Source organism: Wolbachia endosymbiont of Rhagoletis cingulata (assembly GCF_048537655.1).
GTDB lineage: Bacteria > Pseudomonadota > Alphaproteobacteria > Rickettsiales > Anaplasmataceae > Wolbachia > Wolbachia pipientis.
Genome location: NZ_CP175927.1, coordinates 230,687 through 288,357, shown reverse-complemented (window position 1 = coordinate 288,357; position 57,671 = coordinate 230,687). Strand labels below are relative to the sequence as shown.

Annotated in this window: 53 protein-coding genes, 1 tRNA gene, 1 other RNA gene and 4 pseudogenes (2 of these 59 running past the window's edge); 32 read left to right on the top strand and 27 right to left on the bottom strand. The window is 36.2% G+C overall.

Annotated features, from left to right (window positions below; genetic code table 11):
* From ACJZL3_RS01355 to ACJZL3_RS01345, 3 genes are all read left to right on the top strand, one after another.
* Positions 1–1,193, top strand: partial view of a hypothetical protein gene (locus tag ACJZL3_RS01355; RefSeq protein WP_419198828.1) — the 3' portion only. The gene continues 892 nt to the left of window position 1, outside the view; only the last 1,193 of its 2,085 coding nucleotides appear in the window; its start codon lies beyond the left edge, outside the window; the stop codon is at positions 1,191–1,193.
* 521 nt (positions 1,194–1,714) lie between these two features.
* The gene (locus ACJZL3_RS01350) at positions 1,715–1,966 is read left to right on the top strand and encodes a hypothetical protein (protein ID WP_010081945.1); all 252 of its coding nucleotides are present in this window, start codon (positions 1,715–1,717) and stop codon (positions 1,964–1,966) included.
* Positions 1,956–2,471: an IS110 family transposase gene (locus ACJZL3_RS01345; protein ID WP_022626334.1), complete on the top strand. Its 516-nt coding sequence runs from the start codon at positions 1,956–1,958 to the stop codon at positions 2,469–2,471. The genes ACJZL3_RS01350 and ACJZL3_RS01345 overlap by 11 nt, the downstream gene beginning before the upstream one ends.
* Before the next feature lie 352 nt (positions 2,472–2,823).
* On the opposite strand, the gene tsaD is transcribed toward ACJZL3_RS01345, so the two are convergent.
* The 4 genes from tsaD to ACJZL3_RS01325 form a co-directional block, all read right to left on the bottom strand.
* On the bottom strand, positions 2,824–3,831 hold the full coding sequence (gene tsaD / locus ACJZL3_RS01340) for a tRNA (adenosine(37)-N6)-threonylcarbamoyltransferase complex transferase subunit TsaD (RefSeq protein WP_010962772.1): 1,008 nt from the start codon (positions 3,829–3,831) through the stop codon (positions 2,824–2,826).
* A 156-nt stretch (positions 3,832–3,987) separates the two neighbouring features.
* The gene (locus tag ACJZL3_RS01335) at positions 3,988–4,152 is read right to left on the bottom strand and encodes a hypothetical protein (protein ID WP_022626335.1); all 165 of its coding nucleotides are present in this window, start codon (positions 4,150–4,152) and stop codon (positions 3,988–3,990) included.
* Positions 4,153–4,270: 118 nt separating this feature from the next.
* A complete protein-coding gene (locus ACJZL3_RS01330; protein WP_010081987.1) occupies positions 4,271–5,008 on the bottom strand; it encodes a WD_0702 family putative metalloprotease in 738 nt (245 codons plus the stop codon).
* A gap of 528 nt (positions 5,009–5,536) precedes the next feature.
* Entirely contained in the window at positions 5,537–6,673 is a 1,137-nt protein-coding gene (locus ACJZL3_RS01325) for a cysteine desulfurase family protein (protein WP_010081988.1), read from the bottom strand.
* Between the two features lie 155 nt (positions 6,674–6,828).
* Here ACJZL3_RS01325 and ACJZL3_RS01320 point away from each other — a divergent pair, with 155 nt between their 5' ends.
* Positions 6,829–7,527: an alpha/beta hydrolase gene (locus tag ACJZL3_RS01320; protein WP_010081989.1), complete on the top strand. Its 699-nt coding sequence runs from the start codon at positions 6,829–6,831 to the stop codon at positions 7,525–7,527.
* A gap of 238 nt (positions 7,528–7,765) precedes the next feature.
* Here ACJZL3_RS01320 and ACJZL3_RS01315 read toward each other — a convergent pair whose 3' ends face one another.
* Together ACJZL3_RS01315 and ACJZL3_RS01310 are read right to left on the bottom strand one after the other, a co-directional pair.
* On the bottom strand, positions 7,766–8,440 hold the full coding sequence (locus ACJZL3_RS01315; protein WP_010962776.1) for an ABC transporter ATP-binding protein: 675 nt from the start codon (positions 8,438–8,440) through the stop codon (positions 7,766–7,768).
* Positions 8,441–8,479: 39 nt separating this feature from the next.
* A complete protein-coding gene (locus tag ACJZL3_RS01310) occupies positions 8,480–8,941 on the bottom strand; it encodes a HesB/IscA family protein (RefSeq protein ID WP_010081891.1) in 462 nt (153 codons plus the stop codon).
* Between the two features lie 47 nt (positions 8,942–8,988).
* On the opposite strand from ACJZL3_RS01310, the gene ACJZL3_RS01305 reads away from it, so the two are divergent.
* From ACJZL3_RS01305 to tnpC, 3 genes and pseudogenes are all read left to right on the top strand, one after another.
* The gene (locus tag ACJZL3_RS01305; RefSeq protein ID WP_070356885.1) at positions 8,989–10,188 is read left to right on the top strand and encodes a deoxyguanosinetriphosphate triphosphohydrolase; all 1,200 of its coding nucleotides are present in this window, start codon (positions 8,989–8,991) and stop codon (positions 10,186–10,188) included.
* Positions 10,188–11,270: a bifunctional diaminohydroxyphosphoribosylaminopyrimidine deaminase/5-amino-6-(5-phosphoribosylamino)uracil reductase RibD gene (ribD, locus tag ACJZL3_RS01300; protein WP_010962779.1), complete on the top strand. Its 1,083-nt coding sequence runs from the start codon at positions 10,188–10,190 to the stop codon at positions 11,268–11,270. Before ACJZL3_RS01305 ends, ribD begins: the two co-directional genes overlap by 1 nt.
* 112 nt (positions 11,271–11,382) lie before the next feature.
* A pseudogene (tnpC, locus tag ACJZL3_RS01295) lies at positions 11,383–12,729 on the top strand (IS66 family transposase).
* A gap of 146 nt (positions 12,730–12,875) precedes the next feature.
* On the opposite strand, the gene rpe reads toward tnpC, so the two are convergent.
* Together rpe and ACJZL3_RS01285 are read right to left on the bottom strand one after the other, a co-directional pair.
* The gene (gene rpe / locus ACJZL3_RS01290) at positions 12,876–13,553 is read right to left on the bottom strand and encodes a ribulose-phosphate 3-epimerase (RefSeq protein WP_038198978.1); all 678 of its coding nucleotides are present in this window, start codon (positions 13,551–13,553) and stop codon (positions 12,876–12,878) included.
* Between the two features lie 94 nt (positions 13,554–13,647).
* Complete coding sequence (locus ACJZL3_RS01285) at positions 13,648–14,076, bottom strand: zinc-ribbon domain-containing protein (RefSeq protein WP_419198827.1); 429 nt, start codon at positions 14,074–14,076, stop codon at positions 13,648–13,650.
* Between the two features lie 73 nt (positions 14,077–14,149).
* Between ACJZL3_RS01285 and dapD the strand changes: the two genes are divergently transcribed.
* Positions 14,150–14,980 carry a 2,3,4,5-tetrahydropyridine-2,6-dicarboxylate N-succinyltransferase gene (gene dapD / locus ACJZL3_RS01280; protein WP_010962782.1) on the top strand — a complete coding sequence of 277 codons (831 nt, stop codon included), beginning with the start codon at positions 14,150–14,152 and terminating at the stop codon, positions 14,978–14,980.
* A gap of 6 nt (positions 14,981–14,986) precedes the next feature.
* Here dapD and ACJZL3_RS01275 read toward each other — a convergent pair whose 3' ends face one another.
* Both ACJZL3_RS01275 and ACJZL3_RS01270 read right to left on the bottom strand, forming a co-directional pair.
* A complete protein-coding gene (locus ACJZL3_RS01275; protein WP_010962783.1) occupies positions 14,987–15,271 on the bottom strand; it encodes a DUF2610 domain-containing protein in 285 nt (94 codons plus the stop codon).
* Complete coding sequence (locus tag ACJZL3_RS01270; RefSeq protein WP_022626336.1) at positions 15,272–15,643, bottom strand: hypothetical protein; 372 nt, start codon at positions 15,641–15,643, stop codon at positions 15,272–15,274.
* Positions 15,644–15,744: 101 nt separating this feature from the next.
* Between ACJZL3_RS01270 and ACJZL3_RS01265 the strand changes: the two genes are divergently transcribed.
* On the top strand, positions 15,745–16,794 hold the full coding sequence (locus ACJZL3_RS01265; protein WP_010962785.1) for a class I SAM-dependent methyltransferase: 1,050 nt from the start codon (positions 15,745–15,747) through the stop codon (positions 16,792–16,794).
* A gap of 271 nt (positions 16,795–17,065) precedes the next feature.
* On the opposite strand, the pseudogene terL reads toward ACJZL3_RS01265, so the two are convergent.
* Positions 17,066–17,590, bottom strand: a pseudogene (gene terL / locus ACJZL3_RS01260) (phage terminase large subunit); the annotation flags it as partial.
* A gap of 55 nt (positions 17,591–17,645) precedes the next feature.
* Here terL and ACJZL3_RS01255 point away from each other — a divergent pair.
* From ACJZL3_RS01255 to ACJZL3_RS01245, 3 genes are all read left to right on the top strand, one after another.
* Positions 17,646–18,478 (top strand): IS5-like element ISWpi1 family transposase gene (locus tag ACJZL3_RS01255; protein WP_094189578.1). Its coding sequence is split into 2 segments (ribosomal slippage): positions 17,646–18,015 and positions 18,015–18,478, totalling 834 coding nucleotides; the frame shifts between segments, so codons are not numbered across the junction.
* A gap of 86 nt (positions 18,479–18,564) precedes the next feature.
* Positions 18,565–19,397, top strand: a protein-coding gene (locus ACJZL3_RS01250; protein ID WP_264374449.1) for an IS5-like element ISWpi1 family transposase whose coding sequence is annotated in 2 segments (ribosomal slippage) — positions 18,565–18,934 and positions 18,934–19,397 — 834 coding nt in all. Because the reading frame shifts where the segments join, the coding sequence is not laid out codon by codon here.
* 86 nt (positions 19,398–19,483) lie between these two features.
* A protein-coding gene (locus ACJZL3_RS01245) for an IS5-like element ISWpi1 family transposase (protein WP_264374449.1) occupies positions 19,484–20,316 on the top strand; the annotation gives its coding sequence in 2 pieces (ribosomal slippage) (positions 19,484–19,853 and positions 19,853–20,316; 834 coding nt in all).
* 22 nt (positions 20,317–20,338) lie between these two features.
* Here the strand turns inward: ACJZL3_RS01245 and ACJZL3_RS01240 are convergent.
* From ACJZL3_RS01240 to ACJZL3_RS01230, 3 genes and pseudogenes are all read right to left on the bottom strand, one after another.
* Positions 20,339–21,274 (bottom strand): annotated as a pseudogene (locus tag ACJZL3_RS01240) (terminase); the annotation flags it as partial.
* A gap of 1,200 nt (positions 21,275–22,474) precedes the next feature.
* Positions 22,475–24,049, bottom strand: coding sequence for a penicillin-binding transpeptidase domain-containing protein (locus tag ACJZL3_RS01235; protein WP_419198826.1), 1,575 nt, complete (start codon positions 24,047–24,049; stop codon positions 22,475–22,477).
* Complete coding sequence (locus ACJZL3_RS01230) at positions 24,004–24,843, bottom strand: polysaccharide deacetylase family protein (RefSeq protein WP_010962787.1); 840 nt, start codon at positions 24,841–24,843, stop codon at positions 24,004–24,006. Before ACJZL3_RS01230 ends, ACJZL3_RS01235 begins: the two co-directional genes overlap by 46 nt.
* Before the next feature lie 122 nt (positions 24,844–24,965).
* Here ACJZL3_RS01230 and ACJZL3_RS01225 point away from each other — a divergent pair, with 122 nt between their 5' ends.
* The 4 genes from ACJZL3_RS01225 to ACJZL3_RS01210 all read left to right on the top strand — a co-directional run bounded on the left by ACJZL3_RS01225 (position 24,966) and on the right by ACJZL3_RS01210 (position 28,850).
* Positions 24,966–26,474, top strand: a complete 1,509-nt coding sequence (locus ACJZL3_RS01225; RefSeq protein WP_095742738.1) for a YifB family Mg chelatase-like AAA ATPase — start codon at positions 24,966–24,968, stop codon at positions 26,472–26,474.
* A gap of 83 nt (positions 26,475–26,557) precedes the next feature.
* The gene (locus tag ACJZL3_RS01220) at positions 26,558–27,007 is read left to right on the top strand and encodes a hypothetical protein (protein WP_419198825.1); all 450 of its coding nucleotides are present in this window, start codon (positions 26,558–26,560) and stop codon (positions 27,005–27,007) included.
* Positions 27,008–27,255: 248 nt separating this feature from the next.
* Positions 27,256–28,452 carry a cell division protein FtsZ gene (ftsZ, locus tag ACJZL3_RS01215; RefSeq protein ID WP_010962790.1) on the top strand — a complete coding sequence of 399 codons (1,197 nt, stop codon included), beginning with the start codon at positions 27,256–27,258 and terminating at the stop codon, positions 28,450–28,452.
* Positions 28,452–28,850, top strand: a complete 399-nt coding sequence (locus ACJZL3_RS01210) for an EVE domain-containing protein (protein ID WP_007549395.1) — start codon at positions 28,452–28,454, stop codon at positions 28,848–28,850. Before ftsZ ends, ACJZL3_RS01210 begins: the two co-directional genes overlap by 1 nt.
* Before the next feature lie 33 nt (positions 28,851–28,883).
* Here the strand turns inward: ACJZL3_RS01210 and ACJZL3_RS01205 are convergent, their stop codons facing one another.
* Both ACJZL3_RS01205 and ACJZL3_RS01200 read right to left on the bottom strand, forming a co-directional pair.
* A complete protein-coding gene (locus ACJZL3_RS01205; RefSeq protein ID WP_022626337.1) occupies positions 28,884–29,063 on the bottom strand; it encodes a hypothetical protein in 180 nt (59 codons plus the stop codon).
* Positions 29,064–29,078: 15 nt separating this feature from the next.
* Entirely contained in the window at positions 29,079–29,210 is a 132-nt protein-coding gene (locus ACJZL3_RS01200) for a hypothetical protein (protein ID WP_255322244.1), read from the bottom strand.
* A gap of 24 nt (positions 29,211–29,234) precedes the next feature.
* Between ACJZL3_RS01200 and ybeY the strand changes: the two genes are divergently transcribed.
* Entirely contained in the window at positions 29,235–29,687 is a 453-nt protein-coding gene (ybeY, locus tag ACJZL3_RS01195; protein WP_010082473.1) for an rRNA maturation RNase YbeY, read from the top strand.
* Positions 29,688–29,773: 86 nt separating this feature from the next.
* Positions 29,774–30,562: a succinate dehydrogenase iron-sulfur subunit gene (locus tag ACJZL3_RS01190; protein WP_010082472.1), complete on the top strand. Its 789-nt coding sequence runs from the start codon at positions 29,774–29,776 to the stop codon at positions 30,560–30,562.
* Between the two features lie 3 nt (positions 30,563–30,565).
* On the opposite strand, the gene ACJZL3_RS01185 is transcribed toward ACJZL3_RS01190, so the two are convergent.
* From ACJZL3_RS01185 to ACJZL3_RS01170, 4 genes are read right to left on the bottom strand one after another with little or no spacing between them, the layout of a single operon-like run.
* Positions 30,566–31,702: a hypothetical protein gene (locus tag ACJZL3_RS01185; protein WP_419198824.1), complete on the bottom strand. Its 1,137-nt coding sequence runs from the start codon at positions 31,700–31,702 to the stop codon at positions 30,566–30,568.
* A gap of 42 nt (positions 31,703–31,744) precedes the next feature.
* Entirely contained in the window at positions 31,745–32,524 is a 780-nt protein-coding gene (locus ACJZL3_RS01180) for a GNAT family N-acetyltransferase (protein WP_006280097.1), read from the bottom strand.
* Entirely contained in the window at positions 32,514–32,996 is a 483-nt protein-coding gene (locus tag ACJZL3_RS01175) for a phosphatidylglycerophosphatase A (protein WP_006279290.1), read from the bottom strand. Before ACJZL3_RS01175 ends, ACJZL3_RS01180 begins: the two co-directional genes overlap by 11 nt.
* A gap of 19 nt (positions 32,997–33,015) precedes the next feature.
* A complete protein-coding gene (locus tag ACJZL3_RS01170) occupies positions 33,016–33,999 on the bottom strand; it encodes an NAD(P)H-dependent glycerol-3-phosphate dehydrogenase (RefSeq protein ID WP_010962796.1) in 984 nt (327 codons plus the stop codon).
* A gap of 325 nt (positions 34,000–34,324) precedes the next feature.
* On the opposite strand from ACJZL3_RS01170, the gene ACJZL3_RS01165 reads away from it, so the two are divergent.
* Positions 34,325–35,095 carry a response regulator transcription factor gene (locus tag ACJZL3_RS01165; RefSeq protein ID WP_419198823.1) on the top strand — a complete coding sequence of 257 codons (771 nt, stop codon included), beginning with the start codon at positions 34,325–34,327 and terminating at the stop codon, positions 35,093–35,095.
* Positions 35,096–35,146: 51 nt separating this feature from the next.
* Here ACJZL3_RS01165 and rnpB read toward each other — a convergent pair.
* Both rnpB and ACJZL3_RS01155 read right to left on the bottom strand, forming a co-directional pair.
* Positions 35,147–35,496, bottom strand: an RNA gene (gene rnpB, locus ACJZL3_RS01160) — RNase P RNA component class A.
* 157 nt (positions 35,497–35,653) lie between these two features.
* Positions 35,654–37,780 carry a hypothetical protein gene (locus tag ACJZL3_RS01155; RefSeq protein ID WP_419198822.1) on the bottom strand — a complete coding sequence of 709 codons (2,127 nt, stop codon included), beginning with the start codon at positions 37,778–37,780 and terminating at the stop codon, positions 35,654–35,656.
* A gap of 224 nt (positions 37,781–38,004) precedes the next feature.
* Between ACJZL3_RS01155 and nuoE the strand changes: the two genes are divergently transcribed.
* The 3 genes from nuoE to ACJZL3_RS01140 all read left to right on the top strand — a co-directional run bounded on the left by nuoE (position 38,005) and on the right by ACJZL3_RS01140 (position 40,229).
* Positions 38,005–38,505 (top strand): NADH-quinone oxidoreductase subunit NuoE, encoded by a 501-nt coding sequence (gene nuoE, locus ACJZL3_RS01150; RefSeq protein ID WP_010962799.1) that lies wholly within the window; start codon positions 38,005–38,007, stop codon positions 38,503–38,505.
* Complete coding sequence (tgt, locus tag ACJZL3_RS01145) at positions 38,506–39,720, top strand: tRNA guanosine(34) transglycosylase Tgt (protein ID WP_010082445.1); 1,215 nt, start codon at positions 38,506–38,508, stop codon at positions 39,718–39,720.
* Positions 39,721–39,911: 191 nt separating this feature from the next.
* Positions 39,912–40,229 (top strand): WD_0736 family protein, encoded by a 318-nt coding sequence (locus tag ACJZL3_RS01140; protein ID WP_010082444.1) that lies wholly within the window; start codon positions 39,912–39,914, stop codon positions 40,227–40,229.
* A gap of 6 nt (positions 40,230–40,235) precedes the next feature.
* Here the strand turns inward: ACJZL3_RS01140 and ACJZL3_RS01135 are convergent, their stop codons facing one another.
* Positions 40,236–41,507 (bottom strand): M16 family metallopeptidase, encoded by a 1,272-nt coding sequence (locus tag ACJZL3_RS01135; RefSeq protein ID WP_010962800.1) that lies wholly within the window; start codon positions 41,505–41,507, stop codon positions 40,236–40,238.
* Complete coding sequence (locus ACJZL3_RS01130) at positions 41,504–42,124, bottom strand: superoxide dismutase (protein WP_010082437.1); 621 nt, start codon at positions 42,122–42,124, stop codon at positions 41,504–41,506. Before ACJZL3_RS01130 ends, ACJZL3_RS01135 begins: the two co-directional genes overlap by 4 nt.
* A gap of 1,002 nt (positions 42,125–43,126) precedes the next feature.
* Between ACJZL3_RS01130 and ACJZL3_RS01125 the strand changes: the two genes are divergently transcribed.
* From ACJZL3_RS01125 to ACJZL3_RS01095, 7 genes are all read left to right on the top strand, one after another.
* Complete coding sequence (locus tag ACJZL3_RS01125) at positions 43,127–44,533, top strand: cytochrome ubiquinol oxidase subunit I (RefSeq protein ID WP_419198975.1); 1,407 nt, start codon at positions 43,127–43,129, stop codon at positions 44,531–44,533.
* Complete coding sequence (gene cydB, locus ACJZL3_RS01120; protein ID WP_010962802.1) at positions 44,526–45,548, top strand: cytochrome d ubiquinol oxidase subunit II; 1,023 nt, start codon at positions 44,526–44,528, stop codon at positions 45,546–45,548. Before ACJZL3_RS01125 ends, cydB begins: the two co-directional genes overlap by 8 nt.
* A gap of 250 nt (positions 45,549–45,798) precedes the next feature.
* Positions 45,799–46,683, top strand: a complete 885-nt coding sequence (gene era, locus ACJZL3_RS01115) for a GTPase Era (protein ID WP_010082484.1) — start codon at positions 45,799–45,801, stop codon at positions 46,681–46,683.
* Positions 46,676–47,497: a 3'-5' exonuclease gene (locus ACJZL3_RS01110; protein ID WP_006279435.1), complete on the top strand. Its 822-nt coding sequence runs from the start codon at positions 46,676–46,678 to the stop codon at positions 47,495–47,497. The genes era and ACJZL3_RS01110 overlap by 8 nt, the downstream gene beginning before the upstream one ends.
* A 207-nt stretch (positions 47,498–47,704) precedes the next feature.
* On the top strand, positions 47,705–49,684 hold the full coding sequence (locus ACJZL3_RS01105) for a WD0745 family porin (RefSeq protein WP_010962806.1): 1,980 nt from the start codon (positions 47,705–47,707) through the stop codon (positions 49,682–49,684).
* Positions 49,685–50,120: 436 nt separating this feature from the next.
* Entirely contained in the window at positions 50,121–50,927 is an 807-nt protein-coding gene (locus tag ACJZL3_RS01100) for a DUF2163 domain-containing protein (protein WP_010962809.1), read from the top strand.
* A 31-nt stretch (positions 50,928–50,958) separates the two neighbouring features.
* Positions 50,959–51,045, top strand: a tRNA-Ser gene (locus ACJZL3_RS01095).
* 106 nt (positions 51,046–51,151) lie between these two features.
* Here the strand turns inward: ACJZL3_RS01095 and ACJZL3_RS01090 are convergent.
* A pseudogene (locus ACJZL3_RS01090) lies at positions 51,152–52,078 on the bottom strand (IS5 family transposase).
* Positions 52,079–52,437: 359 nt separating this feature from the next.
* Here ACJZL3_RS01090 and ACJZL3_RS01085 point away from each other — a divergent pair.
* The 3 genes from ACJZL3_RS01085 to ACJZL3_RS01075 are packed head-to-tail and all read left to right on the top strand — an operon-like array spanning position 52,438 to position 55,851.
* Complete coding sequence (locus tag ACJZL3_RS01085) at positions 52,438–53,547, top strand: PQQ-binding-like beta-propeller repeat protein (RefSeq protein WP_038228167.1); 1,110 nt, start codon at positions 52,438–52,440, stop codon at positions 53,545–53,547.
* Complete coding sequence (gene lpdA / locus ACJZL3_RS01080; protein ID WP_010082459.1) at positions 53,540–54,919, top strand: dihydrolipoyl dehydrogenase; 1,380 nt, start codon at positions 53,540–53,542, stop codon at positions 54,917–54,919. The genes ACJZL3_RS01085 and lpdA overlap by 8 nt, the downstream gene beginning before the upstream one ends.
* A 2-nt stretch (positions 54,920–54,921) precedes the next feature.
* Positions 54,922–55,851, top strand: a complete 930-nt coding sequence (locus ACJZL3_RS01075; protein ID WP_208571627.1) for a tyrosine recombinase XerC — start codon at positions 54,922–54,924, stop codon at positions 55,849–55,851.
* Here ACJZL3_RS01075 and ACJZL3_RS01070 read toward each other — a convergent pair.
* Both ACJZL3_RS01070 and ltrA read right to left on the bottom strand, forming a co-directional pair.
* Complete coding sequence (locus ACJZL3_RS01070; protein ID WP_419198821.1) at positions 55,848–57,356, bottom strand: ankyrin repeat domain-containing protein; 1,509 nt, start codon at positions 57,354–57,356, stop codon at positions 55,848–55,850. The genes ACJZL3_RS01075 and ACJZL3_RS01070 overlap by 4 nt on opposite strands.
* 49 nt (positions 57,357–57,405) lie before the next feature.
* Positions 57,406–57,671, bottom strand: partial view of a group II intron reverse transcriptase/maturase gene (gene ltrA, locus ACJZL3_RS01065; protein ID WP_419198601.1) — the 3' end only. 982 nt of this gene lie beyond the right edge of the window; only the last 266 of its 1,248 coding nucleotides appear in the window; its start codon lies off the right edge, out of view; it ends in the stop codon at positions 57,406–57,408.

Here is a 57,671-nt window from a genome sequence, read left to right as displayed (position 1 = left end):
GTGATGAAGAAGAGTATGAGCAAGAAGGATTAAAAGATGAAGTTGAGGAATTAGAGGAAGAAAAAGAAACATTTGCTAAATATTTTGCAGTGCAGGCAAAGCAGCTTGAGGATCTAAGATTAGAACGTGACTCCTTGAGAGATAAAGTCAATGAACAACAGCGAGCGATATTTGAAAGAGGTCAAAGAATAAAGGAACAAGAGGAAGAACTACAGGATAAAAATGATGTAATAAAGAACTTAAATGATCAGTTGAAAGATAAGGAAGGTGAAACAAATGAGGCAAATAAAGAATTACAGAGAAAATTGAAGCAAAGTGAAGCTAATTTAACTGTACTAAAGGAAAAGAATGCAAATTTGGAGAATGACCTGAAGAAAATAGTGGAAGGTTTAAAGGATGATCATAAAAAGCAGTTGGCAGAACAGTTAATGGAAACAAAAAAGGAAAACAATACATTGGCTGAAACGGCGAGCCAATTGTCTAAAGAATTAAATGAATTACAGAGAGAAAAGGAAGATTTAGAGAGGGAAATTCGACAACTTGAACCTGGAAGATCACTTGCAGATGAGCTAAGCGAAGAAAATACGAAGAGGGAAATAGAAAAACTTCAATATCAACTTAAGGAAAAGGAAGGGATGTTAACGTGTACACAGGAAGAGCTGGCATCTGTCAAAGAGAGTCTAGAGCAACTGCAGAACATATTACAGCAGGAAAAAGGTCAGGCAACTCAAACTGAAGTTGAATATGAAAGTAGAGGAACAAGCATGCAGCAGCAAGACCAAGGTATACAAGCTGTAAACAACAACTCAAGCAGAACAGCTAGTGGGTTAAGACAAGAAAACAAAAAATTGACTAGAGACAAACTAACTATATCTGAACAATTAAAACAAAAAATAAGAGAGATTGACGAGTTAAAGAAAAATTTAAAGCAACTGCAAGAAGAAAATAAACAACTAAAACAAGAAGTTACCAAAAATGCAGGAGTTGATGCATCATCTTCAACAGGTCAAAAAGAAGCTAAAGAAGCAAAAGTTATACCGCAAAACATTATGGATTGGCCTGTTCCAATTCCAGATGATAAACCGGAAGAGCAGAAAACTCCATTAGAGCCAATCAAGGTAAATACAGAATTATCAGATCCAAAATCAATCCCTGCTGAGGGTCCGGAAAAATCTCCTCCTCTTTCAAAATGATGAGTTTTGCTTCTATAGCTGACCCAAGCAACACGTCATCCCGCGATTTATTCGCGTTATCTCAGCCGCTAACACGTAGCGGGATACTTAACCGTCATACCGTGATTTATTCACAGTATCTCTTAGCCACTAACAAGCAGCGGGATGACAGCAATCCTACGTCATGCCGCCGCGGTACCTCTAGATCCCGCTAACTAGTAGCAGAATGACGAATTTTTGTTTTTCAAATTATAGCTAAACATACTGTAATTGCTATTGAATGATGGAGAGACATACTCCATTATTTTAGCACGAAGTAACAAATTCAATGAATTGGTTCTTCAAAAATAATTTAAACTTTTACAGTAGGTCATGAAATATTATAGCGATCTCATTAAAAGAAACTTTTATAAGTATCGTTGATGAGAAAGGAAAAGTTGTTAAGGAAGAAGTTGTTGCAAGCGAAAGTAAGGCAATAGCAGATTAGCCAAGGCAAAAAATACGAACCCATAGGAATAGAAAGTGGATAGTTGTCAATATCAATGTGCAAAGAGTTAAGGAGTTTTGGATTACCAGTAATTTGTGTAGATGCAAGGCATATGGCAGCAGCGTTGTCTGCAAGAATCAATAAGAATGATAAAAACGATGCGAGGGGTATAGCGCAGATGATGAGAAGTGTTAGTAAAATCAGTTGTCAAATTAAAATAGCGCTTGGAAGCAGAAGACAGCTAATGTGTAGCAAACAGCAGGTTATTGGAACAATAAGAGGGTTGTTGAAGATACATGGTCGGTAAAGGATCAAAATTTGAAACTTTCGCTTTAAGAATACAAGAGGCAATAAATAATTTGGATGAAATCAGTAGGAGTTCAATTGAAGCGTTAGTTTGTAGTTTGGAAGCAATAGAAAAGTCATTAAGAAAGCTTGACAAAATGCTTTCAGAACAAGGTGAAAAAGACGATGATTGTAAATTGTTAACTACTGTTCCAGGAGTGGGGATTATAGTAGCAATGACGTATAAAGCTGCAATTGATAACCCACATAGGTTTGAGAAATCTGATACAGTTGGAGCATATATAGGGTTGACACCAAGGCAATATTCTTCTGGAGAAGTTGATCGGCATGGCAGCATATCAAAGATGGGACCAGCGGAATGTAGAAGTATGTTATATGAAGCTGCACAAACAATGCTTACAGTTACCAAGAGGACATTTAAATTAAAAAACTGGAGTTGCGAAGAAAAAAGGAATGAAAAAAGCAATTGTAGCAGTAGCAAGAAAATTAGCTGTAATTATGCATAGGATGTTGGTTGATAAAACAGAATTTTATTATCAATAAACATCAAAAGAGCATAGGACAATAATTTTATTGAAAATAAAGATAGCAATGCCGATGGAAGGGACAAGCAAGAACTTAGTTAGACTTCGTGGTAAACATGTTACCGTCCACTTCCGCCTAACAAGTATAATGCGGCTTGACAAGTTTATTGTCATCTCAGACCGCGGAGAGAACCATATGCTACTTTTCACTTATGTAAAATTACCAAGGATTATGGAGAAGATATGCTGTTTTGATTTGTGTGAAAATTATTGTTGACTTATGTGCAATTAGAGAACCTAAGTCACTTTAGCTATAATTCAGAATTGAGAGCTTTTAATAACTCTCTAACTCCCACTTAGGTCTTGGTGCAAAATTAAGTGGATCTATATAATTTTTCTGTAACCTTTCAATTCCTGTCCATCCAACCATAATTGCATTGTCTGTACATAGGTCGTTAGGGGGAAAAAATATGTTTAAGTTTATGTGTTGTTTTAATTTTTCTCTCAAGAAATTATTTGCTGCAACTCCGCCGGTAATCACAAAGTCATTGATTTTGATATTTAAAGATTCGGCCATAATAATTGCATTACTAACCCTGTCCAGCAGTATGTCACTAATACACTCTTGAAACGAAGCACATACATCACACACATCTTGCTCGCTCATTTTAAGTTCTTGTACTAAGTTTTTTACTGCTGTTTTAATCCCAGAAAACGAAAAGTTACATCCAGAACGTTTTATCATTGCCCTTGGCAGTTTGAATCTTGTGCCATTGCCTTTTTTAGCCAACTTTTCAATTAATGGGCCTCCTGGGTAGCTTAAACCCAGCATCTTAGCAACTTTATCAAATGCTTCTCCTAGTGAATCATCGAGCGTTTCTCCAAGTTTAATGTATTTACCTACATCCTGTGCAATTAAAAATTGACAGTGACCACCTGATATTAGTAGGACTAAAAATGGAAATTTTACCTCATGCAGTAACCTAATAACCAATGCATGCGCTTCTAAGTGATTCACTGCAATGAATGGTTTTTGTGCTACATGCGCAATTGCTTTAGCCATCATTGTACCAACTATTAATCCACCTATGAGTCCTGGTCCTGATGTTGCTGCAATTGCATTGAGGTCACAAAAGTTAAGGTTAGATTTTTCCACGGCGCTTTTTATTAGACCACTTAAATGCTCCATATGAGCACGTGAAGCTATTTCAGGGATCACCCCACCACGTTTTTTGTGTTCTGCTTGGGAGAGAATTTCGTGAGCAAGGACTTGCTTGTCACTATTTACAATCGCTACTGCAGTTTCGTCGCAGCTTGTTTCAACAGCTAAAATGGTTTTCATGTATATTTAGTTACTGTATTACCAAAACTATACTTTGAAACGCTGTAGAAGTTAACTGCAAAGTTAACTTCTATAGCTAAAAGATTTACCGACAACCGTCATTCCGCTACGTGTTAGCTGATGAGATACCGCGCACAACTGTACGAACATTCATTCTTAAAGGTAAACTGCACAGCAAATGGTGTCATTCCAGTGCTTGACACTGGAATCCAGCCTTGCCGTAATCTCATCAAGAACGTTGTGTTTTAACATAAGATCAGCCACTTTTATGCTCACCAACTTAGTGCCCAATCCAAATTCCTGGATTCCAGTGTCAAGCACTGGAATGACACCATCTACTACTCAAATTACCTGCAAATTGCAATGTTCGTACACCAAAAGAATGAATCGCGGTATGACGGTTCGCGGCGGCATGACGTAGGAAAACCTGTACTATAAGCTAATCATCATCTCCAAATATAGAGCTAATTTTTTTGCCCCCAGGAGAAAATTTATTAGTCCAACTGCTTTGCACTTTGGTTACGTCTTTAGTGGCAGTTTTATTGCTGTATTCCTTGATTTCCTTATCTATTCTCTCCATCATTTGTGAATCAAGGTAGCTCTTTTTCCATTGGCCAGTAGCAAGGAACACTTTGTTTAAGTCTTGAGTGCGGATTAAGTATTCTTTATCTTTAGGGTAAACCTCCTGCGCCCAAGCAAATAGCTCAAAATAGCGTGCAAATAATTCAGATGCACGTGATTTTGCAGTTTGATAAGCCTGTATCTCCTTAAATATAACTTGGCCGATAATTTTCTGCACAAGAATATTTGCTTGCTTTAGGTTCTGCTCAATATCCTGGTAAACTTTATGGAGAAATTCCTGTTCCAAACTTAAGTTCAGTTCATTTTCAACCATGTGTGAAAGTTCATGCACTATAATGTATGGGTTTGACTTCCTCAGTACAATAACATATCTATTTACACTGGAAGACCTGATTGTCTTACACACTCCCTCTTCCATATCCACTAATCCCTCTTGGTATATTTCAAATGAGAGCCTGTTTTGCTTTATTAGTGATAAAGTGAGGTTTAATGTGTTTCTAAACTTCTCAAATTGATAGAGATATTCGACATACCGTATTGCATTTTCACTGCTTCCTACTTGAGTTGCTTGTTTTATTAAATTCCTGATTAGCATACCTTATTATTAAAGGAATTCTTTTTATACTCAAGAATTGATTGGCTACAAAGTGTTTTTAGGAAGCCTGATTGCATAGCTAAAGTAATTCATGTTTACTGATAACCGTCATACCGCTGCTTGTCAGCGGGATCTATGGTGAGATACCGCGAATGAATCCATAGCTGTACGAACATTCATTTTTGAAGGTAAATTGCACAGCAAATGGTGTCATTCCAGTGCTCTTTTTTTGTCATCCCAGTCTGGGATCTATTTTGCATGTAACTCCAATTGTGTTTTGGCATAAAACGCGACACGTATTAGACTTATTTGCAAGCAAAGCTTGCTAGATCCAAGTAGTCAGGACACTGGAATGACACCATAGGGGCACTGCCGTCATAAAGGAACCAGTGTCAGCTACTTGGATGACAGCTAGCCTAACAACCGTCATCCCGCTGCTTGTTAGCGGGATCTAGAGATACCGCGGGGTTGTAAAGTAATTTTTTACATCTAATGCTCGGCCAGTGCCTGCATGATACCACGTATTATCTATACCAAGGTGTTCTGCTTGTAGATATTATACCAACAATCCACTATTTTTTTTATGTCTTGTGGTTTAGTTTCTGGACCTATACTGATTCTAATTGAACACTCTGCTTGCTCTTTTGTTGCCCCCATTGCAAGCAAAACATGGGAAGGCTCAACTTTTCCAGAAGAACATGCGGAGCCATTACTAACTGCAATATGATTCAAGTCAAAATGCATAAGCTGCACATCACTCTTTACTCCTGGCATATAAATAAAACTTGTGTTTGGCAGCCTCTTAGAGTTTTTACCGAAGATTCTTATGTCACTGGCAAGATTTAATAATTCACACTCTAATTGATCACGTAGCTCCTTTACTTCATCCATTTTTGATAGAAGGTCTGGAATATTTTGCAGTGCAGCAGAAAGGCCTGCAATCGCAACAATATTTTCCGTACCACCACGAAATCCCTTCTCTTGTCCACCACCTATTATAATAGGTTCTATCGCAAGTTCTTTATTGAATATTAAAACTCCACTGCCTGCTACACCGCCAAATTTATGGGCGGATAAAGTGAGTAAATCCACTCCTAAATCTTCCATATTAACTTTAATTTTCCCAACACTTTGAGCAGTGTCAGTGTGGCAAATTGCTCCAAATTTGTGGGCTATTTCAGCTATTTCCTCAATAGGTTGAATAACTCCGGTTTCGTTATTTGCCATCATAACTGAAACTATTGCTTTGTTTCCTTTAAGTTCGCTTAGAATTTTTTCTAGCTCTAAAAAGTCAACAATGCCCTCCTGATTAACAGGTATTATATATGGATTACATGCAGAATTAAGAATTGAAGGATGCTCTATAGCTGAAATTATATGCAGGTAGCCTGCTATTCCTCTCATAACAAGGTTATTCGCTTCAGTTGCACCAGACGTAAAAACTATTTCTTTATCACTTGAGACGCCAATAGCACCACGTACGTTATCTCTTGCATCCTGAAGAATCTTCCTCGCTTCTTGTCCTCTTTTATGTAGTGATGATGGATTGAGCGTTTGTTTTAACAAGACCTCAAATATACTTTTTTTTACATTTTCACTAATTGGAGCAGTTGCATTGTAATCAGCATATACGCAACCACTATTTTCTAAAGAGAATGGACTCATCTGTCACTTAAATAAGTTTACCATCAACTATAGCCATAACTATGTACGTTAGCTTTAACACGATAAAAAATTTATTGCAAAAACAGCGAAATTAATACATAATTAATAACTCACGTCATTAATACCTGTCAAGCGGGTTCTTATTAGGGGTTACCATGGTTGAAGTTTTTTTGAATAATGCAACAAGAAAGATAGAAGGTGAATACCACCAAAGCAAAGATGCCAACGCGCCGGTTGTGCTGGTTTTACATCATCATCCTCAATATGGTGGTAATATGGATAGTAAAATTGTACATAGTACATATACGTCTTTTATCGATAACAATTTTTCTGCATTGAAAATTAACTTTCGTGGTGTGGGAAAATCTACCGGAACTTTTGATAAGGGTATAGGAGAATTAACTGACGCTGCGGTAGCCATTGATTGGCTTCAGGAACATAATCCTAGCAATGTTCCAATTTGGATCGCTGGTTTTTCTTTTGGAGCATGGGTGGCTATGCAGCTAACAATGCGCCGCCCTGAGATAGTGGGTTTTATTGCTCTTTCTCTTCCGGTAACTAAGTACGATTTTTCTTTTCTTTCTCCCTGTCCAGTTTCTGGGCTTATAATACAAAGCAGTAATGATACAATCTCAGAAGAAAGCGATGTAACAGAATTAGCAAAAAGGTTGATAAATTCAGTAAGAAGTGATCACATGAAATACTATATAATAGATGATACTAATCACTTTCTAAAGGATAAAGAAGAGGAAGTGACTCAAATCGTGGACAATTATATAAAACTGCGCTTGAATAGTGCAACTATTTCTTTTCAAAAGGTCAAAAAAGAGGTAAGGGTAAAAGAATATGCCTAATCTTTACAAACAAGAGAAATGAGTGTAGTAATATAAATGAAAAGGTTTTGTTATGTTTAAAAAGCTATTATTTTTTGTTTTAGCTGTGTTTATGTTATCGGGGTGTTCCCTAAGTAAACAGCGTAAGTTAAAAAGTCCGTGTATAAAAAGCAATGAAAGCATTTCATGCGAGTTGTACTCTGTTAATGATCATTGGTTAGATAAGTATAAGGCATAGAAATTGTGCTATTTTTCCTATTCACAACTTCACTAATGATCGATCTCTCAATTGGAAAATGCAGTCTGCCTTTTCTGCAAGGAGATGATTGTGTGTTACTATAAGCATAGAGCTGTTATTTTCCTTTACGTATGAATGTAGCAGTAAAAACACGTTAAAAGAATTTGTTGGATCTAAGTTTCCTGTTGGCTCATCTGCAAGTAAAAGCTTTGGAGAATTTACAATGCTTCTTGCAATTGCAACTCTCTGCCTTTCCCCACCCGAAACTTCAGATACCATGCTACTTGCTTTGTTTTCCAGACCAAATTTTTCCAACATTGCTTGCGAATTTTTTTTTGCTTCAGCTTTGCTTTTTCCTGCAATGAGTTGAGGAAGCATAATATTTTCCAACACCGATAACTCTTGTAACAAATAGTGAAATTGATAAACAAAACTAAGAAAATTTCTTCTTACATGAGTTTTATGCTTATTACTGGCTTGTGTGCAATTTATTCCATCTATCGTAACTATACCTGAAGTTGGCTTGTCCAACAAGCCTGCGATTTGCAATATAGTTGTTTTCCCTGCACCTGAATCGCCAATCAGCGCTACTACTTGCCCTCTTGTGACACTTAAGTTGATATCCTTTACAACAGCAGAATTGTTCTTGAAGCTTTTATCTACGGAAGTTAGTTCTAGTGCTACATTACCACCCATGTTTAAAAGATCCAGAAGGCATCTAAGTTTTAGTAATAATTAAACCGAAAAACTGTTACCACAACCACATTGAGACTTAGCAAAGGCATTCTTTATTTGAAAACCAGAACCACTGAGATCCTCAGTATAATCTATAACTGAGTTATTTAAAAATTTTGCTGAACAATTATCAACCATTAATACAGGGTTTCCATTTTCATCATTAATTACTATATCTTTACCTTTTTCGCTAAAACTGGAGTGGCTTCTATAGTCCTCACTTTCTTCATAGTCATCATCTTCGTCTTCGTCATCAAACTCATCATCGTAATCATCGTCTTCATCATCCAAAGATAGATTTTTATTCATTTGATCCATAAGAAAATTGTATTTGAAGCCAGAACATCCACCACCTGAAACTGCAACCCGTAAAATGGAACTCTTATCCCCTTCCTGCTCTGCAAGAGAGTGGATTTTTTTTAGTGCATTATCAGTTAAGTTGATGTTGTAATTTGTTGACATAGTAACCACCGTTTATTATTGATAACTTATTATAGTAGAAATTTTACATGTCAAACAATAACTTTCTATTAAATTATGCATGTTTTCCAAGCAAAACAAAAGGGAGATACTTCAAAGAGCCAGAAGATGAGAATCGCAGCTGCTTTCAGCGTGATAGGGACCGTATCATTCACTCTAATGCGTTTAGAAAATTGGAGTACAAAACACAAGTTTTTATCAATTATGAGCACGACTACTATCGCACTCGGCTTACTCATAGCCTTGAAGTTGCACAAATTGCAAGGTCCATTGCGCGTAGACTTGGCTTAAATGAGGATATCACTGAATGCATAGCGCTCGCACATGATCTTGGTCATCCTCCATTTGGTCATGCAGGTGAAGATGCTCTAAAGAAATCAGTTCAAGATTTGAATCTTGATAACGAGAAGTATGAGTTTGATCATAATGTTCAAGCTATAAGGATTTTAACTTACCTCGAACAAAAACATGCTGATTTTGATGGTATGAATCTAAGTTGGGAGGTGATTGAAGGAGTTGCAAAACATAACGGTCCCTTGCTTGGTCAAAACGCGGAGTCTTCTACAAATAATCAGCTGTTATTAGAATACAACAAAAAATATGATCTAAAACTTGAAGAATTTTCAAGCATTGAAGCGCAAGTTGCTTCAATTGCCGATGATATTGCTTACAGTGTTCACGATCTTGATGATGCACTCAGGGCGAATTTAGTAACCATCGAAGATTTGCTGAATGTTCCTTTAATTGAAAAAATGTTTAAAGACATAAGGAGCAGATATTCAGAATTGCCTCAGAGCAAACTCATACATGAATCACTGAGTGGAACTATAGGAACTATGATAAGTGATGTTGTTTCTCAGACTGAAAGAAATATTGAAGATCACAAAATAAAAAGCGTAGAAGACGTAAGAAGTCTAAATAAAATGCTAGTCACATTTTCACCAGAAGTTGCGAATGCTACAAAAGAAATGAAAAGATTCAACATGGAGAAAATATACAGAAGCTATAAACTGAGTAGAACGATGAACAAAGCAAAACGCATAATACAGGAACTCTTTCAATGTTTTTATGAAAACCCAGGATTACTTCCCACAGAGTGGAGCAAACTCGCTTGTGAATCTCAGCGTTCAGTAATAATATGTGACTATATCTCAGGTATGACAGATAGATTTGCTATACACGAGCACAGAAGAATTTTTGATACCTCATACGAAATGACTTCTTTCTAATGACTGATGATCATTTCATGTCAATTGCATTAAGGCTTGCAGAAAAAAATCTTGGAAATGTTGCACCAAATCCTGCTGTCGGGTGTATTATTGTAAAGGATGGTACAATTGTTAGTGAGGGATACACAGGGATTGGTGGGCGTCCGCATGCGGAGGTAGTCGCTTTGCAAAACGCTAAAGATTCAACTCATGGCGCAACTATATATATCACTCTTGAGCCATGTTGTCATCACGGAGTCACGGGGCCTTGCACTGCAAAAATCATAAAAGCTAGCATAAAAAGAGTAGTAATTGCAACTATTGACCCAGATAGTAGAGTTTCAGGCAGAGGCATGAAAGCTCTGAAAGAAGCAGGAATTGAAGTTGAGCAAGGTATTATGCAAAAAGAGGCAAAAGAACTGAATGTCGGTTTTTTCACCACTAAAGAATTACATAGACCATTTATAGCTTGCAAAGTCGCAACAACTCTTGACGGAAAAATCGCAACATTTACAGGCGATAGCAAATGGATAACAAGTGAAAATACGAGAAACTGGGTGCATGAGCTCAGAACGAAATATGATGCAATTATGATTGGCAGCAATACTCTTATTAATGATGATCCACTCTTAACTTGCAGATTACCAGGACTCGGAAGTAGATCGCCAATAAGGCTAATTATAGATAGTCAAGGGAGATTAAAGGAAGAGCATAACATTGCAAAGACTGCAGACAAAGTAATAACTTGGGTCATCACAAATAAAGAAGTAGAGAAAAAAATAAAAAACATTAACTACTTAGTAGTTAATTCAAGCAACGCAGGTAAGGTTTGCCTAAAGGACATGGCATTAAAACTTGTTTCAGAAATTGGTATAACAAGATTATTAGTTGAAGGTGGAGGAGTGTTAATCACAGAACTATTAAAGTGTAATTTAATCGACAGGTTGATAATATGCCGCAGTGGTAAAATTTTAGGCAATGATGCCACTCCTTTTGTAGGAGATTTAGGGATTCAATTCATTAACAACTGTTATCAGTTTAAAAAAACAAAGATAATAGAGTTTAGTGAGGATATAGTTGAGGTTTGGGATAGGTCGTCATAATCCTTACATACTCAAACAGTAAAAAAAAGGTATCCGTTCAGCGGAGCGGTAAAATAAAAAGTAGACAAGGAGTGCTAAAAACATAATATCACAAGTAGTATGTGTGGTAAATATGTCTGATCTACTAGCTAGTCTTCTCAAGCTCTGTGAAAGCTTTAAAATAGAGATAGAGCAACTAAAAGCAGAGATAAAGAGGTTAGAGATAGAAAACGAAAATTTTAGATCTGAGAATAAGGCGCTAAGAATCGAAAATGCTGAATTGAAAGAAAGACTAGGTCTGAATTCACAAAATTCATCGATACCGAGCTCAAAAGAGTTATACAAGCTAAAGAAGAAAAAGAAAAAAAGTGACAGGAAAATAGGGGCACAGATTGGGCATGAAGGAAAGTATCGCCCTAAAATGGAAGCAGATGAAGTGGTGAAAATAGAGTTCTTGCGAGTGCGGAGGAGAAATTGCGATATCGAAAGAGCCATACATTCATCAAAAAGTTGATTTGCCAGCTTATGTTGTGGAATACCAATGGCCGCTGTTGCAAGTGTGGAAAAAGAAAAAGTAGCAGGCTACCAGAAGGTGTTACTGCGGATACATTTGGTCCAAAAGTTAAGTCAACAATTGCGGCGCTGAGCGGATTTTACAAGAACTCGAAAAGAGAAGTAGCAAATATTATAAAAAATATTTTCAACCTGGACATCAGTGTTGGTAGCGTGTCAAATAGCGAGGCTAGAGTTGCAGAAAAATGCCAAGAAGCATATGAGCAAATCGAGCAAGAAGTAAGTAAAAGTGAAGTTCTGCATATCGATGAAACGAGCCATTATAACAAAGGTAAACTTGGTTGGTGCTGGATGTTTGCCAGTAATACAGCAAGTTTTATAAAATTGACAGAGTCAAGAGGAATGAAGGTTTTACAAAATAGTAAGTTCTGCAATCGCAATAGCTTACGACAGGTACGCAGCATACAACTACTTTGCCGATAAGAATAGGCAAATCTGTTGGGCACATTTATCAAGAGATTTTGAAAGATTAGCACATAGTTGAAGTTAAAGTTCTGGGCTGTTACTTAAGAAACGTAGCCACTGAATTATTTGCACTAAAAAAGGCCTTGCTAAAAAATGAGATAGATGTTTTTAGATTTACCAGACGTGCCAGAAAGTTGCGAAAACGTACAAGGTATTACTTGAAGCCGTTTACCTGAAGCAATTGGAGCTTCTCGAGTTGCAAAGAATATTTTGAAATCTGAAAGAATGATGTGGAAATTTTTAGATGACCCAGAAAACATTCCGCTGACAAACAACCATGCTGAACAGCAGATACGGCATTATGTCGTTTATCGCAAAAATTCATATTTTACCCAATCGAAGTGGGGAACTTGAACGGATAATTTCATTATACTTGACATGGAAACAAAGGGGTCTCAATCCTTTCCAAAACCTCTTATCTATCATCTCTCACACCGCTTAGCTGAACGGATACAACCCAAGAAAGGTTTTTCTACGTCATACCGCCGCGGTATCTCAGCATAGATTCCGCTAACGAGTAGCGGAATGACGAATTTGTTGTTTTTCAAATTGTAGGTAAACCTAAGCCACTTTAGCTATATAGGATTACTACGATGGATTTTTAAGATAGTTTATGGCCTTCTTAATATCTTCAGCCTTGAATATCGCCGATCCCGCAACTAAAATATCTGCACCTGCTTTTATTATATCAGCTGCGTTAAAAAAGTTAATTCCACCATCTACTGAAATTTGTGTTTTAAGGTTACGCTCTTGTATCATTTTTTTTATAGTAGATATCTTGTTCAACTGTGAATGAATGAATTCCTGCCCTCCAAAGCCAGGGTTGACTGTCATAATCAGCACAATATCTAGCTCATGTATTATATATTCAAGCACACTTGGAGAAGTTGAAGGAACAATTGAAACTCCAACTTGAATCGGTTTTTTTTCGTCGTTTACATTTTTGTATGACTTTATCTTTCTTATCAACCTCTCAAGGTGTGTCTCTGCTTCTGCATGTACAGTGATAATATCAGCACCAGCATTTATAAAGCTTTCAATGTGGTTACCAGGAGATTTGACCATTAAATGCACATCAAAAGGAAGATTGCTATATTTACGTATTGCAGAAACAACGCTAGGACCAATTGTAATATTTGGAACGAAATTCCCATCCATAACGTCTATGTGTATGTAATCCACACCTAAATCGCTAATTTTTCTTACTTCTTCCCCTAATTTTGCAAAATCTGCTGAAAGTATAGAAGGTGCAATTTTAATACTCATGAGCTGCCTTTTTTGCTAAAAAATAACTTATTTTCAAAACTCTGTCACCCTAAGCACCATCTGAGTAGCTAGAGACCGATATCGGTATGCCTATTTAACTAGATCTTAAATTAGATAAAAAAAGGTAGTCTTGATAAAACTTATTTACAGCAAGTTTTTTTACATTTGGACTTTCTGTTTGTTCTTTTTTGTACCCTAATTTATAGCTTATTGAATCCTTGTATAAACTGATCGTTTTGTATGCTTTGTTCATCTCTCTAGGAAAGATGCCGTTAGCAATTACGACGCATAACCCTGTAGCTGTTGCAAAAGCTAGAGTGGTAAATGCTAGATTTTGTAAAAAATTCCTTCCACTAACTTTTTTTTCCTGTATATTAGCAGAGTGCGATTTGTTTGACACTTCTTCTAGATATTCATGCCATATGCGATTGCAGTTCGTACATTTTACCTTTCTTCCAGACGCGCCAATTTGCTTAGGAGATACTAAGTAAGTTTTAGTACAACTATTACATTGTATTTTCATAGCACTTACATATAAGTAGTAACAAGCCCAAATGATACGAGCTACAAATTTAATATCAATATATATATAACAAATGGAAGGTTTGCAACTAAAAAAAACACAGAGTGAGATAAAAGATATTTGGAAAAATAGAGAAAAATTTAATGACTGTAATCTAAAGAAAACAGCAAGAATAGCAATTAAAGAGGTAATTGAGCTCCTTGATAGTGGCAAAATTAGAGTAGCAGAAAAGCTATCAAGTGGAGAATGGGTAGTACATAAGTGGATAAAGCAAGCAATATTATTACATTTTCTCACCGAAGAAAATAAAATAATAGATAATACCAATTGCTGGTTTGATAAGATCGGTAACAAGTTTAGTGAATGGAATGAGGAGAAATTTCGCCGGTTAAAAATTAGAGCAGTTCCTGGGTGTTTTGTTCGCCGATCTGCTTATATAGGTACAAATGTTGTTCTAATGCCAAGTTTTATCAACGTTGGTGCATATGTTGATTCAGGAACAATGATAGATACCTGGTCAACGATTGGTAGCTGTGCGCAAATAGGAAAAAACTGTCATATTTCTGGTGGAGTGGGAATAGGTGGAGTTCTTGAGCCTATTCAAGCTTCACCTGTCATTATAGAAGATAATTGCTTTATTGGAGCACGTAGCGAAGTGGCCGAGGGTGTGGTAGTGAGAGAAGGATCAGTCCTTGGCATAGGCGTGTTTATTGGGGCATCAACAAAGATTATTGATAGAGAAACTAGCAAGGTATTTTACGGCGAAGTGCCACCTTATTCTGTAGTGGTACCAGGGTCTATTCCATCTAAAAATAATATTTCAACCTATTGTGCAGTCATAGTAAAAAAAGTGGATGAAAAGACGAGATCGAAAATCTCTATAAATGAAATATTGAGGGATTAAACTATCTTACTCCTTGTCGTCACTTTTTTTATCATTATTACTAACCACAGTAATGGCATACGCGCATAACTCTGAGAAAGAGACTCCATTTTCTTGAGATAGTTTATATAATTTTTGTAGACTTTCTTTTACTTTATTAGGGATATTCCCTCCACGTTCTTTTACAAGCCAGGAATCTTGATGATGAATTGGATGAGCATCGCTTTTTGGATTTCCTATATATATTGCAAAAGGTGAACTTTGCCCTTTGAAGTCACATTGTACAGTAAATTTTTTTATAGATTCGGCCATTTAAAGACCTCTACTTTTCTTTTTGGTCGATTTTATAGCAGGTGGAAGAGGTGGTTTCTTTATAAAATCTTGTCTATTGACAACACTTTCTCTACCTTCCAAAGCTCGGCGAACATCAGCTCTGCTTAATTGCGACTCTTTTGCTACCTTCATTCCATGCTTTGCCATAATATTAGCACATGCTAGTACTTTTTTTACCAATTCTAGATCACCATTTAGCATTTGAACTAGCACTTGAAACACTTCCGCTAAAGTTAGCCCATCAGCATTTATAACCTTGTTTTCTATAAAATTGACAGCTTCTTCAAATTTGTATTCAATACTATCATCTTGAGGTATAAGGGCAACATAATCGGTGTTTTTGTCGTCCATAACTGAAGCACTATTACTCACAAACTTAAGTTTATACTATATATATAAATACTCTACTATTTTATATTATGGCACGCTATAGTTAAACATTTATTAATAACATGCTCACTTATATACACGAATTAATTGACAAAAGTCAAGGATCAATATCCATCAGTGATTTCATGAATGCCGTTTTGTACCATGAAAAATACGGCTATTATACAAGTAAATTACCGCTTGGTAAGGATGGTGATTTTACTACCGCACCTGAGATCAGCCAATTATTTGGTGAAGTAATTGCAGTTTGGATAATGCATACATGGGAAAAATTAGGAAAGCCATCAAAATTTTCTCTAGTTGAACTTGGGCCAGGCAAAGGAACACTCATTCACGATATAATAAGAGTCACTAAAAAATACAGCAGCTTTTTTAATTCAATGTTGATCCACTTAGTTGAAATAAGCCCTACTTTACGGAAGATACAAAAGGAAAAATTAAAAAGCTTAGATGTTAATTGGCACAAAAATATTGACAACCTACCAGAACAACCAACCATTTTTTTAGCAAATGAGTTCTTTGACGCTCTTCCGATAGATCAGTTTGTATATCATGATGAGGGGTGGTATGAAAATATGGTGACAAAACAAGATGATGGCAGTCTCTTGGTGTCATGCCAGTGCGTGACACTGGAATCCAGAAAAAAAGAATCATGGATTCCAGTGTCAGCTACTCAGATGACAAATGGAAAATTTTTTAATGGTGCAGTGGTGGAAATATGTTCAGTTGGGGTTGAAATATTAAAAAAACTTGAGAAGAAGATATATAATAATAAAGGAGCTGCTTTGATTGTAGATTACGGTTATGTATACCCCGCATATAAGAGCACTTTGCAATCGATAAAACAACATAAGTATGCTAATTTTCTTGAGAATGTTGGTAATAGTGATATTACCGCACTTGTGAACTTTCAAGCGTTAAGAGATCCATTAAAGCATGTAGATTGTGAGATTTTAACTCAAAGGGAATTTTTATATCTTTTTGGCATAAAAGAAAGAACCCAGGCTTTAATGAAAAGCGCAAGTGATGAACAAAAGAATAGGATCTTTAGTGAATTCTTAAGGTTGACTGAAAATATGGGCACTCTTTTTAAAGCAATGCTATTGATATAGCTAACCCAAGAAAGGTTTCCCTACATCATACCGCCGCGATATCTCAGCATAGATTCCGCTAACGAGTAGCGGAATGACGAGCTTATTGTCATGCCGCCGCGAACCGTCATACCGCGATTCATTCGCGGTATCCCAGCCGCTAACAAAGCGGGATGACGAGCTTATCGTCATGCCGCCGCGAACCGTCATACCGCTGCGGTATCTCAGCCGCTAATAAGTAGCGGGATGACGGTTGTCTCCTAGCTGTCATCCCAGTACTGGTAGACTCAAATCACAATGCTCGTATAGCTGCAACCCTGGAGGTACTGTTTCTCACCCACTGCAAATATTGCACGGTACTGTCCACTTGGTCGTCGTGGCGCGTTTCAGGAAACATTAAAATCTCATACTCAAAATCGTTCAGCCATACTGCTTGATGTGGCAGAAAAACCTTGCCAGACTCTATAATCGGAACAATTTGATGAAATCGAGTGAGCTTGTCATCATGTGGCACTATTTCAATAATCGGTAAATCACTGTTTGTCTTTAGCTCTTGCACCAATTGTTGACCACTTGTTTTTGCTTCGATTAAAATTGCGTGTGGCGTCCATCTTGCAGCTAGTGACAAAACCTGTTCTTTAAGCTTTGGATACTCAAGCTTTGCGCGATATACGTCGAGTAAATAGAATTTATTATCTATTTTTGCCCAGGTGGTGCAGACACTAAAGTTGCTCATGTTACTTGTTGAAACCGCAGTATCCCAACTTTGTGTTATATGCGAGAGATTATCAGGAAATTTTTTATAGCGTTTCAGAGGTTGTCCGGAAACAAGTAAAAGGCTATAATATCTGAAATTTTAGTACGGGGTAAAGATGAGAAAAAAGTATCCAACAGATCTAAGCGAAAGGGAATGGGCAAGAATAGAAAAACACTTCAGAGTATCATACAAGAAAGGAGGAAGGCCGCCAAAGTATAGCAAAAGAGAAATATTAGAAGCAATTTTCTATGTATTGCGTACAGGGTGTCAATGGCGGTATTTACCAAATGATTTTCCGCTATGGAAGACTGTGTATGAGCAGTTCAGGCAATGGAAGAAGCAGGGAATTTTTGAGAAAATGAATTATGAAATTACAAAATATAGTAGAAGAAAAATAGGAAGGAATGAGCAGCCGAGTGCCTGTATAGTAGATAGTCAATCTGTAAAGACTACAGAAAAGGGGGGATCAAAGGCTATGATGGAAGTAAAAAAGTAAAGGGTAGAAAAAGGCATATAATTACAGACACTCAGGGTTTTATACTAGGTTGTTACGTAGGCGCTGCTAACGAAAATGATAGAGATGGTATTAAAATAGCATTAAACAATATGAGAACAAAATATACTAAAGTTAAAAAAATGTGGGCTGACATGGGATACCAAGGAAGAAATTTAAAGAATCACATAAAGGAAGAATATGACATAGATATTGAAATTGTTAAAAGGCCTCCATGTAGATTTTGGGTGCACAAAGATACGCCACCTGAGCTACTACCAACAAGAGAACAAGGGTTTAAAGTACAGCCAAGAAGATGGGTTGTAGAAAGGACTTTTGCTTGGGTTAATAGGAATAGAAGGCTATCGAAGGAGTATGATTTACTCACAACATCCACTGAGAATTTCATATACCTAGCTATGAGTAGGGTTATGTTAAAGAGGGAATATGCTTGAATTTACTAGTTTCCGGACAACCTCTTAGAGGTTGTCCGGAAACAAGTAAAAGGCTATAATATCTGAAATTTTAGTACGGGGTAAAGATGAGAAAAAAGTATCCAACAGATCTAAGCGAAAGGGAATGGGCAAGAATAGAAAAACACTTCAGAGTATCATACAAGAAAGGAGGAAGGCTGCCAAAGTATAGCAAAAAAGAAATATTAGAAGCAATTTTCTATGTATTGCGTACAGGGTGTCAATGGCGGTATTTACCAAATGATTTTCCGCTATGGAAGACTGTGTATGAGCAGTTCAGGCAATGGAAGAAGCAGGGAATTTTTGAGAAAATGAATTATGAAATTACAAAATATAGTAGAAGAAAAATAGGAAGGAATGAGCAGCCGAGTGCCTGTATAGTAGATAGTCAATCTGTAAAGACTACAGAAAAGGGGGGATCAAAGGCTATGATGGAAGTAAAAAAGTAAAGGGTAGAAAAAGGCATATAATTACAGACACTCAGGGTTTTATACTAGGTTGTTACGTAGGCGCTGCTAACGAAAATGATAGAGATGGTATTAAAATAGCATTAAACAATATGAGAACAAAATATACTAAAGTTAAAAAAATGTGGGCTGACATGGGATACCAAGGAAGAAATTTAAAGAATCACATAAAGGAAGAATATGACATAGATATTGAAATTGTTAAAAGGCCTCCATGTAGATTTTGGGTGCACAAAGATACGCCACCTGAGCTACTACCAACAAGAGAACAAGGGTTTAAAGTACAGCCAAGAAGATGGGTTGTAGAAAGGACTTTTGCTTGGGTTAATAGGAATAGAAGGCTATCGAAGGAGTATGATTTACTCACAACATCCACTGAGAATTTCATATACCTAGCTATGAGTAGGGTTATGTTAAAGAGGGAATATGCTTGAATTTACTAGTTTCCGGACAACCTCTCAGAGGTTGTCCGGAAACAAGTAAAAGGCTATAATATCTGAAATTTTAGTACGGGGTAAAGATGAGAAAAAAGTATCCAACAGATCTAAGCGAAAGGGAATGGGCAAGAATAGAAAAACACTTCAGAGTATCATACAAGAAAGGAGGAAGGCTGCCAAAGTATAGCAAAAAAGAAATATTAGAAGCAATTTTCTATGTATTGCGTACAGGGTGTCAATGGCGGTATTTACCAAATGATTTTCCGCTATGGAAGACTGTGTATGAGCAGTTCAGGCAATGGAAGAAGCAGGGAATTTTTGAGAAAATGAATTATGAAATTACAAAATATAGTAGAAGAAAAATAGGAAGGAATGAGCAGCCGAGTGCCTGTATAGTAGATAGTCAATCTGTAAAGACTACAGAAAAGGGGGGATCAAAGGCTATGATGGAAGTAAAAAAGTAAAGGGTAGAAAAAGGCATATAATTACAGACACTCAGGGTTTTATACTAGGTTGTTACGTAGGCGCTGCTAACGAAAATGATAGAGATGGTATTAAAATAGCATTAAACAATATGAGAACAAAATATACTAAAGTTAAAAAAATGTGGGCTGACATGGGATACCAAGGAAGAAATTTAAAGAATCACATAAAGGAAGAATATGACATAGATATTGAAATTGTTAAAAGGCCTCCATGTAGATTTTGGGTGCACAAAGATACGCCACCTGAGCTACTACCAACAAGAGAACAAGGGTTTAAAGTACAGCCAAGAAGATGGGTTGTAGAAAGGACTTTTGCTTGGGTTAATAGGAATAGAAGGCTATCGAAGGAGTATGATTTACTCACAACATCCACTGAGAATTTCATATACCTAGCTATGAGTAGGGTTATGTTAAAGAGGGAATATGCTTGAATTTACTAGTTTCCGGACAACCTCTCAACCACTCTGGTTTAATTATACCACTTGAAAGCGGCAGAGGGTTTTGTTGATATTGAGCAGCAAAAGCGTAACTCCCAAGTTCAGCTTTTATTATCTCAACTTCTTCTTTTCCTCCATCGAGGGGATATAACAACTGACCTTCTTCTCTTGAATATAATATCCTTACAGGTGACGCTGGTTTATTATATAATCGCCTGGTCGCACAGTGCTGAGCTACTCGGATGACAGGAACGGGAGGCATTGGCTTTTTGATTGAATAAATAACCTGCTTATTTTCAGAAATCATTGGCAAACAAATATGATGCCATATGTTTTTTGGCTTGGAGAGAAGGTGTCCAGTTAAGTCCTCCTGGTGTAGCCTGTGCATTACAAGAACGATGACTCCTTTTTTTCTATCGTTCAGCCTGGTTACTAAAGTCTGATCAAACCAGTTTGTGGCACGCTTTCTAAGCGTTTCACTCAAAGCTTGAGCAGAACTGAGCGGATCGTCCACAATGATAAAATCACCACCTTCACCAGTTAGTGTTCCACCAACTGATGTTGCGATTCTGTATCCTCTCTGCACTGTTTGAAATTTATATTTGGTATTCTGGTCTTTGGATAGTTCTATCTCTGGAAATAGCGCTCTATACCAACTAGACTGCATCACGCACCTGGTGTCGAGCGAGTGCTTTTCGCTGAGCCGCTGAGAATAACTTGCAACTATTATTCTCGCAGTTGGTTGGTTTCCCAGTATCCATGCGGGCCACGCAACGCTTATGCACATGGACTTCATCGAGCGCGGAGGCATATTGAATATTATTCGTTTCACTTCACCAGCGCTCGCTGCTTCCAGCCTGTCTGCTATGACTTTTATATACTGATAATCGTTATACTCACACCCCGGCACTACCGTTTGAAAGCACAGTTCAATGAATTTTAGAAAGTTCATGATATAATGTTGAAACCAACGCGTGACGCTGGGATGACAAAAAAAGGAGCACTGGAATGACACCTTACTTAACCGTCATACCGCGATTCATTCGCGGTATCTCTTAACATAGATCCCGCTAACACGTAGCGGGATGACGAATTACTTAACCATCATCTACACCGTCATACCGCGATTCATTCGCGGTATCTCTTAACATAGATCCCCTACTATACCTTAACATAGATCCCGCTAACACGTAGCGGGATGACGAATTACTTAACCATCATTACACCGTCATACCGCGATTCATTCGCGGTATCTCTTAACATAGATCCCGCTAACACGTAGCGGGATACTTAACCATCATTACACCGTCATACCGCGATTCATTCGCGGTATCTCTTAACATAGATCCCCCTACTATACCTTAACATAGATCCCGCTAACAAGCAGCGGGATACTTAACCATCATTACACCGTCATACCGCGATTCATTCGCGGTATCTCAAAGCATAGATCCCGCTAACAAGCAGCGGGATACTTAACCATCATCTACACCGTCATACCGCGATTCATTCGCGGTATCTCAAAGCATAGATCCCGCTAACACGTAGCTGGATACTTAACCATCATCTACACCGTCATACCGCGATTCATTCGCGGTATCTCAAAGCATAGATCCCGCTAACACGTAGCTGGATGACGGTTGTTGTTTAGCTATAAATATTAAGAAATTTACCAAATGAAAAAAAAGGCAAAAGAAGCCCCGTGGTTATTATCCGCTTTAAAATATTGGCGTTTTTTATGTTTTAAACGCTTGACAAGCGAGATTCAGCCGCTTTTAATTGCAACTAACTTACGCTGCAAATGTTTAAGAAATTTACTAAGCAGAAAAAAAGACAAAGAATCCCCGAGTTAGCTAGTCTTTTACTATCTCTGTCGAGTATTGGCATTTTTTGATGTCTTGTAACGCTTTATAAGCGCGTTCAGCTTATTTAGATAAAAATCTAGATGTAGATGAAGTTTTGTAAAGACATACAGTATCTATATACTGCAAAAAATTGAACATAAGACGCCGATACATTAAGTAATCCTTACCTTTTAATCTGCAGATTGGCGAAAGCAAATACAATAGCTTCACTATCATGATAAGGGCGCTGGCGAAGGGTGTCAAGTAAGTTTTTTCGTTTCTATTCCCAATAAAAGTTTGTTATATGGTTATGCAAGAAGTTTAATACTCATAGTTTCAAGCATATACTGAAATATTTCATTAGCTATAGCAACATCTTGGCGTGGGGCTTTGCCGTGTTCTATAAACACAGAGATTGCATAGCGCGGGTTATGGTAAGGGCCATAGGCGATAAATAACTTATGACTTTCGCCCTTAGAGTTTATTTCTGGTGTACCGGTTTTGCCAGCAATTTGTATACCGCTTAGCCCTTTCTTATAGGTTCCAGTTTTAGAATTCACCACGTCAAACATAGCTTTTCGAACTATGCTAAGATGCTCACAATCCACATCAATATCGGGAAAATCTTGTATCGTTTCATTCATCTTAATGCGGGAAATTACCTCTTTTCCTGTTGCAATCCTCGCTGCAAGAACTGCAAGCTGTAGTGGTGTTGTAAGCATATACCCTTGTCCTATAACTAAGTTGATAGTGTCACCTAAATACCACTGCGAATATAGCTTTCGTGTACGCCAATCTCTATCTGGCAACAACCCTGGAGCTTCTTCTTTAAACGTTCCAATCAGTGGCCCACTTCCAATACCAAATTTTCTGGCCATTTCTACTAGAGAGTCTACACTTATTTTTTTCCCTATATTATAAAAGTAAGTGTTGCATGATAATGCCATTGCCTCATTTAAAGATACATACCCATGGACTTTGCTTTTCAGACAACGAAATTTCCGCTCACCTATTTTCATATAGCCCTTGCACGAGAATTTCTCTTCTGGTGTTATTATCCCGTCTTTTAAACCCGCAAGCGCAACTATTACTTTAAATATTGAACCAGGTGGAATTTGATATGATAACGCACGATTCACGAGCGGCAATGAAGGAGCATTCAAGCTCTCCCAAGTCTCATTTGATAGCCTGCTAGCAAAAAGATTATTATCGTAAGAAGGTGAATTATATAATGCTAAAATTTCTCCATTATTTACATCAATTACCACTGCGGAGCCTTGGTGATCTTTAAATACCTCTGCGGTTTTCTCTTGCAGATTAATATCAATTGTCAGTTGTACATCTTGTCCGTCTTGTTGTGGTATGCTTGATAATTCTTTTATGACGCGTTTTTTAGAATTTATTTCCTGCTCAGATTTTCCTGACTTGCCTTTCAATATATGATCATATGTATATTCAATACCGCTGATTCCTACTTCGCTTATGCCTTGCTGTCTTTTTGTATATCCGATTACATGAGAACACATTGAACCAAACGGGTAATAACGTTTATAAAGAGCAGTTATTTTTTCTGACGATTTTGCTATTTTAGACTCGACTTCTGATAATGTCTGCAAATCAACTTCCTTACCAGAACCATCAAACAAAACAACATACGAAATTTTGTTTACCGCAAGTTCAATGCTATTCCTATCTAAAATTTTGCCCCGCTTAGGCATAATAGTAGCAACTCTTATTCTATTACTATTAGATAGTGCTTCGTACTTTTGTCTGTTTCGTATTTGTAAATTATATAACCTGCAACTAAAAACCGCAGAAATGGTAAGCTGAATACCACCTAATATGAATGCTCTGCGGTTAAAGACTTTGTTTTTTGTCCACATAACATTCCTTCAAAACACACTTTTTTCCCCTCTTTTATTGTTACACTTCTGGCTTTTACCGTATTACAAACCCTTTTTTCCCACTCACTTAAGGTCACAAACTTATAACCTGATTTTTTTAGTATTTTAATAATATGAGGTAAAGCTTCAATTGTGTTTGACCTGTTATTGTGATCATGAAACAGTATAACTGCTCCATTATGTACATTACTTAAAACTCTTTCAACTAAAGTTTCTGGCTTATCACCTTGCCAATCTAGCGAATCAACTGTCCATAATATTGAATACATATTTAATTGATCAGTATTTTCAATCAGATTATCGTCATAACATCCATATGGCGGACGAAACCATTTTACATCTTGTTTTATTGCATTTTTAATTGCTGTATTTGTCTTTTCCAATTCTTGCAATTGTTCCTCACTTGAAAGTGATGTCAACTTCCTATGCGACCAAGAGTGATTGCCTAACTCATGACCTGATTCATGAATTTTCTTTACTATTTCAGACGTTTTTTCATTTATACGTTCACCAAGCACAAAAAATGTTGCTTTTGCTTCATAGCTTTCCAGAACATTAATAATATCGTTTACTCTATTGTTAGACGGTCCATCATCAAACGTAAGCGCAACAAACTTATCGTCGTTATTCAATAATTTTTTTATATTACTTAAATTTCTATATGATAGATCTAGATTACAACTGAGCCCACAGTATGGTAAATTAAAATTACAATCACTACAAAAAGCCGTACTTGAATATAGTAAGAAAAAAGTGATTATCCTTATAAACATTTGTAATCAGCAAAGTGATAGAATACTACACTTTTTTGCTAAGTTAAGCCATCTTTAATTGCTGTAGCCTTTACTTCATCGCTTCTTTAATATATTGTATTAACAATTTTATATAATATATTATGATTGCAAATATAAATACCGTTGCGCTTCAGGGAATTAGCACAGTAAATGTCAATGCACAAATTCATATGGCAAATGGTATTCCAGCTTTTAATATTGTTGGATTGCCAGATAAAACTGTTGCGGAATCCAAAGAACGCATCAGAGCAGCGTTAAATTCAATCAATCTACTACTACCTCCAAAAAGAATTACAGTTAATCTCTCCCCTGCGGATTTACTGAAAGAAGGTAGTCATTATGACTTGGCTATTGCTATTGGACTACTTGTTGTAATGAATGTGATACCAGTTGAAAAAGTTCAGTCTTATATCATTATGGGTGAGCTTGCCCTTGATGGCAGAGTTATTCCAGTTTCAGGAGTGCTGCCAACAGCGATCAATGCAAAACAGGCAAATAAAGGAGTAATTTGCCCAAGGGGAAATGGAGTAGAGGCTTCATGGGTAAAGAATGTTTCAATTCTAGCTATAGAGAAATTAACTGATATTATCAGACACTTTAAGGGTGAGCAATTAATTCAGCCAGTAATTTTTAAATATAGTGATGCACCCAAAGAAAAAAGATTGGTTCCCGATATGAAGGATATTAAAGGCCAAGTTGTTGCAAAAAGAGCAGCTGAAATTGCAGCAGCAGGTGGGCATAATATGCTTCTTGTTGGCCCTCCTGGTACTGGAAAATCAATGCTTGCTAAGCGCTTTATAGGATTGCTGCCTGATTTAACCGAACAGGAGATGATTGATGTTAATATTATTTCCAGCATAACAAAAACTGGTAATGAAATATTCAAAGTAACTCGCCCCTTTCGTGAACCTCATCACTCATGTTCCATGCCAGCAATGATAGGAGGAGGAAAGAATGCAAAACCCGGAGAAATTACCATGGCTCACAATGGCGTGTTATTTCTTGATGAGCTACCTGAATTTCCAAGACTCGTGCTTGATTCTCTGCGCCAACCACTTGAAGATAGAAAAGTTACCGTTGCAAGGGCAAATGCTCACATAACCTACCCTGCCAATTTTCAACTGATAGCTGCAATGAACCCTTGCAGGTGCGGTTATTTAGGTGATGCAAGCAGATCGTGCAACAAAGCTCCAAAGTGTGGCACAGATTACAAAAACAAAATATCAGGCCCATTGCTTGATAGAATAGACATATGCATTGAAATGCCAAACGTTAGCATACTCTCTCCTGAAATCTCTGTGGAGGGAGAAAGTACTAAAATTATAAGAGAAAGAGTGATAGCAGCAAGAAAAGTTCAAACTGAGCGCTATAGTGAATTAAATATTCGTTGCAATTCAGAAGTAAGCGGTGAAGCATTTAATAAATTTACTGAACCAGATCAGGCAGGGTTAGAATTGCTAAAATACGTACTGAAAGAAAATTACATTTCCAATCGAGGCTACACACGCGTATTAAAAGTTGCAAGAACTATTGCAGATCTTGCAAAAAGTGAAGAAGTAAAAAGAGCACACATTGCTGAAGCGCTCAATTACAGAATAAAGGTATATTAAAAAATTAGTTTACTTGACAGGCAATTTTTTTTACTATATGCTTCCTTAATGAAATTTTAACATTCTATTTAAGGAGTAGAGTTATGGCATTAACAAATTATGAGTATAGAAAAGAGGATGGCATTTTTCATGCTATTTCAGAAGGATATATACAAGCTGAAAAATACTGGGGAATTCCTGGTGCTGCTGGTGGAGCTGGTCAGTACGCTATGCATAATAAAGGGAGAACAGCATTATTTCCGCTTGCAGTTGCAAGTGTTGTCTTTACAGCAATGCATATGAAAGCAGGCTTTGTTAGTGCAGCAGAAGCTTCTGGGTTTCTTGCTAAGACTGCCAGTTACTTTGTTGGAACAAATCAAGCAATAGCTGCTTCATTACCTGGATTTATCGGAACAGGTGTTGCTGGTCAGATAGTTGCGGGTGCCATAATGGCAATTGCTGCAGTTGCTGCTGTTTATGGAACATATCAAGTTGCCTCAAAATTAAAAGATGTTGCAGTTGAAGCATTGAAAGGGAAAGATCAGAAAGTATAATAATCTTCAACAAAATAAAAAGGGATAGGTTTCTGTCCCTTTTTATAAACGTTTTCTATTTTTTGCATCGGTTAAGTGATGTCATCTAAGAATCTAGTTATTATAATTAACGGCACTTATTAGTATAAATGTTAAGAATAAGTAAATCCCGTTTACTATTTACGCCTATAGAAGTGAAAAGTATTTGCATATTATTAAAAAAGCGGTAACTTATTATCAAGTGAATTCGCTAAATTTGAGTAATTTAAATGTCTATTGATCTTAGTCTGCCGGAGTTGCCTATATTACACCCAAGGATTACCGTTGTGGGAGTGGGTGGTGCTGGTGGAAATGCTGTGAATAACATGATCCAATCTAATTTGCAAGGAGTGAATTTTGTTGTCGCAAATACCGATGCTCAAGCACTAGAAAAGTCGTTATGTGATAAAAAAATTCAGCTTGGCATTAATTTAACTAAGGGGCTTGGTGCTGGTGCTTTGCCTGATGTTGGCAAAGGTGCAGCAGAAGAGTCAATTGATGAGATTATGGAGCATATAAAAGATAGTCATATGCTTTTCATCACAGCAGGAATGGGCGGTGGTACTGGAACCGGTGCAGCACCGGTAATTGCAAAAGCAGCCAGAGAAGCAAGAGCCGCAGTTAAGGATAGAGCGCCAAAAGAAAAAAAGATATTGACTGTTGGAGTTGTAACTAAACCGTTCGGTTTTGAAGGTGTGCGCCGTATGCGCATTGCAGAGCTTGGACTTGAAGAACTGCAAAAATACGTGGATACACTTATTGTCATTCCAAATCAGAATTTATTTAGAATTGCAAATGAAAAAACTACATTTTCTGATGCATTTAAACTTGCTGATAATGTTCTGCACATTGGCATCAGAGGAGTAACTGACTTGATGGTCATGCCAGGGCTTATCAATCTTGACTTCGCTGATATAGAAACAGTAATGAGCGAGATGGGCAAAGCGATGATCGGCACCGGAGAGGCAGAAGGAGAAGATAGAGCAATTAGTGCTGCAGAGGCTGCAATATCTAATCCATTGCTTGATAATGTATCAATGAAAGGTGCGCAAGGAATATTAATTAACATTACTGGTGGCGGAGATATGACTCTGTTTGAAGTTGATGCTGCAGCCAATAGAGTGCGTGAAGAAGTAGATGAAAATGCAAATATAATATTTGGTGCTACTTTTGATCAAGCGATGGAGGGAAGAGTTAGAGTTTCTGTTCTTGCAACTGGCATTGATGGTCGCAATAATAAATCAGAAACTTCACCTATAAGTCAGAGCGAAGACTCAGAGAAAGAGAAATTTAAGTGGCCATATAGTCAAAGTGAAAGTACACAAGACAAAACACTGGAAACAAAACCAGCTGAACAGGTAAGCGAAGGAGCTAAGTGGGGCAGCAATATCTATGATATACCAGCTTACTTAAGAAGAAAAAAATAATGCAATTTTGGCTACTTAAGTCAGAGCCAAGTGAATACTCATGGCAAAAAATGGAAAAGGAGCAGGTAGTTGAGTGGGATGGTGTGCGCAATTATCAAGCTCAAAATTACATGAAAATTATGAAAGCAAGCGATCTTGCGTTTTTTTATCATACAGGTAAAGAGAAAGCAATACTTGGAATCGTTGAAGTATTTAAAGAGTATTATCATGTTAATGATCCCAAGTTCGGATTAGTGAATGTAAAGTTTTTGAAACCTTTAAATAACCAAGTAACGTTAAATAATATAAAACAAAACCCACTTTTGAAAAATATGACTATATTAAAACAACCACGTTTATCAATTGCCCCAGTTTCGGAAATTGAATGGAATGAAATAATAAGGATGAGTGATGTGTAATACCTGTCATTTCAGTTCCTAAATGATGTCATCTCAGCACACAACGCACAGCTGTATGAATATTTGTCTCGAAGGCAGTGCATTAAACGTTATAGCCGATTTTGCATCAAACACAAAGGTGTCATTCCAGTGCTTGACACTGGAATCCAGCCTTAATGCAACCACATTAAAGCCGTTGTGTTTTAATATAAGATTAGCTACTTTTATATTCACTAACTTGATGTCTAATCAAAATTCCTGGATCCCAGTGCCTAGACACTGGGATGACATCCTTCTAGTGTACAATATTCGTACAGTTGTGTACATGACACAAGGGTCTATAACTCTTCTTTTTTGGATTCCAGTGTCAGCTATTTGCATGACACCCTTACTGATGTGTCACTCATGTTAGAAGTAAATATTCTTGACAAGAAATGGTGCAGCATTATAGAAAATCCTAAAAATTTTGTATTAGGCGTCATCAATGCTTCTCTAAAAGAATTAAAAATAGACCACTATAAACCAAATATATCAATAGCTCTGGCTGATGATGACTTGCTACATCAACTTAATTTAAAATTTAGAGAAATGGATAAGCCAACTAACGTACTATCATTTCCGTATGAACAATTGTCTAATGAGTGCGATTTAGGAGACATAGCAATTTCAATAGACACAATAAAAAGAGAATCGCATGAGTATTATATACCCATTCTTGCTCACATTGCACACATGTTAGTGCATGGATTACTGCATTTACTTGGTTATGATCACCAAAAAAAAGATGAAGAAATTATAATGAAAAATCTAGAAAGAGAGATTTTAGCTTCGCTTGGCTACAATATGTGTGCGATTTAAAAGGAATTTAATAAAAATATAGTAGATGATAATAAAATATGTTATCTACAAAGGGTTTTAGCTATAAACAATAAAAGGTAAGTGATATGGTTCAGTTTTCTTTGCCAAAGAATTCTAAAATTAATCAAAAGGGCAAAATTTATCCTATTCCTGCTAGAGCAAAAAACATCAGAAGATTTCAAATTTACCGTTGGTCTGCTGATGACGAGAAAAACCCTAGAATAGACACATTTTTTATTGATATGGATAGTTGTGGCCCTATGGTACTTGATGCATTAATAAAAATAAAGGATGAAATAGATTCGACTTTAACTTTCAGACGTTCTTGTAGAGAAGGCATATGTGGATCTTGTGCCATGAATATTGACGGAACCAATACTCTTGCATGTACTAGATCTATACATGATATAAAAGGTGACGTAAAAATATATCCATTACCTCACATGTATGTAATAAAGGACCTAGTCTCGGATTTGAGCCAATTTTATGAGCAATACAAATCAATTAAACCTTGGTTACAAGCAGATAAGCCTGCCCTACCAAATAAAGAATACTCTCAATCTTCTGAAGATAGAAAAAAATTAGATGGCTTGTCCGACTGTATATTATGTGCTTGCTGTTCGACTGGTTGCCCAAGCTACTGGTGGAATAGTGATAAATTTTTAGGACCAGCAATACTATTACAAGCTTACAGATGGATTGCTGACAGCCGTGATAATAAGACAGGTGAAAGACTTGATGTTTTAAACGACCCATTCAAGTTGTATCGTTGTCATACAATAATGAATTGCACAAAAACTTGTCCTAAAGGACTTAATCCAGCAAGAGCAATAGCGAAAGTAAAACAGCTCATGGTAGAGAGAGAAGGAGTTTAAGTATTATCTTTTGCATTCTTCGTAAGAGAACAGCAAACCTTCCGAAGCGTAGGGTATTGTTAATACCCTGAACGCTTTTCCGTTTGTGAAGTGCATCGTATCATCGTACGATTCAAATAATTTTTTGAACAACTCATGTCTTTGGTTACTAATAGTTTGAAAATCCTCTTTTTCTAAAAGCTTTTTAGATTCGAAGAGGTAAAGCATAACTTCGTGATAAGTTGGGTAAGATGCCAAAAATTTTGGGTCAAATTGAAAGGTTTTTATAAAAGCATTATTATAAAATTTTAGCTTTTGATTCTTACTATATATTACTATAGCAACCGGTAACCTCTCAAGCAAATTTTTCTGTGTAGCTAAATAACTGTTTAATTCAGTATATAATTTCTCTGCATCACTAACATCTTTCCCATACATTACTATGCTACCAGAACCTTGTATTGGAATTTTAACAAAATCGAAAACCTTAGGTTCGTTCTTATAAGTTATGACATGTCTTCCTGGTTTTGTGCTATGAGCGCTACCGGTAATAGCAAATTCCTTAGAACCATCTACATATTTATCATAAAACAAGTTATAAAATTCCACCTTTCTACTCTTGTTATATCTTAGTATTGGAAATGGTAAAGAGTTGAAAACGTTTTTATAGCTCTCCACTTCCTGTGTAAGCTTACTATTTTCTAACTCAAGTCCGTTAGCCTTTATCTTACAGTCTGAGACATTCCTTATCCATAACAGCACACCTATCACATTGTTAGAATCATCTATTATGCTTCTACCGTAACATATGCAATAAACCTCACTGTCTTTTGACTTTAAATCTAGAGTAAAAGATTTATTTATTTCCTTTGCCTCAACAAAATTTTTGATTAAGCTTTCTGATTGCTCAAAAAAATTCACAAACTCATTAAATGAGTAAAAAACAGTATTAAGCAAAATTAGTAAATTGGGAGAGAACTTTTCTATACGTTTTTTTGCATCCCAAATATAAAACCCATCATTCACAGTATCAATTAAATTATTTATGATAACATTTTGATGCTGTAAGTTCTTAATCTTATTACTAATTTTTAATTTAGAATAAGAGAGAAAGAATAATATTAGAATCAATATTAAAACCACTTCATACAAAAAAAACATAGCACTTTTAAAACAAATGTAAAAATTTGTAACCGCTCAGAATTATGCTGAAGAGGTATATAAGTAAAGATTGCCTAACATTTGAAAGCCCAATCTCTTATAAAGGTTCACAGAAGATTTCATACAATGTGCTACTATATATTTGCATTCAAGCTGTTTAGCTATCTTTATTCTTTCTAAAACCATTTGGGTACCTATTCCACGATTCCTGTAAATTGGTAAAACTCCATCACTATAAAAACCAGCTACGCTATCTTGAACATAAAGACCGCATGTCCCAATAATTTCATTATTTAGTGTTACAAGAAAAAATCTTAATCTTGAGTTCTTATCATCATAATTTGATAATCCGCGAAAAAATGTGCTGACAATTCCAACGCCATGATAAAAAATTTTAGAAGTGTGTAGATCTAACTGTTCTAAGAGGTTGCTACCATTCACAGCATTTAACCTCAAGTTTGGAATAACATCAGCAGGTAAAAAGTAATTTTTCATATTAAGTAAAGCTTTTTTTGGTGTGCTAACGTGTTTTATTTCACACTTTTCTAAAATATCTCTTATTTTCATATGTGAATTTATTACCCATGTTGCTTCTATATCTCTTGTTCTGAGATAATCTAGAGTTTTTTGTATAGAAAGCTCGGTACATTGATCTCCACAGAACACAAAATTAAATAATGACTCCCTGGTACCATTTATTGTAAATATGATGTTATCAAATTCATCGTGTACTTCCCACTCAGATAAATTCGCTGTGTACAGTATATAATCCTTTAGATTTTGAACAATTAAGCTTGAATAATAAATTTTTTTATCCTGCATACACCAACAATAAACAATAAAAGGCTCCTATAAGAACACAGGCTAAAATTGCAGCTATAACGTCATCTAGCATAATACCTAAAGGACCTTTGGTATTTTTATCGATTAAATTTATAGGCCACGTTTTTATTATATCAAAAAACCTAAAAGAAAAAAAGCACAACAACAATGAAGAACAATTCATCTCTTGGCTTAACAATATCGAAACTAAAAGTATCGTCAGCAATTGACCAACCACTTCGTCAATTACTACCTCTTTTGGATCACATGAAGTCTTGTAATGTTTTATATAATTACCTGTAGACCATAATCCAATTAAGAATAAAAAAGAAATAATTGCTGCACCTAAAATTTTGTTGCTCAGGATTACAGGAACAAGCGGAAAAGAAGCCAAACTACCCACAGTACCTGGCATTTTTTTTACTGTTCCAGACAGCCACCACGTTGATATTAATTTATATAAAAATTTCACAATATATCCAAATACAAAATTAACTTATAAGAACAGAAAGAGTATCCTCTATAGAGGCGCTTTCATACAATAATCTATAGACCGCTTCACATATAGGCATTTTTATCTTTAGCTTTCCTGCTAAATTAAATATGGACTCAGCAGTGCTAAAACCTTCAATCACTGACTTGCCTTCTGACAAAATCTGCTGAACATTAAAGCCATTGTCACTATTACCTATTTTAAACCCAAAAGATAAGTTTCTTGAATTCAAGGATGTGCATGTCATAATTAGGTCACCCAGACATGCTGGCCCAAGTAGTGTATTTATATCCACACTACCGTCACCAATTTTTGCTGAGTATAAAGCCTTAATTTCGCTCATACTTTTCGTAATCAATGCTGCATGAGCATTAAACCCAAGTTTACTACCTAGAACAATCCCACACGCTATAGCAAAAACGTTCTTTAACGCTGCACAAATCTGTACTCCTATAATGTCGTTACTAAACTCCAATTTAACATTTTCTTGTTGCAGCTCTGATACTAGCTTTGAACCTAATGTGTTATTTTGGCATGCAAGAACCATTGAATAGGGTAATTTTCTTGCAACTTCTACAGCAAAGCTAGGACCTGAAAAAATAGCAATAGGATTGTTAGGTAAAATTTCATTTACTATTTCACTAGGTAATTTTAATGTAGACTTTTCTATTCCCTTACAAGCTAAAATTATTGCTACATCTTTTTTCAGATTACAATTATGCAATTGCTGACATACCTTCCTCAGAGACTGAGTGGGAACAGCGAGGATTGTTACTGAAGCATTAATTATGTCTTCAATAGCCAATTTTACTGACACATTATCAGAAATTCGACAACCGGGTAGCTTGTCACTTTCTCTTTTCCCGTTGATTGATTCAAATGTAGTTTCATTGTGAGTCCACAAAATCACATCTTTCTTACTACCTAATGAAATTGCGATTGCTGTACCCCATGCACCAGCACCTAAAATTGATATTGCCACACAATATTCCTGAAAATATTACTTATACTTTAAAATAGTAGGATAAGTAAATTAAAAATATAACACAGACATATAGAATAGTTAAATATTTATTAACCGAAGTATTCTTTTAATAATAGTAACTTTAATTCAATATTTACTAAAAATATTATTACTATCATGGTATGTCTATTATATTTTAGATCTATTTATATAACTTTGGAACAATATATTTACTATTAATTAATAAGTGTAATTTTGATCATTTGTTAATAAAAATTTGATTTATTACTTTCCTTAGTTATATATATTACTAAAATTATAAATTATTTATGGGGTGTAAAATATGCGTATATTATTAATTGAAGATGATCAAGTAAGTGCAAAGACTGTAGTTAACGCCTTAACTTCTGATGGACACTTCTGTGACGTTGTTACTTCTGCACAAGATTATAACAATAATATGGTTTCCTCAAACGGAGATTACTATGACCTAGTTATTTTAGATATACACTTACCTGGTGATATTGACGGATATGATATATTGTTAAGACTAAGAAGTGCAAAAATCAAAGTTCCTGTCTTAATACTTTCATGCATATCCGCTGTCAATCACAAAGCTAAAGGACTCGGGTATGGTGCCGATGATTACTTAACCAAGCCATTTCATAAAAGCGAGTTATTAGCTCGAATTAAGGCCATAGTGCGTCGTACTAAAGGCCATCCTGAATCGGTGATAAAGATTGGTAATATAAATATCAATTTTGATCACAGGGTTGTTGAGGTGAAAGGTAAAACGGTTCACCTTACTAATAAAGAGTATTCTATGATAGAATTGCTAGCACTGCGTAGAGGAACAGTACTAACAAAAGAAATGTTCTTAAATCATCTTTACAATGGCTTGGATGAACCTTCAGATAACAAGATAGTTGATGTTTTTATGTGCAAATTACGTAAGAAACTTGAAAGTGCAAATGATGGAAAAAGCCACATAGAAACCGTTTGGGGCAGAGGGTATGTTCTGAAAGAGTATATTGATGATGATGAATATTCTAATGTTAATGTAGGCGAAAGTAGTGATGGCTATCAAGCAGAACAAGTGAAGGACAACGCATGAAATGCCTAAACATTTAAATATAGCATGGCTTATATCGCACGTATCATGTGAACGCCTAGGTGAAATATAAGCCGAGTTCTGTTTATGTAGCTATTTATCTGGAGTAAATGTTACCATTTACCGCATGCGATTTACCCGAGTAGATATGAGGAAAACATAAAATCTACCTCTATTTAATCTTGCTCCTAGTGTTGGTTACTCGACTACCAATGTTGCCATTGCCATGGTGTGCTCTTACCACACCTTTTCACCCTTACCTAAAAATATTTTAGGCGGTAATTTTCTGTAGCCCTATAACTGGAGTTACCTCCGGCGGGCATTACCCGTCACTATTTTTCCTTGGAGCCCGGACTTTCCTCTGCTATGTTTATCACACAACAGCAGCTACTTATTTCACCTAGGAATTATACTTTAACATGAAAATCACAAAAGCAAAAGACAATTTCCTAACAGTCTACATATTAAAAACATTTAGACAAATAGCTAAAGGTGATATTCCGGCACATCATCACTATCCCAAGATAAGCTTTTTTCACTTTTAGACTCCGCTTCAGTTAGTCAAGAGCCTGGTCCACCGCTTGAAGACGATGAGCTACTTCTTGATCGACTACTACTTTCTACTGATATACTATTTAGCACTGTTTCAGATTGATATATAGTTCGCATTCTGTTACCAGTGGTAAAAATTTCTTCATCGCTACTTGAAGATGATCGCCTTCTATAACCCAAATCAGTTAGTTCTAATACAGGAGCAGCATTACGACCCTTAACATATCTATATGCTATGAATCCTATAATTCCAACAATACCTATTGCTCCAACCAAAGATCCCCCTATCATTCCTGCCTTATTAGACCCTATAGCAAGTTGAGTAGGTTGTGGTGAAGAAGTAGACTGAGGAAGTAAAGTCGTGGTGAATATAGGAGTTGTTGACTCTTTTGTTCTAGTACTTGGTACACTAAATACTGTTTGTGTAGTTTTCTCTGAGCTTGTTGTTGGCGCAGTTGGTTCCACTGTTACTGTGCTTGTTTGAGTCGTTGACTCTGTTGAAGGTTTATTCGTTGTAGAAGTAGGTGCAACGGCTTCTGTTGTTGGCTTCACTGTTACTGTACTTGTTTGAGTCGTTGACTCTGTTGAAGGTTTACTCATCGTAGAAGTCGACGCACCAGTCGCTGCTGTAGGTTTTACAGTACTTATTTCAGTTTCCGAAGGCACATTAGTTGACGTTGCAGTAATCGTGGTTGCTTGTGAAGTAGCAGTTGTTTTTGTTGCTGTTGTTGGCTCCACTGTTACTGTACTTGTTTGAGTCGTTGACTCTGTTGAAGGTTTATTCATTGTAGAAGTAGGTGCAACGGCTTCCGTTGTCAATTTAGTAGTCTTCACAGCGTCGGTTTCTGCTGTGCTAGTAATTGCAGCAGTCGGCGTCTTCTTAGAAGTCACAACCGTTTCTGCAACAGTTATAGGAGCCACGGTACTACTAGAAATAATATCTGGCGTTAATCGACCGTTAATGATATTAACAAAATCACTGAGAGTTTTGATGCTATTTGCCGGTATTATTGTTGCTTCAGAAGATTTTCCAGAGCCGTTTTGATTAAAAGTTACAATATTTTCTCCACTTACCGCAGTTACGATAAAACCACCCTGACCGTTGCCTTTAATATATAATTGCTCTATAGGATCTGTAAATTGATAGATAGGAAAATCTGACACTGATCCATTTTTAAGTAGAGTTGCTATATGTAACCTCTGCTCATTAGCTGATTGGTCATTTTCAAGAAAAGCAACTAGATCATTTCCTTCCGTTTGTTCAACATACTGCAAAAAGCTTATTTCATGTTCTCTAGAAAGAGATAGTGCTTTATTATCTATTTGACCTTTTCGATTACCAAGTAAAAAGCCATTAACTCTATCCTTCAGACCCTGAATCACTTTAGCCATATCAAATTTAAAAATACGTGTTTTTCTCACCTCTTGATTTTCCTTAGTAATCCTTTTGCTCACTTGCGAATAAAGCATCGTGTTTCCATTTAATGCCAATTGCCCCTGATTATCAAAATTGAACAATTTTCTTTCTGTAACACCTTTTTCTCCAGTCAATACCTTAAATTTTCCGCTCTCGCTTGACTTTAAGTACCAAGAAACTAAAGTTTGATCCTTTAAGTTATGGGCGATTACAATTACGTCACCATTACCAACTTTCACTGCTCTTGGTTGAAAGTAACTATTGCCCACATTTGCAAGACTATTATTATCAATATTCTTTTGTAATTTTCTTTTATCTAAATGTTCAACTGAAGGAGTATTAACTGATTGTTTAATTCCGTAAGTGTTAAAAGATAAGCCTTTAACGCATTTTTCTCCTTCTTCGCTAATTCCTTCTTCAGGAAAGATAACTCCAACTTTATCTATTTCAGCTGAATCTTCTATTAATGTGAGAGATAATTGATCTTTGAATTCATTTGCTACGCTGATATTTGTACCACATTCGTATGTTTTTGATTGATATAATGGACTAATAAGTAATTTTACTTTACTGCTCCCATTACCATTATCTTGATAGCTGAGTCCGTAAGCAACTCCATTCCCCTCAATTAATTCTACGTTTGTTGGATTAAAACCTATCGCTTCTTTAATTTCCGGTGTATTTGAGTTGATCCCGAGCAATCTTCTTAATATAGACATAATTTTATTTAAAATATTAATAAAATGCTATTATGATTACTCCTGTGTGTTAATGTCAATGAAAATTTTAACTAAAATTAAAAAATTAATATAATATTTTATACTAAAAGGTAAATATAAGCTTGAAGAGGGCTAAGAAGCTTTATGCTATTTCTCAAAAAACCAACAATTGCAATCATTGGTTCTACAGGTATAATCTGTTAAAGTTTACACGAGTCTCATGAATGATAGAAAAAGAAGAGCAGTTTAGTTTTACATCAGAAAACCTCAAGAAAGCGGGAAAGTTTATAGAGATGTATCCCAAAGGTAGAGAAGGTAGTGCTGTTATGCCTTTACTATATCTGGTTCAAGAGCAATGCGGATGGGTTTCTGAATCTGCTATGCGTTATGTTGCTGATATGCTGCATATTCCACATATTCGTGTATATGAAGTGGCAAATTTTTACACCATGTATAATTTAAAACCAGTAGGCAAATATCTAATACAAATTTGTAGAACAACTCCTTGCTGGTTGTGCAATAGTGAAGAAGTTTTAAATACCTTTAAAAAAAAACTTGGAATCAATATCGGTGAGACTACTAAAGATAATTTGTTCACTTTAAAAGAAGTTGAATGCCTAGGTGCATGCGTTAATGCTCCCGTTGTGCAGATCAATAATGACTTCTATGAAAATCTTACTCCTGAGAAAGTAGAAAACATCATAACAGAACTTTCAGGCAAATAGATGAAAGAAGAATTTTCATTCAAGAGAATCAAGCAATCAGGTTCTGCAAGAGTTGGAACAATTAAAACTCCAAATGGAAGCGTAGAAACCCCCGCTTTTATATTCTGCGCAACAAAAGCTGCAATTAAAGCTGCAGATATTGAAAGAATAAGTGAAGCTGGTACCCAAATCATACTTTCCAACACCTATCACCTAATGCTTCAACCAGGAGAGAATACTGTTGCAAAACTTGGTGGTTTGCGCAAGATGATAGGATGGAATGGGCCAATGCTAACTGACTCAGGTGGATATCAGATATTTAGCTTAGGCCACGGATCAGTTTCGGAAGAGATAAAAGGAATAAGAAAAAAACAAAAAACTTTGATCAAAATTAATGAGGATGGGGCAATTTTCCGTTCTTACATTAATGGTAAAATTTATTGCTTAACTCCTGAAAAATCTGTACAAATTCAACAGAAATTAGGTGCAGATTTAATCCTAGTTTTAGATGAATGCACTCCATTTCACGTAAGCAAAGAATACACAGCAAAATCAATGCTCATGAGCCACAGATGGGCTGAACGTTCTTTAAATGAATTTGAAAAAAACAATAATGGCAAGCAGGCACTGTATGGAATTAGTCAAGGCGGAGTGTATCAAGATTTACGTAGAGAAAGTTGTGATTTTATCAACGATTTGCCATTTTTTGGTCAAGCAATAGGTGGATCACTTGGTCAAAGTAAAGAGCAGATGCATGATGTAGTTTCTTTCACTATGGACCACCTGAAAAAAGACAGGCCTACTCATTTGCTTGGTATTGGTGGAATTGTGGACATCTTTCGCGGAGTAGAGCTTGGAATTGACACGTTTGATTGCGTGCATCCAACCCGCTTAGCAAGGCATGGTGGCGCACTTGTTAAAGTAAAAAACAGAAATTCTATTTCTTCAAAGTGCAAAGAGCATATTAATTTGCGGAATCAACGATTTGAGCTGGACAACAACCCAATTGAAAGTGACTGTTTATGTTTTACCTGCAGAAAACATTCAAGAGCTTATATACACCATTTACTGAAAGCTAAAGAGCTCCTGGCTTACACGCTCGTTACCATTCATAATATTTTCTTTATGAATAAGTTAATGGCATCAATAAGGCAGGCTATATTAGATGATAGGCTAGATCGGGAGAAAAATAATTGGATTAGTGAGACACCACTACACTGTGAATTATACACCTAGTTCATATTTTTCTACGCTTATTTTATATTCCCTAAAACAGAAAAAGCCTTCCTCTTCCTACTCTTTCTTCCTTGGCTAATCCATAGTTAGCGTTTTTTGCACATGTGCGTTGCATTTTTTAATCTTCTTTAAAAACTTGACAATACATGACAACACTGGTATGTTAAAAATATAGTTTTTGTGAGGTATTTATGGTTAACAATAAAGAAAAACATCAAATAGCGTTTTGCGTTTCAGCCGTTACATTCTTAGCTGGGTTATCATTAATCGCAACTGCAATTGCAGTGGGTACCGTACCTGCTATAGCTGCTTGTCTAGTGATAGGAGGAATTTTGACTGTCTTGTCTGGTGTGCAAGCAGTAGAAAGCTATTTATTTTTACGAAACAGCGAGAAAACTTTGAATAAACTGATAAGTAATATACGCGATGAACCAGAAAGCAAACTTTTTATAGAAAGGATTTTGCAACCGTTCATTGAACTTTTTAGTGAGCTTAAGCAACATAATTAAAGTACACTAAGCTTTAAGCATAGAAACCACTTTATCGTAACTTGGCAATGATTCAATTTCTCCAATTGCAGCTAGAGTGGTTTTTTCATGCTGAGATAACAATTCTTCTGCTGCTTTTTTTACGTTAGCAGTGGTAACTGCACTAATTTTTTCTATTAATTCATTTTTACTGATGTACCTATTATAGTTACCGTAGTAGTGTCCCAATGTTTCAGCACGTGAGCTAACACTTTCGCGTGACATTAAAATTTGGGATTTTACTCGCTCTTTCACTCTATTTACTTCTTCTTCCTTCAGATCATCTGTAGACAACTTCTTCAACTCTGTCGTTATAGATTTTAAAAGCTTATCTAAGTTACTACTGTCTGTACCAGCAAAAATGGAAAACATTCCTGTATTAGTATAGCTGGAATTAAATGAATAAACAGAGTAAGCTAATCCCTGCTTTTCCCTTACTTCCTGAAATAAACGTGATGACATTCCGCTCCCTAATATAGAATCAAGCACTTGAAACGTGTGATATTTATCGTCATGGCGAGAAACACTAGGTAGACCAATTAGCAAGTGTACCTGATCTAATTTACGATGTTCTAAATACTCACCACCAGTACAGCTCGCATTTTGGCTTTTTTTCAGCTTTTTAGAATGAATCTTTGAGAGAAAATCTTTGGTTAATGCAACAACTTCTTCATGTTCAACATTTCCTGCAACGGCAAATAGCATATTCTCACCAAAGTAATGCTCATTTATGTAATTATCTAGATCTCCTCGAGTAAAAGATTTTACAGTATTTTGCGTGCCTAAGATTGACCTACCAAATGGTTGGTCTTTATAAGCTGCCTCAAAATATTTGTCGAAAATAATGTCACTTGGTGAATCATTAGTTTGAAAAATCTCTTGTATTACAACACCCTTCTCACGTTCCAATTCATCTTCTGGAAACGTGGAATTCATCAATATATCTATTAATATATCAATACCAGTTTTTATGTCTTTCTTGAGGACTTTTGCATAATAGGTGGTGCTTTCCCTACCGGTGCTAGCGTTGAAAACTCCACCTATGTCATCAAAAGCTTTTGCAATTTCAAAGGCAGTTCTTGTCTTCGTCCCTTTGAAAGCCATGTGTTCTAAAAAATGGGATATTCCATTTTGCTTTGCACTTTCTGCTCTACTGCCAACACCAACTCGTATGCTTAAAGCTACGGAATCAATATCACGCACCTGCTCAGTTATTATGCGCAGACCATTATCTAATTTTGTTACCCGGGGTATATTCATCTCATATATTCTTCTAAGTTCTCTTCTGCAAAATCCCAATTAATCAAATGATCAAGGAAAACTTTTATGTAGTCAATTCTACGGTTTTGACAATCTAAATAATAGGCGTGCTCCCACACATCCATAGTGAGTAGTGGCACTTGGCCATAAATTATTGGCAAATCTGCATTTGGAGTCTTGGTGATTTTGAGCTTTCCTAACCTACCTTTTTCGAGCACTAACCATACCCATCCACTGCCAAACTGGCTTACTCCATGACTCGAAAATTCTTCATAAAATTTATCAAAGCCACCGATATCGTCTTGAATTTTTTTTGCTAGAAGACTACCATCTTTAGGCTTACCACCACCATTTTTTTTCATTGAATTCCAATAAAAAGTATGGTTCCAAACTTGTGCTGCATTATTAAATATAGGCAAGTTGCCGCTATTACCATGCACTTTTGTTATTAATTCCTCAATTTTTACATGTTGATAATCCGTATTTTCAACTAGCTCATTGAGTTTATTTAAATATCCTTTATGGTGCTTATCATAATGAAAATCTAAGGTTTTTGCAGATATATAAGGCTCCAAAGCTGTTTTATCGTATGGTAATTCAGGTAAAGTAAAACTCATAAAAACCTCTTTATTTCTAACCTACTTGGATGGTAGGGCAATATATGCTTTTGTGCAACATATAATTAATAGCTAAAACATTTAGGTATCTATTGCATTATTCTAAATTATACTACAATAACGATTATTATATAAGCCATAGAAATGGATTAAATGCAAAAGTTACTTGACACCCTTCGCCAACCCCCTTATCATGAAACTGAAGCTATTGTATTTGCTTTCGCCAATCTGCAGATTAAAAGGTAAGGATTACTTAATGTATCGGCGTCTTATGTTCAATTTTTTGCAGTATATAGATACTGTATGTCTTTACAAAACTTCATCTACATCTAGGTTTTTATCTAAATAAGCTGAACGCGCTTATAAAGCGTTACAAGACATCAAAAAATGCCAATACTCGACAGAGATAGTAAAAGACTAGCTAACTCGGGGATTCTTTGTCTTTTTTTCTGCTTAGTAAATTTCTTAAACATTTGCAGCGTAAGTTAGTTGCAATTAAAAGCGGCTGAATCTCGCTTGTCAAGCGTTTAAAACATAAAAAACGCCAATATTTTAAAGCGGATAATAACCACGGGGCTTCTTTTGCCTTTTTTTTCATTTGGTAAATTTCTTAATATTTATAGCTAAACAACAACCGTCATCCCGCTACGTGTTAGCGGGATCTATGCTTTGAGATACCGCGAATGAATCGCGGTATGACGGTGTAATGATGGTTAAGTATCCCGCTGCTTGTTAGCGGCTAAGAGATACCGCGAATGAATCGCGGTATGACGGTGTAATGATGGTTAAGTAATTCGTCATTCCGCTACGTGTTAGCGGGATCTAGAGATACCGTGACGGTATGACAAGGGAGAACAGTTGTATTCCTGCACAATTTATTCTCATGACAAAAACGTCTTAACTTTCTCTCTACTTTTTCTGGGTAAGGTCAATTTTGTGAAAAAATGGATTGAATTATAGGTAGATTTGGCTATTATTTGTAATACATGGGTATTGGATAAAATGTTTGAATTTAGTTCTGTGCTGCTAGCTCGAATTCAGTTTGCCTTCACAATAGGCTTTCACATTATATTTCCTGCTTTCACGATCGGGCTTGCAAGTTTTCTAGCCTTTTTGGAATGGTGTTGGCTTAAGACTGGTGATACACGTTTCCGTGATGTTTATAAATTCTGGATCAAGATTTTTGCCGTTGCTTTTGGCATGGGAGTGGTATCTGGAGTTGTAATGTCATATCAACTTGGTACCAATTGGTCGATTTTTTCTGACCGCATAGCCAATGTTCTCGGCCCTCTATTTTCCTTTGAGGTTTTAACAGCCTTTTTTCTGGAGGCATCTTTTTTGAGTATTATGCTATTTGGATGGAATAGAGTAAGTTCTCGTATGCACTTTGCTTCTACTTGTATTGTTGCAGTGGGAACGCTTATTTCAGCTTTTTGGATTATTGCGGCCAACAGTTGGATACAAACACCCGCTGGATTCACGATTGGTGAGAATGGTCTCCTATATCCAACCAATTGGTTAGAGATTATTTTTAATCCTTCTTTCCCTTATCGCTTTATTCATATGGTAACAGCAGCCTATCTTACAACAGCTTTTGTGGTTGGTGGTGTAGGAGCATTTTATCTTTGGAGAAAACGACATGCTCCTCAAGCAAGAATTATGCTTGGTATGGCAACCATTATGGTAGCTTTAGCTGCACCATTTCAGCTGTTCATGGGAGATAGGCATGGATTAAATACACTAAAGCATCAACCTGCTAAGATTGCTGCAATGGAAGGTATATGGGAAACCGAAAAAGGGGCTGGCTTACTTTTATTTGCTTATCCGGATCAGCAAAATGAAATTAATCACTACGAGATAAAAATTCCTAATCTTGCCAGCTTGATCTTAACACATGATTTTTTAGGAGAAGTAAAAGGATTAAAGGAATGGAAAAAAGAAGATAGACCACCTGTAGTATGGGTATTCTGGTCCTTCCGTATAATGGTTGGAGTTGGAATTTTAATGATCATAATTGGGTCAGTAAGTGTTATACAGTATCTTCGTGGCAAATTATTCCAAAGTTGTTTCTTACATGGATGGTGGATATCAATGATGCCGTCTGGGTTCATAGCGTTACTTGCAGGTTGGTTTACTACTGAAATTGGCCGTCAACCTTACACTGTATATGGAATTATGCGCACAATTGAATCATTTTCATCTGCGATTACCGGTCCTCAGGTTGCATGGTCTTTGATTGCATTTATCGTTATGTATACCCTTATATTTGGAGCAGGTAGTTACTATATTCTGAAACTTATATACAAAGGAATTCCTGTCATTAAAGAAGAAGAGCAATTTTATAAACACGGTATTGGAGCTTCAGTGATTGATGCTGGTACATCTGGAAAGGACAACAATCATGTTTGATTTTTCTTCCTTAATTAATTTACCCCTAATCTGGGGATTACTAATTGCCATAGCTGTTTTACTGTATATTTTAATGGATGGGTTTGATTTAGGTATTGGTATTTTACTTCCTTTTGCACCGTCAGATAAATGCCGTGATCACATGATAAGCTCAATTGCACCATTTTGGGATGGAAACGAAACATGGTTGGTATTGGGTGGTGGAGGGTTGTTTGCTGCTTTTCCTCTTGCATATTCAATATTAATGCCTGCTTTTTATATTCCAATCATTATTATGCTGCTTGGCCTTATAGTGCGCGGAGTATCCTTTGAGTTTCGTTTTAAGGCAGAAGGAAAATACAGGCGATTATGGGATTATGCCTTTCATTTTGGGTCACTTGGTGCTGCATTTTGCCAAGGCATGATTTTAGGTGCATTTATACATGGTGTAGAAGTAAACGGACGCAACTTTTCTGGTGGCCAATTTGATTGGGCAAGTGCTTTTAGTGTAATGACAGGCATTGCTGTGATATTTGGATATGCACTTTTAGGTTCTACATGGCTCATAATGAAGACAGAAAATATAACACAAGAATGGGCACGCAAGGTTGCTTCTTATACGCTTGGTTTTGTAGGTATTTTCATGGGACTAGTGAGTGTAGTGACACCATTTTTAAATGAACGTATTAAAAACTTTTGGTTTAGCATGCCAAATTTTTATTATTTATTTTCTATTCCATTACTCACATCTTGGCTATTTTTCATGCTGTGGTTTGATCTTCAGAATACTAAACGGGAGTACCGTCCATTCTTTCTCAGTATTGCTATTTTTTTTATGGGATATTTAGGTTTAGGAATTAGTATCTACCCATGGATTATACCTTTTCAATATACCATTCTGGATGCAGCTGCTTCTGGGCCAAGTTTATCTTTAATGCTCATTGTTATAATACCGCTTTTACCAATCATTTTAACTTACACTGGTTATTGCTATTATGTCTTTCGTGGAAAATCAAATTATGAACACACATATTAAGGAGTTAGTGACCTTATGGTTAAAACGTTACCCTTAAATCAAGCAGTCGTTCAGGCAATGGCGTCAACTCAAGAGCCTTCATTAGCAAACCCTCCTATGGATTTTCTGAAAAGTTTTTGAGTATATTGTATTTTTAATTTGTAGAATAAGTTTTTTTCCTTTTTGCATGCTAACCAAAAAGGGTTCTGTCATCCTTCTTGTCATATAAGTAGCTTGACGCGGGCATTCAGTTTTCTTTATAATTTTCTTTGTGAAAGAACAAAAATGCTTATTTGTAACCATAGCTGGCTTACCAAATGCTGGGAAGTCTACATTAATTAACAGCATCATAGGCAAGAAAATTGCAATTGTCACCCCTAAAGTGCAAACAACAAGGACGCAAATAAGGGGTGTTGCAACATGCAACAACACACAAATTGTCTTTACTGACTCCCCAGGAATTTTCTCAGCAGAAACAAAACTTGAAAAAGCTTTAGTCAAATCTGCATGGTCGGCAGTTAAGGATAGTGACATCACTTTGTTGCTTGTTGATGTAAGCAATTATTTGAAAAATATAGAAAGAATTAAGACTATATTTATGCGGCTGCAGCGCACAAAAGGCAGATGCATTTTGGTTATCAATAAAACTGATTTGGTAAAAAGGCCTGAATTAAAGATGGCGCATGAGCATCTGAATTTGCTTTATAAATTTGAAAAGGTTTTTATGATATCAGCATTAAAGAATGATGGACTTTCTGATTTGATGAATTACTTGTCTGAAGTTGCATCGGTGAGCCCCTGGTTTTATGAAGAAGATCAAATAACCGATTCCTCGACAAATTTTTTATCAGCAGAAATTACGAGAGAAAAATTATTCTTGAACTTGCGTGAAGAATTGCCATACTCTACAGCTGTTATAACTGAACAATTTGAGGAAAAAAAAGATAAGAGTTTAGTCATCAAACAGATCATATTTGTGTTGAAAGATAGTCATAAAAAAATAGTACTAGGAAAAGATGGCAGTAATATTAAAAAAATTAATATCGAAGCGCGTGCTGAACTAGAAAAATTATTTGAGTGCAAGGTACACCTCTTTTTATTTGTGAAAGTGCGACCTTGGATCGACCGTCCGGAGGAGTATATAGGCAATGCTTAATTCTTTATTGGTATTTGATATTGAAACTATACCAGATGTAAATTCCTGCAAAAATTTACTCAATATTAGTGATGATAGTAGTGTAGAAGAGAAGAGGGATGCATTAACAAAATATCATCTTGAAATAACAAACGGGCAAAACTCTTTTCTGCGTCAGCCTTTTCACCTTGTTGTAGTTATTAGTTTTTTACTTTGCAATATAAGCTACCAGAGTGGTTATGAGGTGTTCACACTGCAAGAAATAAGATCTGGAGGCACACTAAATTCCAGTGAAAAGGAGCTAGTGAAAGGATTTTTTAACTACATATCAGAGAAAAAGCCAAGATTAGTTTCGTTCAACGGACGCACTTTTGATATACCAGTGCTGAAGTATCGTGCTATGGTCCATGGCATTCAAGCAGAATATTTTCATAAAGCTGGCGATAAGTGGAATAGTTACAATCAGAGATATAGCAGTGATTGGCATTGTGATTTGCTTGAATCCCTCTCTGATTTTGGAGCTTCTGCGAGAGTAAAAATGAACGAAGTTTGTGCAGCATTTAATCTTCCTGGTAAGATTGGAGTTGATGGGTCACAAGTTATGGACTTATACGATAGCGGCAAGATACAAGAGATTCGAGATTATTGTGAAACAGATGTAATTAACACTTATTTGATTTACTTAAGGTTCATGCATCATCAGGGAAGGATTACTACTGAAAGCTACAACAAAAGTGTGGAAGAGCTACTTTTAGAGTGCGAAAAAAAAGAATACCTAAAGAAATTTAAAGAAGAATGGCAAATAACTTGTGGTGGAAAAATTTTACTTCCATAGAATAAATAGTCGAGTTATAATGCACTAACAAGCGAACCTCTGTACTAAATTTTGGTTAATATACACGTTGAGCATATTAAGAAAGTTGCTTTTAAGGTATTGCATTTTACTTTTATTTTCGTTATAAGGTTGCTTTAAGTTGAATTTTCAACATTTTTATACTATTTACATTTAAGATATGATTTCGAAATTTTTTGGGGGCACTTCATGAAAAAGTCTATGTATACTAGAACTGCTCTAGTTTCTTTATTAACTTTATGTTCTTTCAGCAGTTTTGCAGCTGACTTTCCTGATGAGAGTATGAAGGAAATAAAAAAGCAAGAGAGCACAAAAACTTCTGGAAAAGTGGAAGTTATGAAAACATCAAATAAAAAACTGAAAGAAAAGATGGACAGAATATGTAATGCTGATCCAAGAAAAAAAGCTGAAGAGCTTAAGAAAAAAGAGGAGCTAAGATTAGCAGCCGAGCAGAAGAAAAAAGAGGAGATCAGGCTAGCAAATGAGAAAAAAGCAAAGCTTATAGAGGATTCAAAAGCGAAAGCTCTAAACGCTAAGAATTCTAATATAGAAAAAGGTAAAGTTTCAAAAACTAAGCGTTCTAAAACTAAGAATGCTAAAGTTGAAGCTAAAGATGTAAAGAAGGATATAAAAGTTGTTAACAAAAATACAGAGGAAAAAGGTAAGGCAAGTCCTGTTGTTTCAGTTGGTGGAGTTGATATTATCGATACCAATCAAGGGCAAAGTAATTTAAGAATAACTTTTGGTGGTGTTGTTGATGCTCAAGGTTATGGCAAAGCTGGACCAAGTGGCGCAGATTATAAACGTTATAACGTTATGCCAAACAGATCTACAGAGTATTATAATGCCACTCCAGATATAACAAGAGGAGCAAATCCAATATTCTATGAAGGAATAGGAAATATTGGTGATTACAGCAACGATATGGGTATGATTGCTGATGCAATATTGCACCTCAGAGCAGAAAATAAGAATGAAGATTTAGGTCTTCTTTATGGTGCTGACGTGCAGTTTCATGTTCCAGTGACCGAAGGTAAGGGAGCTTCACAGGGTGTTTATGCTGCAAAAGGCAGAAGTGCGCATGTGTTTGTTAACTCAAAATATGGTGACGTGAAGCTTGGTTACCAATTTGGTCCTGAGGCTCTGATGAGGCTTGATGCAACAAGAATTGCGACTGTTGACGGAGCTGCAGATAGTGACTGGTTCAGAAAAGTGAACTTAGAAGGAAGCGCTGCTAGCTTTCCATTTTATGTAACACCACGTCTTTACACTGAAAGTTTTTCGAGTGAAAGTGAAAAATTCTCTTTCCGCATGGCAGGGAAATATAACAAAGGCGTTATGACTACACTGCCATTTAGAGTTGCTTACTACTCACCAAATTATATGGGCGCAAGATTTGGTATCAGCTACTCACCTCGTTATGATAGTGGTTTGTTTACTGTAAAAGAAACAGTTTCAGAAGATAAAGGCGGTAAGATAGAACATAAGGAAACGATAAAGCATGTCGGCCCAGACTATGAGCACATAGTAAGTGCTGGTGCATCATATGAATATGACTTTGATAAACATAACATAAAAGTTAAAACTTCTGCAGTTGGTGAATATGGCTTTCCAAAGCAACCAAGTAAAGATAAGCATCTTTATAAGGAATTTGTGGAGTATAATGACCTGATGGGTGTTAATTTTGGTGTAAGCGCTGATTATAAGATTAATGAAGATCAAGGCGTAAAGTTTGCTGCCTCTTTTGCATACTTGGGCAAATCTGGTCAACCGAAGGGTATTAAAAAATTAATTGGTGATACCTACACGGAAATTGATAGTAAAGATGCTACTGATGGCAAAAGAGTGGAAGGGCTGAAAGCTCAATTTGGTAAAGATAGTATAGATACCATGTATTGGACTGTAGGAGCTGGGTATCAACATGAGAATATCTACACAAGTTTGACGTATTTTGGCAGCAGAATGAATGACAAAGATATGCTTCATGATGGTGCACTTGGCGTTCAATATGATCTGTCTCCTGCATGCAGTAAGAGCAAATTTGTTCCTTACGCAGCTCTCCATTATTTTATGACTAACGAAACAGGTAAGCTGAAAGATGAGTCTGATGCTGATGTACCTTCTAACCAAGGAATTCTCCTTCTTACTGGTGTGAAGTTTTCTTTCTAACCAGCCAGTACACACCACAGTTAACTGTGGTGTATTCTTGTCTGTTAGTGTTTATTTGTCGATCAAATAAACATATGGTGTCCTCTCTCCTGTCATCCCAGTGCGTGACACACAACTGTACGAACATTGTGATTTGAGGACACTCCACCAAGAAGGATGTCATCCCAGTGCCCAGACACTGGGATCCAGCTTTCCATGCAACTTCATCAAAAGCGTTTATTCAGCATAAGATCAGCCACTTTTTATGCTCACCAAATCAGTTTGCTTACTTACAAGCAAAATTTCCTGGATTCCAGTGTCAAGCACTGGAATGACACCCTATGGTCACCGGAATGACGCTTTATGGCTACTTAGATGATGAGAAAAGAACACACTGCCCTTATTCTACTGGCCGTATAGCTACTTTCAAATTTAATCAATTAAGCAGGAGGCCCCTATGCAAACCACACTAAAAAATCATTTAGCTGGAGAATTACTTACCACCGCTACGTGCTGGAAATTAAAGCTCGCAGGTGGAGAAGTAATGGGATTCACTGACTATGATGAAGATTTAAATATTGATAATATACTCTATAAATCTTCAAGTGGATTTACAGCCAGTAGTATAATATTAAACAGCGATTTGAAAACTGATAATCTAGAAATTGAAGGGATATTAAATAGTGCTGATATTAAAGAAGAAGATGTTTTATCAGGAAAGTACGACTTTGCAAATATTGAAATATTTCTTGTGAATTATAAAGACTTGACCCAGGGAACAATGAATCTACATTCAGGAATTTTTGGTAAAGTGACATTAAGTAGTGGAAGATTTATTGTTGAAATTAGAGGGCTTTCAGCAAAGCTTGAGAGAAGCATAGCAGAATTATACTCTCCTGCATGCAGAGCACAATTTTGCGATGATAAATGTAAAGCCGATACTAAAAAATTTAGTAAAATAAGTACAATCACTAAAGTAATAGACGAAAGAAGATTTGAAGACACGAATTTAACTGAGAGTGATGAATATTATAAGCACGGAGTAGTAAAATTCTTTGGCTCAATAGCGTTTGAAGGTGTAGTAAAAGAATATAAAAATAAAGTAGTTACGTTGTTTACTTCGCCTCCATACCAAATTTTTGCTGGAGATAAATATTCAATACTCGCAGGTTGCGATAAAACATTTCCAACTTGCAGAAGCAAGTTTAACAATACTGTGAATTTTCGTGGTGAACCCTATATACCAGGTTTTTATATTGTTTAGCAGTACAATTTTCAATATTATGAATAAGCATGGAAAGGTGGCTGAGTGGTCTAAAGCACACGCTTGGAAAGCGTGCACATATGAAAATATGTCGGGGGTTCGAATCCCCCCTTTTCCGTATGTTACTTCTAGAATAGTATAAAACCCCCGGTCGCGCACACAACTGTACGAACATTGTAATATGGTACAATGTTACAACTATGCGGTGGTAATTTACGATAAATTCATGTAGCCATTTCAAATTTAGCCATACCAATGTCAGTAAATTGATTAAGCAAATAACACTTGAGTAGCAGTTCCTTCCCACGATTAATTTCAGATTTGTTCCGAAAATTAAACCCGAATGTTTGTTTCAGTCGCGAGAAAAAACTTTCTACATAAGATCTTTTTCCGTAGTTTGTTTGCCTTTTCCACCTCTTCATTCCATCTTCGCTGTATGACTTTATTAGTCTAATTGCAGCATTTCTCTCTGCCATACTTTGGATGCTCTGCTGCATTGTTTTTTTGGAGGAATTTTTGTCTTTATGCCGCATTCATCACACAATTTATAGAGTTTATGTCTGTCATATGCTCTGTCTGCATATAGTGCTTTTATGGCATGCTGAAAATTAACTCCTTTAAGTAAATCGCAAGCTCCATAGTGATCAGACCGTTACTGTATTTTGCAGCTATGGCTTTTTTGCTGTTTATATTCAACATTACATGCAATTTTCTTGTCTGTTCATAACCACGATATTTTCTGTCAGCGCTATTTTCCTTGCTGTGTGTTGTTATAAATGCTGATGCTTGTGCTATCTATGGCAATTTCGATATCTTCCATATTATTTTTATCAATTCTGCAATCATTGATCTTAATATTAAGTTTTTTTTGAAGCTTGCGAATAGCTGATAACTGCTAAATCTCTTCCTATTTGTTGCAAATATCCTTTTATAAACCCGACTGTTTGTCTTAAGCCAATTCTAAAAAGATTAACGATTATATGCACTAAAATCACAACTTTATCACTATAAATATAGTTGCCGCCCTGCATTTTTGGACTATTTTCATACCAATTTTCGATAGCTTTATCGATGTAACGAAAAATATTTCCTCTTTTTTCTAGAAATTTGTTATATTCATGGCAGTTACTAACTCTCATTTTTTGTGGCATATTTTTCCTTAAGCGGTTAAATGGCTATTTTATAATGAATTTTGTCAGTAGCCACCAGATTTTTTCAGTTGCGATGCAACAGAGCCATCCCAGTGTCAAGCACTGGGATGACAGGAAAAGAGGCTATTTGGATGACATCTTTCTTCTTGGTATAAATTACTTTTATATCTCAATGTTCGTACAGCTATGCACGTTGCCGCATAGTGGATGAGGTGTACTACCTCTAAGAGTATACATTATCTCACATAATAATATAATATTTCGTTCATAAATCAACGTTTTTAACATGCAGCAAGAACATTTCCGTTGTAATTAAGGTTCTTAAGATGTATATTAATGAATCTTGTTTTCAATAAATAATGAAAGTAATAATTGTCATGATAATGTTATTGTGTAGCAGTTACACAATGGCAAGCGAGAGAATAAGTCTAGTGGATAAAAAACTATCTCAAGGATATGTAGCTCCAGTGCTTACAGAAGATAGCGTTATTTTATCAGACAAGCACGGCGCTTTATATTCCTTTGATATTGATAACTCAAAGGCTATGAATTGGAAATTACACCTCTCACACAGAAAAAAAATTAGTAACATGAGCCTATTGCGTCACAGAGGAAACGTTTTCTTTATAGTGGATAACGTTCTACACACAATAGATGCAAAAACCGGCGAGATTCAGTGGGAAAAAGAATTGAGAGCTCCAGTAAGAGGGAAAGCAGCAGTAATAAACAATAAATTGGTAGTATTGACTATTGATAATTATCTGTACGTGTTTGATATAAAAGATGGCAGCTTCGTTTGGACTTATCAAAACGGCATCAATGAGGTTCGAGGTTTGTATTCCATATCGCCAGCAATTTCTAATGATAAAATAATAGCACCATTTTCAAATGGTGAGTTAATAGCTTTTAATGAAGACGGTAAAAAATTGTGGAGCCAAAAATTGGCTACAAACCTTTTGGATACACAGCTCACAGATGTAACTACTACACCGAGAGTGCTTGGCGATACTTTAATAGCTACAAATAATTCTTATATTTATAGCATTGACGTGAAATCAGGAAATATTTTATGGTCAAAGTCACTGCAAGTAAAAAGTGTATCAGACATTGAGTCATATTATAGTCCTCTTATTCCTGCAGAGAAACAAAAAGAAGGCGGAAGAATTTTTATAGTTACTAAAGACGATAAAATAATTGGCCTGGATATAAAAAATGGAGAAACAGTCTGGGCATCTGATTTAATAGAAAATACGCAATTGTTTGCTCCAATTATGCATGCCCATACACTGTGGGTGACAAGCAATAAAGGTTCAATGTTTGCTTTTCCGGGATCTGAAAGTGCAGGAAAGGTAGTCAAAGTACCTGGTAATGTGTTTCACACTCCAGTGTTTACTCGCAATAAGATATATGTAACAACTGAGGGAAAAGGTGTTTATTCTTTAGAAAATAGGTTTGTTTTTTATGACTGATTATGATTTAATTGTTATAGGTGGTGGCCCAGGAGGCTATAAGTGTGCTATCGCTGCTGCAAAACTTGGATTGAAAGTTGCCTGCATAGATAAAAATAGCATTTTTGGTGGTACATGCTTGCGAGTTGGATGCATACCTTCCAAAGCACTACTTCATTCTTCCTATCAGTATGCTCACACGAAAAATGATCTGTCGAAGCTTGGCATAAAAATTAAGGATGCAAGTTTCGATTTAAAAGAAATGCTAGGCTATAAGGACGCCAGAGTTCAGGAACTTGGAAAAGGTATAGAATATCTGTTTAACCTTCACAAAATCACTAAAATCAATGGGCTTGCTTCTTTTGACCAAGGTAATCTTGAAGTTTCAGTTGAAGGTAAGGTGCTGAAGACAAAAAATATAGTAATTGCAACCGGTTCTGACGTTATTTCTTTGCCAGGAATTAATATCGATGAGAAAAGTATTATTTCATCAACTGGTGCATTATCTTTAACTGAAGTACCAAAAAAACTTGTCGTAATCGGAGCCGGGGCAATAGGGCTTGAAATGTCTTCTGTATGGAGGAGGCTAGGGTCTGAAGTCACTGTAGTAGAATTTTTTGACAGAATCGCTGCAGCAATGGATGGAGAATTAAGTAAGTCTCTACTTTCTAGTCTACAAAAACAAGGAATAAAATTTTTACTTAGCACTAAAGTTGAGGAGATAAAACAAAGTAGTAATTCTTTGAGTGTGAAAGTTTGCTCTGTAAAAGATAATCAAACAAACACTATAGAGGCGGATAAGGTATTGGTGGCAGCAGGACGCAAACCATGCACTGAGAATCTTGGTATTGATGAAAAAATAGAAAAAGATAATCGCGGTTTCGTTCAAGTTAACAACAGATATGAAACTAATGTGAAAGGAATATTTGCTATTGGTGATGTGATCGGTGGAGCAATGCTTGCTCATAAAGCAGAGGAAGAAGGAGTGGCAGTTGCAGAGATAATAGCAGGACAGTCACCTCACGTTGATTATGGAATCATACCATCTGTCATTTACACTCACCCTGCGGTTTCTTCGATTGGTAAAACCGAAGAGGAACTCAAAAATGCTGGCCGTAAGTACAAAGTTGGTAAATGTCAATTTGCTGCAAACGGCAGAGCAAAAATCACTGATGATGCTGAAGGATTCGTGAAAGTGCTGACTTGTAGCAGAGCAGATACAATACTAGGTGTGCATATCATAGGAGCATACGCTGATACGCTAATCAACGAAGCAGCAGTTGCAATGGCATATAGCGCAGCAGCAGAGGATATATACAGAATTTGTCACTCTCATCCTGATATAAATGAAGCCTTTCGAGATGCGTGCATCGATGCTTTCTTTAAAAAATAATTGTGGACCTCGGTTCAATCATTGAAAAATGGTATGAGTGGCTGAGGTGCAACAGATCTTATTCACCAAACACTTTAGAGTCATACATGAGGGACTTGAAGGATCTTATAAGTTTCCTAAATACTCACATTGGTGGAGAAGTAAATGTCGGCACTTTGGAAAAATTGAGCGTACCTGAGTTAAGAAGTTGGCTTACCTCTCGTTACGCAAGAGGTGTAAACGCAAGATCCAACACTCGAGCACTCTCAGTAATCAGAAATTTCTTCAAGTACATAAAAAATAACCACAATATAGACAATGAAGCTGTATTTTCCTTATCAAGGCCAATTCAGAGAAGAACTTTGCCCAAAGCATTATCAATACCTGATATAAAAACTTTATTGAAAGAAATGAAACTATCCGATCTGGGCGAATCTTGGGTGGTAAAAAGAGAAATTGCGATTATCGTCCTGCTATATAGTACAGGCTTAAGAATCAGCGAAGCGTTGAACCTTAGGGTTAGTGATATTAACAATGAAAGTTTAATAGTAACAGGTAAGGGAGATAAACAAAGGCAGGTATTCATTCTTCCGGTAGTAAAAAAGTGTATACAAGAATATGTAAAAGCCTGTCCTTATCTTGGCACTAATAATGAAACACAATATCTTTTTTTGGGAGTAAGAGGAAAAAAATTGGGAAGAACTTATGTGGCCAATCGTTTGCAAAAAATAAGGAGAATGTTAAATTTACCAGAAATTTTATCTCCACATGCATTTCGCCATAGTTTTGCTACTCATTTGCTTCAGGAAGATATTGACATAAGATCAATACAACAACTGCTTGGTCACTCAAGCCTGGAAACTACTCAAATTTACACTCACCTCAATTATCAAGATGTTTTTAACATGTACAAAAATTTTCAGCAGGGCCTGGAGAAGAAATCAAAACTTTAACTTCGTTCTAAACCACCAAGCTGAGTGCTTTCAACATCACTAAGTATTGTGTTTGCTTTATATAAACTACAACATCCTAATAAAAAAAAAGCCAGTGCAACTGCTGTAAAGAAAGCACTTATTATCCCTGGATAATCTTCTATTACTAAACATGCAACAACAGTATATACTCCAAGCAATATAAAACATGCAGAAGCGTAGTTGCTCAGTTTTCTACCAGAAGAAATTGCTTGCGAGGATTTTTCGTTTTTATTACTACGGAGCAGTCTATTTTCTGATGAAAGCCTATCTCTTTCTTCCCTTACTTGTTTCAAATCTCTTTTTAATCGTGAAATTTCGACAGTGTCGCTTGCTCTTCCATACACAATTCTATTAAGTCGAGTTACTTCACTATTTAGATCATTGATTTTTGTTTTTTGAGCCGATTTTTCCTGCCTTAAATCTTCTTCTAACTGTGAAATTTTGTTAATGCCTCTCGTTCTTTCGCGTACGACCCTATCCAGCTCTCGTTCTTTTTCTATGAGTTGAGCTTTCGTTCTTTCAAGTTCACCTTTAAGTTCTTGTATAACTTGCTCAGAACCTACCGGTATATCATTCGTACTTGCCAAAGGTTGTAATGTATTTGCAGGAAATTTTTCATTTAGATAATTTGTAATAGATTCGATTGGATTATTAACACCCCTCAATGCAGCAGTAACAATTGCATGACTCATGAAGCAATTATCTTCTACTAATTTTTTTACATCATCTAAATCTTTTTTATTAATAGTAGCGGTTAATCGCTCTGTAATGGCTTGTTCAATTATTTGCTTCACCCACGAATTTTGCTCTATAGCTTGTATTGGCTTTATTTGACTAAAATCTAGCTCTTTATGTTTTAAAAGTTTTGTCAATACTTCTTTGTTATCTGATGTTATTCCTTGTAAACATGATTGAATAATTAAGCTAAGCGGCGTTTCTATTTCTTCATTTCGGCTTCTTTTCCAGCAATTAGGGTTAAACTCTTGATTTAATGGTCTTTTCGCTTGGTAAATGTTTCTGCTAGAAAGAGCACCTAACAACTCGTTTGCTTTTTGTGCTTTTTTAAATTCTAATTTTATTACGCGCTCAAATCCTCTTGCAATACAATCTTCAGGGCTTTTATATTCATAATTTTTGATATCAGTTTTTATATCTGGGTGCGTGAGCAATATTTTTACCACATCTTTAGCCCCAACTTGACAAGCAATATGTAAAGCTGTGTCTTTGCGCATATTAGATGTTGTTATAAATTCTGATATTTCACTTTGTGTACTAGGATCATATCTCGTCCGTGTTGTAGACACAGATTGCTTACTCTGAGCATTAATATTGATACTTCTGTTTTGTATAAGCAATTTAGCCATTTTCTCTAACGTAGCCTGTCCATCACCGCTGACAGCGCAGACATTGACAATAGACATCAAAGGTGTCATGCCCTCCTTATCAAACGCATTAAGGAGAGTAGACCAGTGGAACTTCCCCACCAGTCTCTCGCAAAACTGTACGTAAACCTCTTGATTTATACAGCTTCCATTATTCAGCCTTTTGGCCTAACCCTAGTGTCCAGTGATAGAAAATATCCGGAGACCTCTTTCTCACCTTTCCTAGAAATTGTCTTGCTAGTCTTCCGTGACTCCTGAGTCTCTTATATTTCCTTTTCACCCACTTTTCTAGATGCCGCTCTATATTCTTTAGAGATTTGTATACTTCAGTTCTGTAAAATTTGCCATAGTACTGATACCAGCCTCTGACTATTGGATTTACTTTTCCTGACATCTCCTCTAATGTTATATGCGTAT

Coding starts and splice junctions, on each gene's coding strand:
- ACJZL3_RS01350 (WP_010081945.1), top strand. CDS start 1,715: ATGTGCAAAGAGTTAAGGAGTTTTGGATTACCAGTAATTTGTGTAGAT.
- ACJZL3_RS01345 (WP_022626334.1), top strand. CDS start 1,956: ATGGTCGGTAAAGGATCAAAATTTGAAACTTTCGCTTTAAGAATACAA.
- tsaD (WP_010962772.1), bottom strand. CDS start 3,831: ATGAAAACCATTTTAGCTGTTGAAACAAGCTGCGACGAAACTGCAGTA.
- ACJZL3_RS01330 (WP_010081987.1), bottom strand. CDS start 5,008: ATGCTAATCAGGAATTTAATAAAACAAGCAACTCAAGTAGGAAGCAGT.
- ACJZL3_RS01325 (WP_010081988.1), bottom strand. CDS start 6,673: ATGAGTCCATTCTCTTTAGAAAATAGTGGTTGCGTATATGCTGATTAC.
- ACJZL3_RS01320 (WP_010081989.1), top strand. CDS start 6,829: ATGGTTGAAGTTTTTTTGAATAATGCAACAAGAAAGATAGAAGGTGAA.
- ACJZL3_RS01315 (WP_010962776.1), bottom strand. CDS start 8,440: ATGGGTGGTAATGTAGCACTAGAACTAACTTCCGTAGATAAAAGCTTC.
- ACJZL3_RS01310 (WP_010081891.1), bottom strand. CDS start 8,941: ATGTCAACAAATTACAACATCAACTTAACTGATAATGCACTAAAAAAA.
- ACJZL3_RS01305 (WP_070356885.1), top strand. CDS start 8,989: ATGTCAAACAATAACTTTCTATTAAATTATGCATGTTTTCCAAGCAAA.
- ribD (WP_010962779.1), top strand. CDS start 10,188: ATGACTGATGATCATTTCATGTCAATTGCATTAAGGCTTGCAGAAAAA.
- rpe (WP_038198978.1), bottom strand. CDS start 13,553: ATGAGTATTAAAATTGCACCTTCTATACTTTCAGCAGATTTTGCAAAA.
- ACJZL3_RS01285 (WP_419198827.1), bottom strand. CDS start 14,076: ATGAAAATACAATGTAATAGTTGTACTAAAACTTACTTAGTATCTCCT.
- dapD (WP_010962782.1), top strand. CDS start 14,150: ATGGAAGGTTTGCAACTAAAAAAAACACAGAGTGAGATAAAAGATATT.
- ACJZL3_RS01275 (WP_010962783.1), bottom strand. CDS start 15,271: ATGGCCGAATCTATAAAAAAATTTACTGTACAATGTGACTTCAAAGGG.
- ACJZL3_RS01270 (WP_022626336.1), bottom strand. CDS start 15,643: ATGGACGACAAAAACACCGATTATGTTGCCCTTATACCTCAAGATGAT.
- ACJZL3_RS01265 (WP_010962785.1), top strand. CDS start 15,745: ATGCTCACTTATATACACGAATTAATTGACAAAAGTCAAGGATCAATA.
- ACJZL3_RS01235 (WP_419198826.1), bottom strand. CDS start 24,049: ATGTGGACAAAAAACAAAGTCTTTAACCGCAGAGCATTCATATTAGGT.
- ACJZL3_RS01230 (WP_010962787.1), bottom strand. CDS start 24,843: ATGTTTATAAGGATAATCACTTTTTTCTTACTATATTCAAGTACGGCT.
- ACJZL3_RS01225 (WP_095742738.1), top strand. CDS start 24,966: ATGATTGCAAATATAAATACCGTTGCGCTTCAGGGAATTAGCACAGTA.
- ACJZL3_RS01220 (WP_419198825.1), top strand. CDS start 26,558: ATGGCATTAACAAATTATGAGTATAGAAAAGAGGATGGCATTTTTCAT.
- ftsZ (WP_010962790.1), top strand. CDS start 27,256: ATGTCTATTGATCTTAGTCTGCCGGAGTTGCCTATATTACACCCAAGG.
- ACJZL3_RS01210 (WP_007549395.1), top strand. CDS start 28,452: ATGCAATTTTGGCTACTTAAGTCAGAGCCAAGTGAATACTCATGGCAA.
- ACJZL3_RS01200 (WP_255322244.1), bottom strand. CDS start 29,210: ATGCAAATAGCTGACACTGGAATCCAAAAAAGAAGAGTTATAGACCCT.
- ybeY (WP_010082473.1), top strand. CDS start 29,235: ATGTTAGAAGTAAATATTCTTGACAAGAAATGGTGCAGCATTATAGAA.
- ACJZL3_RS01190 (WP_010082472.1), top strand. CDS start 29,774: ATGGTTCAGTTTTCTTTGCCAAAGAATTCTAAAATTAATCAAAAGGGC.
- ACJZL3_RS01185 (WP_419198824.1), bottom strand. CDS start 31,702: ATGTTTTTTTTGTATGAAGTGGTTTTAATATTGATTCTAATATTATTC.
- ACJZL3_RS01180 (WP_006280097.1), bottom strand. CDS start 32,524: ATGCAGGATAAAAAAATTTATTATTCAAGCTTAATTGTTCAAAATCTA.
- ACJZL3_RS01165 (WP_419198823.1), top strand. CDS start 34,325: ATGCGTATATTATTAATTGAAGATGATCAAGTAAGTGCAAAGACTGTA.
- ACJZL3_RS01155 (WP_419198822.1), bottom strand. CDS start 37,780: ATGTCTATATTAAGAAGATTGCTCGGGATCAACTCAAATACACCGGAA.
- nuoE (WP_010962799.1), top strand. CDS start 38,005: ATGATAGAAAAAGAAGAGCAGTTTAGTTTTACATCAGAAAACCTCAAG.
- tgt (WP_010082445.1), top strand. CDS start 38,506: ATGAAAGAAGAATTTTCATTCAAGAGAATCAAGCAATCAGGTTCTGCA.
- ACJZL3_RS01140 (WP_010082444.1), top strand. CDS start 39,912: ATGGTTAACAATAAAGAAAAACATCAAATAGCGTTTTGCGTTTCAGCC.
- ACJZL3_RS01135 (WP_010962800.1), bottom strand. CDS start 41,507: ATGAATATACCCCGGGTAACAAAATTAGATAATGGTCTGCGCATAATA.
- ACJZL3_RS01130 (WP_010082437.1), bottom strand. CDS start 42,124: ATGAGTTTTACTTTACCTGAATTACCATACGATAAAACAGCTTTGGAG.
- ACJZL3_RS01125 (WP_419198975.1), top strand. CDS start 43,127: ATGTTTGAATTTAGTTCTGTGCTGCTAGCTCGAATTCAGTTTGCCTTC.
- cydB (WP_010962802.1), top strand. CDS start 44,526: ATGTTTGATTTTTCTTCCTTAATTAATTTACCCCTAATCTGGGGATTA.
- ACJZL3_RS01110 (WP_006279435.1), top strand. CDS start 46,676: ATGCTTAATTCTTTATTGGTATTTGATATTGAAACTATACCAGATGTA.
- ACJZL3_RS01105 (WP_010962806.1), top strand. CDS start 47,705: ATGAAAAAGTCTATGTATACTAGAACTGCTCTAGTTTCTTTATTAACT.
- ACJZL3_RS01100 (WP_010962809.1), top strand. CDS start 50,121: ATGCAAACCACACTAAAAAATCATTTAGCTGGAGAATTACTTACCACC.
- ACJZL3_RS01085 (WP_038228167.1), top strand. CDS start 52,438: ATGAAAGTAATAATTGTCATGATAATGTTATTGTGTAGCAGTTACACA.
- lpdA (WP_010082459.1), top strand. CDS start 53,540: ATGACTGATTATGATTTAATTGTTATAGGTGGTGGCCCAGGAGGCTAT.